The organism is Pseudomonas sp. MEJ086 (assembly GCF_030209025.1).
Taxonomy (GTDB): domain Bacteria; phylum Pseudomonadota; class Gammaproteobacteria; order Pseudomonadales; family Pseudomonadaceae; genus Aquipseudomonas; species Aquipseudomonas fulva_A.
Genome location: NZ_JARVSV010000023.1, coordinates 57672 through 114832, shown reverse-complemented (window position 1 = coordinate 114832; position 57161 = coordinate 57672). Strand labels below are relative to the sequence as shown.

General features: G+C 56.3%; 51 protein-coding genes and 3 pseudogenes (2 of these 54 cut by a window edge). 30 read left to right on the top strand and 24 right to left on the bottom strand.

Features of this window, described 5'->3' with window-relative positions; translation table 11 throughout:
* Positions 1–271, top strand: the end of a protein-coding gene (locus QRN22_RS15085) for a DapH/DapD/GlmU-related protein (RefSeq protein WP_042552952.1). 341 nt of this gene lie to the left of the window's left edge; 271 of the gene's 612 nt are visible here — the last part of the coding sequence; the start codon falls outside the window, past its left edge; its stop codon occupies positions 269–271.
* Positions 272–357: 86 nt separating this feature from the next.
* On the opposite strand, the gene QRN22_RS15080 is transcribed toward QRN22_RS15085, so the two are convergent.
* The 3 genes from QRN22_RS15080 to QRN22_RS15070 form a co-directional block, all read right to left on the bottom strand.
* Positions 358–615 (bottom strand): DUF1652 domain-containing protein, encoded by a 258-nt coding sequence (locus tag QRN22_RS15080; RefSeq protein WP_042552953.1) that lies wholly within the window; start codon positions 613–615, stop codon positions 358–360.
* Between the two features lie 88 nt (positions 616–703).
* Positions 704–1978, bottom strand: coding sequence for a translesion error-prone DNA polymerase V subunit UmuC (umuC, locus tag QRN22_RS15075; RefSeq protein ID WP_042552954.1), 1275 nt, complete (start codon positions 1976–1978; stop codon positions 704–706).
* On the bottom strand, positions 1971–2408 hold the full coding sequence (locus tag QRN22_RS15070) for a LexA family protein (protein WP_042552955.1): 438 nt from the start codon (positions 2406–2408) through the stop codon (positions 1971–1973). Before QRN22_RS15070 ends, umuC begins: the two co-directional genes overlap by 8 nt.
* Positions 2409–2507: 99 nt before the next feature.
* On the opposite strand from QRN22_RS15070, the gene QRN22_RS15065 reads away from it, so the two are divergent.
* The 4 genes and pseudogenes from QRN22_RS15065 (at position 2508) to QRN22_RS15050 (ending at position 5116) form a co-directional block, all read left to right on the top strand.
* Complete coding sequence (locus QRN22_RS15065; protein ID WP_042552956.1) at positions 2508–3200, top strand: SOS response-associated peptidase family protein; 693 nt, start codon at positions 2508–2510, stop codon at positions 3198–3200.
* A gap of 209 nt (positions 3201–3409) precedes the next feature.
* Positions 3410–3574 (top strand): annotated as a pseudogene (locus QRN22_RS15060) (con-10 family general stress protein); the annotation flags it as partial.
* A gap of 216 nt (positions 3575–3790) precedes the next feature.
* Positions 3791–4144: a hypothetical protein gene (locus QRN22_RS15055; protein WP_042552957.1), complete on the top strand. Its 354-nt coding sequence runs from the start codon at positions 3791–3793 to the stop codon at positions 4142–4144.
* Positions 4145–4657: 513 nt separating this feature from the next.
* Positions 4658–5116: an Hsp20 family protein gene (locus QRN22_RS15050; protein WP_042552958.1), complete on the top strand. Its 459-nt coding sequence runs from the start codon at positions 4658–4660 to the stop codon at positions 5114–5116.
* A 761-nt stretch (positions 5117–5877) separates the two neighbouring features.
* Here the strand turns inward: QRN22_RS15050 and QRN22_RS15045 are convergent.
* Positions 5878–6783, bottom strand: coding sequence for an SDR family oxidoreductase (locus QRN22_RS15045; RefSeq protein WP_042552959.1), 906 nt, complete (start codon positions 6781–6783; stop codon positions 5878–5880).
* A 330-nt stretch (positions 6784–7113) separates the two neighbouring features.
* Entirely contained in the window at positions 7114–7590 is a 477-nt protein-coding gene (locus QRN22_RS15040) for a CinA family protein (RefSeq protein WP_042552960.1), read from the bottom strand.
* A gap of 137 nt (positions 7591–7727) precedes the next feature.
* Here QRN22_RS15040 and QRN22_RS15035 point away from each other — a divergent pair, with 137 nt between their 5' ends.
* Positions 7728–8048, top strand: coding sequence for a diguanylate cyclase (locus QRN22_RS15035; RefSeq protein WP_042552961.1), 321 nt, complete (start codon positions 7728–7730; stop codon positions 8046–8048).
* 174 nt (positions 8049–8222) lie between these two features.
* Here QRN22_RS15035 and lpdA read toward each other — a convergent pair whose 3' ends face one another.
* On the bottom strand, positions 8223–9623 hold the full coding sequence (lpdA, locus tag QRN22_RS15030) for a dihydrolipoyl dehydrogenase (protein ID WP_042552962.1): 1401 nt from the start codon (positions 9621–9623) through the stop codon (positions 8223–8225).
* 375 nt (positions 9624–9998) lie between these two features.
* Complete coding sequence (locus tag QRN22_RS15025; RefSeq protein WP_042552963.1) at positions 9999–10556, bottom strand: PaaI family thioesterase; 558 nt, start codon at positions 10554–10556, stop codon at positions 9999–10001.
* Between the two features lie 58 nt (positions 10557–10614).
* On the opposite strand from QRN22_RS15025, the gene QRN22_RS15020 reads away from it, so the two are divergent.
* Positions 10615–11058 carry a MarR family winged helix-turn-helix transcriptional regulator gene (locus tag QRN22_RS15020; RefSeq protein ID WP_042552964.1) on the top strand — a complete coding sequence of 148 codons (444 nt, stop codon included), beginning with the start codon at positions 10615–10617 and terminating at the stop codon, positions 11056–11058.
* 214 nt (positions 11059–11272) lie between these two features.
* Here QRN22_RS15020 and QRN22_RS15015 read toward each other — a convergent pair whose 3' ends face one another.
* The 4 genes and pseudogenes from QRN22_RS15015 to QRN22_RS26665 form a co-directional block, all read right to left on the bottom strand.
* Positions 11273–11770: a P-loop nucleotide/nucleoside kinase family protein gene (locus QRN22_RS15015; RefSeq protein ID WP_042552965.1), complete on the bottom strand. Its 498-nt coding sequence runs from the start codon at positions 11768–11770 to the stop codon at positions 11273–11275.
* Between the two features lie 20 nt (positions 11771–11790).
* Positions 11791–12264 carry a ProQ/FinO family protein gene (locus QRN22_RS15010; RefSeq protein ID WP_042552966.1) on the bottom strand — a complete coding sequence of 158 codons (474 nt, stop codon included), beginning with the start codon at positions 12262–12264 and terminating at the stop codon, positions 11791–11793.
* A 129-nt stretch (positions 12265–12393) separates the two neighbouring features.
* Positions 12394–13098, bottom strand: a complete 705-nt coding sequence (locus QRN22_RS26670; protein WP_502945151.1) for a methyl-accepting chemotaxis protein — start codon at positions 13096–13098, stop codon at positions 12394–12396.
* A 153-nt stretch (positions 13099–13251) separates the two neighbouring features.
* Positions 13252–13380 (bottom strand): annotated as a pseudogene (locus QRN22_RS26665) (HAMP domain-containing protein); the annotation flags it as partial.
* Positions 13381–15238: 1858 nt separating this feature from the next.
* Between QRN22_RS26665 and QRN22_RS15000 the strand changes: the two are divergent.
* Positions 15239–16210 carry a tetratricopeptide repeat protein gene (locus QRN22_RS15000; protein ID WP_042552968.1) on the top strand — a complete coding sequence of 324 codons (972 nt, stop codon included), beginning with the start codon at positions 15239–15241 and terminating at the stop codon, positions 16208–16210.
* A gap of 59 nt (positions 16211–16269) precedes the next feature.
* On the opposite strand, the gene QRN22_RS14995 is transcribed toward QRN22_RS15000, so the two are convergent.
* Entirely contained in the window at positions 16270–17562 is a 1293-nt protein-coding gene (locus QRN22_RS14995) for a protein NO VEIN domain-containing protein (RefSeq protein WP_502945149.1), read from the bottom strand.
* 14 nt (positions 17563–17576) lie between these two features.
* Between QRN22_RS14995 and QRN22_RS14990 the strand changes: the two genes are divergently transcribed.
* Positions 17577–18515 carry a hypothetical protein gene (locus tag QRN22_RS14990; protein WP_156152672.1) on the top strand — a complete coding sequence of 313 codons (939 nt, stop codon included), beginning with the start codon at positions 17577–17579 and terminating at the stop codon, positions 18513–18515.
* A gap of 209 nt (positions 18516–18724) precedes the next feature.
* On the opposite strand, the pseudogene QRN22_RS14985 reads toward QRN22_RS14990, so the two are convergent.
* Positions 18725–20155, bottom strand: a pseudogene (locus QRN22_RS14985) (IS1182 family transposase).
* Positions 20156–20558: 403 nt separating this feature from the next.
* The gene (locus tag QRN22_RS14980) at positions 20559–23096 is read right to left on the bottom strand and encodes an nSTAND3 domain-containing NTPase (RefSeq protein ID WP_231570164.1); all 2538 of its coding nucleotides are present in this window, start codon (positions 23094–23096) and stop codon (positions 20559–20561) included.
* Between the two features lie 562 nt (positions 23097–23658).
* Between QRN22_RS14980 and QRN22_RS14975 the strand changes: the two genes are divergently transcribed.
* The 5 genes from QRN22_RS14975 to QRN22_RS14955 all read left to right on the top strand — a co-directional run bounded on the left by QRN22_RS14975 (position 23659) and on the right by QRN22_RS14955 (position 26793).
* A complete protein-coding gene (locus tag QRN22_RS14975; RefSeq protein ID WP_042554239.1) occupies positions 23659–23928 on the top strand; it encodes a hypothetical protein in 270 nt (89 codons plus the stop codon).
* Complete coding sequence (locus QRN22_RS14970; protein ID WP_042554240.1) at positions 23925–24272, top strand: LasR-specific antiactivator QslA; 348 nt, start codon at positions 23925–23927, stop codon at positions 24270–24272. Before QRN22_RS14975 ends, QRN22_RS14970 begins: the two co-directional genes overlap by 4 nt.
* Positions 24273–24749: 477 nt before the next feature.
* The gene (radC, locus tag QRN22_RS14965) at positions 24750–25256 is read left to right on the top strand and encodes a RadC family protein (RefSeq protein ID WP_042554241.1); all 507 of its coding nucleotides are present in this window, start codon (positions 24750–24752) and stop codon (positions 25254–25256) included.
* A gap of 356 nt (positions 25257–25612) precedes the next feature.
* The gene (locus QRN22_RS14960; RefSeq protein ID WP_042554242.1) at positions 25613–26203 is read left to right on the top strand and encodes a hypothetical protein; all 591 of its coding nucleotides are present in this window, start codon (positions 25613–25615) and stop codon (positions 26201–26203) included.
* Positions 26200–26793: a hypothetical protein gene (locus QRN22_RS14955; RefSeq protein WP_156152709.1), complete on the top strand. Its 594-nt coding sequence runs from the start codon at positions 26200–26202 to the stop codon at positions 26791–26793. The genes QRN22_RS14960 and QRN22_RS14955 overlap by 4 nt, the downstream gene beginning before the upstream one ends.
* 219 nt (positions 26794–27012) lie before the next feature.
* Here the strand turns inward: QRN22_RS14955 and QRN22_RS14950 are convergent, their stop codons facing one another.
* The 4 genes from QRN22_RS14950 to QRN22_RS14935 form a co-directional block, all read right to left on the bottom strand.
* Positions 27013–28074 (bottom strand): FecCD family ABC transporter permease, encoded by a 1062-nt coding sequence (locus QRN22_RS14950; RefSeq protein WP_042554244.1) that lies wholly within the window; start codon positions 28072–28074, stop codon positions 27013–27015.
* The gene (locus QRN22_RS14945) at positions 28071–29165 is read right to left on the bottom strand and encodes an ABC transporter substrate-binding protein (protein ID WP_197077019.1); all 1095 of its coding nucleotides are present in this window, start codon (positions 29163–29165) and stop codon (positions 28071–28073) included. The genes QRN22_RS14950 and QRN22_RS14945 overlap by 4 nt, the downstream gene beginning before the upstream one ends.
* A 128-nt stretch (positions 29166–29293) precedes the next feature.
* Positions 29294–30253, bottom strand: a complete 960-nt coding sequence (locus QRN22_RS14940) for an ABC transporter ATP-binding protein (RefSeq protein WP_042554246.1) — start codon at positions 30251–30253, stop codon at positions 29294–29296.
* 2 nt (positions 30254–30255) lie between these two features.
* Positions 30256–32376 carry a TonB-dependent siderophore receptor gene (locus QRN22_RS14935; RefSeq protein WP_082045797.1) on the bottom strand — a complete coding sequence of 707 codons (2121 nt, stop codon included), beginning with the start codon at positions 32374–32376 and terminating at the stop codon, positions 30256–30258.
* Positions 32377–32805: 429 nt separating this feature from the next.
* Between QRN22_RS14935 and QRN22_RS14930 the strand changes: the two genes are divergently transcribed.
* A complete protein-coding gene (locus QRN22_RS14930; RefSeq protein ID WP_082045798.1) occupies positions 32806–33096 on the top strand; it encodes an Arc family DNA-binding protein in 291 nt (96 codons plus the stop codon).
* An 80-nt stretch (positions 33097–33176) separates the two neighbouring features.
* Positions 33177–33530 carry a hypothetical protein gene (locus tag QRN22_RS14925; RefSeq protein ID WP_052493806.1) on the top strand — a complete coding sequence of 118 codons (354 nt, stop codon included), beginning with the start codon at positions 33177–33179 and terminating at the stop codon, positions 33528–33530.
* Between the two features lie 129 nt (positions 33531–33659).
* Here QRN22_RS14925 and QRN22_RS14920 read toward each other — a convergent pair whose 3' ends face one another.
* Positions 33660–35453: a sensor domain-containing phosphodiesterase gene (locus tag QRN22_RS14920; protein ID WP_042554247.1), complete on the bottom strand. Its 1794-nt coding sequence runs from the start codon at positions 35451–35453 to the stop codon at positions 33660–33662.
* 281 nt (positions 35454–35734) lie between these two features.
* On the opposite strand from QRN22_RS14920, the gene QRN22_RS14915 reads away from it, so the two are divergent.
* Positions 35735–37648: an ATP-binding protein gene (locus QRN22_RS14915; RefSeq protein WP_052493807.1), complete on the top strand. Its 1914-nt coding sequence runs from the start codon at positions 35735–35737 to the stop codon at positions 37646–37648.
* A gap of 38 nt (positions 37649–37686) precedes the next feature.
* Here QRN22_RS14915 and QRN22_RS14910 read toward each other — a convergent pair whose 3' ends face one another.
* Entirely contained in the window at positions 37687–38505 is an 819-nt protein-coding gene (locus tag QRN22_RS14910) for a TlpA disulfide reductase family protein (RefSeq protein WP_269432930.1), read from the bottom strand.
* Between the two features lie 35 nt (positions 38506–38540).
* Complete coding sequence (locus tag QRN22_RS14905) at positions 38541–40868, bottom strand: PAS domain-containing protein (protein ID WP_052493808.1); 2328 nt, start codon at positions 40866–40868, stop codon at positions 38541–38543.
* Positions 40869–41460: 592 nt separating this feature from the next.
* Between QRN22_RS14905 and QRN22_RS14900 the strand changes: the two genes are divergently transcribed.
* Entirely contained in the window at positions 41461–41826 is a 366-nt protein-coding gene (locus QRN22_RS14900; protein ID WP_042554249.1) for a histone-like nucleoid-structuring protein, MvaT/MvaU family, read from the top strand.
* A 62-nt stretch (positions 41827–41888) separates the two neighbouring features.
* Here the strand turns inward: QRN22_RS14900 and QRN22_RS14895 are convergent, their stop codons facing one another.
* Positions 41889–42356, bottom strand: coding sequence for a response regulator (locus tag QRN22_RS14895; protein WP_042554250.1), 468 nt, complete (start codon positions 42354–42356; stop codon positions 41889–41891).
* 220 nt (positions 42357–42576) lie between these two features.
* On the opposite strand from QRN22_RS14895, the gene QRN22_RS14890 reads away from it, so the two are divergent.
* Positions 42577–43539 (top strand): endonuclease, encoded by a 963-nt coding sequence (locus QRN22_RS14890; protein WP_042554251.1) that lies wholly within the window; start codon positions 42577–42579, stop codon positions 43537–43539.
* 116 nt (positions 43540–43655) lie between these two features.
* On the opposite strand, the gene QRN22_RS14885 is transcribed toward QRN22_RS14890, so the two are convergent.
* Positions 43656–44795 carry a glutathione-independent formaldehyde dehydrogenase gene (locus QRN22_RS14885; RefSeq protein ID WP_042554252.1) on the bottom strand — a complete coding sequence of 380 codons (1140 nt, stop codon included), beginning with the start codon at positions 44793–44795 and terminating at the stop codon, positions 43656–43658.
* A 354-nt stretch (positions 44796–45149) separates the two neighbouring features.
* Here QRN22_RS14885 and QRN22_RS14880 point away from each other — a divergent pair, with 354 nt between their 5' ends.
* The 7 genes from QRN22_RS14880 to QRN22_RS14850 all read left to right on the top strand — a co-directional run bounded on the left by QRN22_RS14880 (position 45150) and on the right by QRN22_RS14850 (position 51727).
* Positions 45150–45713 carry a type 1 glutamine amidotransferase domain-containing protein gene (locus QRN22_RS14880; RefSeq protein ID WP_042554271.1) on the top strand — a complete coding sequence of 188 codons (564 nt, stop codon included), beginning with the start codon at positions 45150–45152 and terminating at the stop codon, positions 45711–45713.
* Positions 45714–46592: 879 nt separating this feature from the next.
* The gene (locus QRN22_RS26660) at positions 46593–47015 is read left to right on the top strand and encodes a helix-turn-helix domain-containing protein (protein WP_502945148.1); all 423 of its coding nucleotides are present in this window, start codon (positions 46593–46595) and stop codon (positions 47013–47015) included.
* 11 nt (positions 47016–47026) lie between these two features.
* Positions 47027–47860 (top strand): replication initiator protein A, encoded by an 834-nt coding sequence (locus QRN22_RS14870; RefSeq protein ID WP_042554253.1) that lies wholly within the window; start codon positions 47027–47029, stop codon positions 47858–47860.
* 232 nt (positions 47861–48092) lie between these two features.
* Positions 48093–48731 (top strand): ParA family partition ATPase, encoded by a 639-nt coding sequence (gene parA, locus QRN22_RS14865; protein ID WP_042554254.1) that lies wholly within the window; start codon positions 48093–48095, stop codon positions 48729–48731.
* Complete coding sequence (locus tag QRN22_RS14860) at positions 48728–48970, top strand: hypothetical protein (RefSeq protein ID WP_042554255.1); 243 nt, start codon at positions 48728–48730, stop codon at positions 48968–48970. The genes parA and QRN22_RS14860 overlap by 4 nt, the downstream gene beginning before the upstream one ends.
* Positions 48967–49485 carry a S26 family signal peptidase gene (locus QRN22_RS14855; protein WP_231570165.1) on the top strand — a complete coding sequence of 173 codons (519 nt, stop codon included), beginning with the start codon at positions 48967–48969 and terminating at the stop codon, positions 49483–49485. Before QRN22_RS14860 ends, QRN22_RS14855 begins: the two co-directional genes overlap by 4 nt.
* A 292-nt stretch (positions 49486–49777) precedes the next feature.
* Positions 49778–51727 carry a relaxase/mobilization nuclease and DUF3363 domain-containing protein gene (locus QRN22_RS14850; RefSeq protein WP_042554256.1) on the top strand — a complete coding sequence of 650 codons (1950 nt, stop codon included), beginning with the start codon at positions 49778–49780 and terminating at the stop codon, positions 51725–51727.
* Here QRN22_RS14850 and QRN22_RS14845 read toward each other — a convergent pair.
* The gene (locus QRN22_RS14845; protein WP_042554257.1) at positions 51686–52588 is read right to left on the bottom strand and encodes a helix-turn-helix transcriptional regulator; all 903 of its coding nucleotides are present in this window, start codon (positions 52586–52588) and stop codon (positions 51686–51688) included. The genes QRN22_RS14850 and QRN22_RS14845 overlap by 42 nt on opposite strands.
* Positions 52589–52743: 155 nt before the next feature.
* On the opposite strand from QRN22_RS14845, the gene hemA reads away from it, so the two are divergent.
* The 4 genes in view from hemA to asnB are tightly spaced (at most 23 nt apart) and all read left to right on the top strand, a layout consistent with a single transcriptional unit that may run on beyond the window.
* Positions 52744–53976 (top strand): 5-aminolevulinate synthase, encoded by a 1233-nt coding sequence (gene hemA, locus QRN22_RS14840; protein WP_042554258.1) that lies wholly within the window; start codon positions 52744–52746, stop codon positions 53974–53976.
* Position 53977: 1 nt separating this feature from the next.
* Positions 53978–54481 carry a GNAT family N-acetyltransferase gene (locus QRN22_RS14835; RefSeq protein ID WP_042554259.1) on the top strand — a complete coding sequence of 168 codons (504 nt, stop codon included), beginning with the start codon at positions 53978–53980 and terminating at the stop codon, positions 54479–54481.
* Positions 54478–55548, top strand: a complete 1071-nt coding sequence (locus QRN22_RS14830; RefSeq protein ID WP_042554260.1) for a Gfo/Idh/MocA family oxidoreductase — start codon at positions 54478–54480, stop codon at positions 55546–55548. Before QRN22_RS14835 ends, QRN22_RS14830 begins: the two co-directional genes overlap by 4 nt.
* Before the next feature lie 23 nt (positions 55549–55571).
* Positions 55572–57161: the 5' portion of an asparagine synthase (glutamine-hydrolyzing) gene (gene asnB, locus QRN22_RS14825; protein ID WP_042554261.1), read on the top strand. It continues 264 nt past the right edge of the window; 1590 of the gene's 1854 nt are visible here — the first part of the coding sequence; it begins with the start codon at positions 55572–55574; the stop codon falls past the right edge of the window.

Genomic DNA, 57161 nt, shown 5'->3' with positions numbered 1-57161 from the left:
TTTTAACTTTGTCGGCGATTCACTGATTGGCGAAAACGTAAATATTGAAGCAGGTGCAATCATTGCCAACTACCGTAACGAGTTGGATGGTGCGGATATTAAAATCCGTTATTTAGACAGCGTGATCGAGACGGGTGTCAAAAAATTCGGTGCTTTAGTAGGCGACCGCTGTAAAATTGGGGCAAATGCAGTGATTGCTCCCGGTGCGATACTGGCGCCTAACACACATGTTCCACGTCTGGGTTTGATTGACCAGTTTGGACACGATTAAGCAATTTCAATTGTAGTACTGGCCAGACTTAGTATCGTGAGTGCTGTTTGGCCATCATGGCTTGCGGATCGCGCATCGCTATTTGGCTACATCTGCCGCCGGCAGATCGGAGACGCCATCTGCAGCGCAGCCAAGTCTTGGCGAATCTGCAGAACAATCTTGGATATTGCTCGTGATGAGCCCAGTTCGGAGCGCTTCAGGCCCGCGACATTCAGCAGCACAGCCTCTGTAGCAGGATCCCGAATTTGAATCGTCACTGAATCATCAGGCGCTACGCTGCAGGTGCACTTCATCGGTAGGAACGCCGACTCAACAATTTGGCGAAATTCAAGCGGTGACATCATTCGTTAGGAGTCCTTTCCAAAAGTAGGGTTTTCTGTCGAGATCGTAGCAGTGGCAACAGCAAATGCAACGACGATTTGCGATCTGTACTCATTTGCATCCGACAGTCCAAAGCTGATCAAGTCGCGTCGTATAGCTCGGGCTGAGCATCTCTCGTTTCATCCCCCATTCAGGTTGTAGCTCTACACGTCCAGGACGTAGCGTTCCCCTGCCCCACTTTGCGTTGATCTCATCGAGTACGGCCATCACCCTCGTTGACTCAACGGGTTGTTGAGGTGCGAACAGGTCGCCCGTGATTTCGGTGCGCTGGCATAGATCAAGCAGCATTACCTCCGCCTTGCTGTACGAATACCCGGCGCGATACGCCTGCTCCAGCGCATGCATGGCGTAGTGAGTAATCATCCGCGTGTCGTCTGTCGCCCAGGGCAGCTGCACTGCAACACCCTTGGCGTACTTCGCCTCGTCAGGATTGTGCATGCCTGTGCGCACACCAACGCGGATCTGGCGGCACACGGACTGTTGCGCCCTCAGCTTCTCGCACGCGATTGCGGTATAGGTGGCCACGGCCTGGCGAATCGATTCGATGTCCTGCAGGCGCTTGCCAAACATTCTGCTCGAGCATATTTCCTGTTTAGGCGGCGCTGCCTCCTCAAGCTCCAGGCAAGGCGTGCCGCGCAGCTCGCGGGCAGTCTTCTCGATCACGACACTGAACTGCTTGCGTAACGTCCAGGCGTCGGCCTGAGCGAGATCCCATGCTGTGTTGATACCTTGGGCGTTGAGGTGCTCGGTCATGCGGTGGCCGACACCCCACACCTCGCTCACAGGCAGAACCCGCAGAACCTTGTCGCGCCGCACCGGATCGCGCAGGTCGACCACACCGCCGGTCTGCTTCTGCCACTTCTTTGCAGCGTGATTGGCCAGCTTTGCCAAGGTTTTCGTATTGGCGATGCCGACCCCAGTGGGTATGCCCGTCCATTTCAGGACGCGTGTGCGGATATCGCGGCCGAGCTGCTCGAGGTTTCCAGGCATCCCGGTCAGGTCAGCAAAGGCCTCATCGATGCTATAAACCTCCACAGCAGAGACCATGCCCTCTATCACAGCCATCACCCGCTCCGACATATCGCCGTACAACGCGTAGTTAGAACTGAAAGCCAAAATGCCATGCTCTCGCAACACCTTTTCCACCAGGTGGTACGGCTCACCCATTTTCACAAAGGGCTTGGCATCGGCAGACCTGGCGATCACGCAGCCGTCGTTGTTGCTGAGTACCACCAGCGGGACTCGCCGAAGATCGGGGCGGAATACACGCTCACAACTGCAATAGAACGAGTTGCAGTCAATCAGCGCGACGACAGGCTCAAGCATGACCGCGGAACATGCGCAGCCCACCTTTTACGACGCCCCACACCTCGAACTGCTCACCCTCAAGCACGTACCGCGGCGCATAAGCTGGATTCTCTGATCGGAGAATCACCTGGTTGCCTTCCCGGGTGTAGGTCTTTACCAGTGGGTCGTTGTCGATCGCGCCGATGATGACGTCGCCGGAAACCGCTTCGAGCGAGCGATCGACGATCACCACATCATCATCGAATAGGCCGACGCCGATCATGCTGTCGCCCACGACTCGTACGTAGTAGGACTGAGGCGCAAAGACGTTAAGAAGCTCATCCAGCGAGATCTTCTTCTCGATGTGATCTTGCGCGGGGCTCGGAAAGCCGGCAGGAACGCGGAAAGAAAAAAAGGGCAGCTCGATATCGGAGCTGCCCAGCGGGCCAAGAATAGTTGCGTTGCCCATGAGAGAGACCTGAAAGCATACTGTATGTATATACAGATACCAAATCAGTTAGCTCGCGGTCAAAGGATCATGATGGCCATCTGACGACCGGAGGGTTTTATGTGTGGACGATTCACCCAGTACCGAACCGTTGATGAGTACGCAAAGGCCCTGCAGCTCGGCCTGCTTGAGGGGGATTGGTCGAACCACCCCCTTGAGCGCTACAACGTTGCACCGCAGTCTCGGGTGATGGTTCTCCACCAAAACGAACATGGGACGCATGCCCTTCCCGTTCGCTGGGGCTACGCGCCACACTGGGCAGACGGTAAGCGTCCGGCGGCGACCTGCGCCAGGATCGAGACAGCCAGCACGAGTAGGTTCTGGGGAGCGATCTGGAAAAAGGGCCGTGTGATAGTGCCCTCAGATGGTTGGTACGAATGGAAGAAGCACCCCATTGATAAAAAGCTGAAACAGCCCTACCTGATCCGGTTGAAGAGCAAGGAACCGATGTTCTTTGCAGCGATAGCCGACCTCCCCTCGACGGCGCATGAGGACGGTGGATTTGCCTTGATCACAGCTGCGAGTGATGTGGGCATGATCGACATCCACGACCGTCGGCCCGTTGTGCTTCGTCCTGATGTCGCGAGGGAATGGCTTGAGCATGGGCTACTGCCAGAGCTCGCAGAGGATTTGGCAAGACACCACGAGACGCCGGTCACTGAGTTCGAGTGGTTTCCGGTTGGCAAGGCAGTTGGCAACGTGAACAACCACGGCGTGGAGCTCATACAGGAGATCAGCAACCCGCTGCTTTAACGCTGCTGAATTGTGTGAGTCGCGGGTGATCGCCAAGTGCGCTGCAGGCGCCTGTTCAAAGGCGTTTGCCCCCTTACTCAATCAGCCATTTTGCCAGCATCCGCTGGTCGCTACTTTCGAACCATGGATAGCAACGCCTCTTCCAATATCTGTGTCGCAACTTCTTATGGCGCATCCATCGAGGGATTAGGGAAATGGCTAGTACCAACTCTGGCAACTTTGCAAATGACCGTGAAAGAGCCTCTGCCGCAGGCAAAAAAGGCGGCTCTAACAGCGGAGGTAACTTCGCCAATAATCGGGAGAAGGCCAGAGAGGCTGGGCGAAAAGGCGGTATGCACAGTCCTAAACGAAAGCCTGCGGAAACGCCGGATTAGATAAATATCAAGCCAGATGAAAGGTGCGAAATTTGCTTGTTTAGGACACATTGCATCCTGCATGGCAAATTCGCACCCACCCTTGCATCATGCAAGATCGGCAACACAGTAAATCTTTTTATTTCCTTATAGATCAATAGCTTAAACTATTTATATTTTTGGCATGCTCTCTGCTAAATAGGTGGTACATCACCAACCTTACAGAGGGAATCGGACATGGATCACGCCGCTCAATTTCTGACTGACAATCTGCCTGGACATGACGTGAAAATCGCTAAGCGCCCCGACGGCAAGCTATTGGTGACGTTGAGCAGGAATGGCGAAGCCGTTTTTATGAAAGCTGTTGAGCCGCAGTCTGTTATTGAGGAAGGGCTGAGAAGTCTACTGCGTGAAATCCAACGTGATCGCAAGCTGGTGAGTGGCGAGGTCAGTTGGAAGGGGGCTGGAGCGCAATGGGTTCACCGCAGTCTTCCAACCTTTACCGGCGCGCCAGTCAATCCGACCGCAGCTAAAACCATGTGGAAACGGCGTCAGGCCAATTCCTACAGATCATCAGCTGTCAGTTTCTGACAACTACTGCTGGCGATCGAAACTCGGTACGGCAATTTACCTGAACATTTCTCGGATCTGAGCCTTCTATCTCATACATGCCCTTTCGGGCTTCTCTGAGAAGAAGGCTCAGTCGATGTTCACATCCATGTTGTTCCTCGCTTTCGCATTATTGATCATGATCACAGTCGGCTTTTGTTCTGGAGTGGCGATTCTCCATCAAATGGATTGAGACCCTTACAACGTCTCAGCATCTCATCAGACTTGTGGCGCGTGACTGACCTACCCTGTGGAAGAGTCATGGCGGATGAGTAGCAATTCTAGGTTCGCCTACCTTTCTAGTACCGCTTGCTGCGACCCTGCCAGGGTCAACTCCCGCAACGCCCAAACATGCGTTTCTGAAACACTCGTTGATTGCTTAAAAAATTTGGCAGCGCCTCTTGAAACCCAGTGATCCGCACCTAAATTCGCCTTACGCGATGCCGAAATCGGGTCGTGTGTAAATCACTTGGAGAAATCTCAGGAGATTACGCAATGGCTAATACCCTTTCGCTGGCCCCACTGTTCCGCCAGTCTGTAGGCTTTGATCGTTTTAACGACCTTTTCGAATCGGCGCTCCGTACTGAGGCCGGGAATGCCTATCCTCCTCACAACGTCGAAAAGCATGGCGATGACGAATACCGAATTGTCATTGCTGCCGCTGGTTTGACTGAGGCTGATATGGATATTCAAGTTGAGAAAGGCGTTTTAACCGTCGCCGGCGGTAAGCGCGAAAGCGAGACGAATGTGACCTACCTCTATCAGGGAATCGCACAGAGGGCGTTCCAGTTGTCTTTCCGCCTAGCCGATCACATCGAAGTCCAGGGCGCGTCACTCAGCAACGGATTGCTCAGCGTTAACCTGCTGCGTGTTGTGCCGGAGGAGGCCAAGCCTCGGCGCATCGAGATTGGTGATGCGACCAAGCCAGAGCTCAAAGCAGTAAGTTCGCAGTAAGACAGTAAAGAGGCGCTCTTAGGAGCGCCTCTTTCATCAGGCATCGCATGTAAGTAATCAGCTTGTAGCAGGGGCAGTCAGCATGGTCTAGATTGCTATTTTACCGATTGGATCAGAGATGCATCGTGGATAATCCGAAGATTCAAGCCTTCGCGAGCAGGTACGCAGCTGCGCTGATTAATAGCGCCCCACCGAGCGAAGCAGATCTCTCACATGAGGGGTTTTCCCATGATGAGCGTGAGGCCGTTTACCGGGTGCTCAATCAGATCCGCGAGCGACTAATTACCGAGGCCAAGGTTCTGGAATCGCTTTAAGCGAGCGAGTCAGAATCATCCATGGAGTCATCTGCTACACGTGTTGGCCCAGGGCAAATGGTGAGCAGGTGCGCCCCTAGAATTTCACCACCAGCGCGGCACTGGCTACAACACCCTCTGGTCAGAACTAGATAGCGAAGGCCCCTTCACCTACCACCCAGCGACTGGATCATCAGCCGTGATGACGCGCGGGCAGTGGAGCAGCTCAGTATTGCTAGCCCTTTGAGGCTGTCACCTGTAATGCGCCGTACGGTCTATATAAAAGCGGCCCTGCCTTCGAGGCTATGACAGTTCGGAGCACAGCCAGTAAGTACAGTGTTCGAGCGATACCTGCCTCGCCCATCCAGCAGCTGGATGGCGAGGCGGGGTTTTCGTCAATCCAACACATGCATTTTCAGCCCAGAACTCAGGGAATGCCGCATCCGTGTAAGAGAGTGCGAGGTGTAGTTAAGGAAGAGGATTGCCGCCCGTTACACCAAATACCTCGCCAGTGATGTAGCTCGATTCCTGTGAAGCGAGCAGGACATACAAGGAGGCGCATTCCGCAGGCTGGCCAGGTCGCTTCATGGGCGTCTGCGAACCAAACGTGGGAATCTTCTCGGCGGGTTGACCAGCGGTAGGCTGCAACACTGTCCAGATCGGCCCAGGGGCCACGGCATTGACCCGAATGCCCTGGTCGATCACCTGGCCGGCCAGGGCTTTTGTGAATGCGACGATAGCGGCCTTGGTGGATGCGTAGTCGAGCAGCGTTTTGGAAGGGTCGTAGGACTGAATCGAGGCGGTGTTGATGATCGTGGCGCCGGCGGGCATATGCGGGACGGCAGCCTTGCACAGCCAGAACATCGCATAAACGTTGGTCTTGAAGGTGTCATCGAACTGCTGCGTGGTCAGGTCTTTAATATGATGCTGGGCTATTTGCTTGCCTGCGACATTGACGAGAATGTCCAAACCGCCAAGGGCCTCAACCGCATTCGCGACCAATGAAGTGCAGAAGGCCTCGTCCTTGAGATCCCCGGGTAAAGCAACGGCGCGCCGCCCTTCCGCCTCGATGAGCTCCACAACCTGCAAGGCATCAGCCTCTTCCTCCGGCAGATAATTCAACACAATATCTGCACCTTCACGGGCATAGGCGATCGCAGCAGCGCGCCCAATTCCAGAATCCGCTCCAGTGATCAGAGCCTTGCGACCGACCAAACGACCAAAGCCCACGTAGCTCTGCTCACCGTGGTCTGGCTCCGGCACCATCCGTTGGCCGAGGCCTGGCTCTGGTTGTTTCTGGGAGGGGAACTCGGGTTGTGGGTATTGAGTGAGGGGGTTTTGCATAGCGTATTGATTTTGCTGGTTGCGAGTCATTACATACTCCTTCGAGCGGGTTCATCATTGAGCCGTCAGGCGCCACCGCAATCACTTGAGCCATCGCTGCGGAGCGCCGACGTTAAAATTAGGAAGCAGCTCGCCGAGATGAAGTTCAACCCATTGGAGTAGCGGTAGTACTGCTTGCGAGAGCTCAGCAAAACCATTCCGAGAAAACGCTCACTTGACTCGTTGAAGGAGGCCCCACCGACTGTTCGAGGAGTTTTTCGCCCAGAGCTGGGGGGGTGTGGATGCCCGACGAGGCATCAATCAAGCAGCCAGGCTGCAATGTAATCTGCACGTCGACCTATTCGCCGGCTTTGCACTTGCTCAAGGATGCCACCGAAGAATTCCCTCGAGCGCGTAAAGGGCGCTGTTTAGTTGAACCTCTTTACGACTGCCTAAAAAGCGCTGTTGTCGGGTGACGAACCGGGTGTTGCCTTCATATTGAAACGCCCAGGCGAACCAAACCGTACCGGGCGGCACGCCGTCCATCGCTTCGTCGCCGATGACCCCGGTAGTGGCTACAGCAACATTGGCAACGCTGTTCGTCAGCGCACCCTTCGCCATTTCCACTACCACCTCTTCGCTGGTCAGCCCAAACGTTTTCATGGTTAGTTGGCTGACCCCTAGCTCTCGAGCTTTTGCAGAGGGTGAATACACCACATAGCCGCAATCTAGACAGGTTCCGCAGCCAGACGCTTCAGTAAGCAGTGCGGCAATGCGCCCTCCTGTACAAGACTCGGCAGTTGTTAATATGCTGGCGCGTTCTTGTAAAAATTCGACGACTAACTGCGGGACGTCCATTTTCACTGCCTCTTTGTTACTGCTGATTACATAAAGGCATCCCAAACTTGGTTTTGTTTCGGTCTGATGGATCAACGGCGCGAGGCTTGAGTGCCCACTTAATAAGCGCTGCCATCGGGAATCCAAGCCCCTTGCCCATGCGCATATCTGTCAGTGTGTACTCCACCTTATTGATCGACATTGGCCGCTTTAAAATATTGAACGCCACGCAAGGTCACCTCCAGGGTGACGAGTGGCTGATGCTCGTGGCCAAAGCCCCGAGGGTCAGCGTTCATCGCGCTTCAAATCTGGCTGCTCGATACGGCGGCGAGGAATTCGCGATTTTGTTGCCGCAGACCAAGCTGGCGAATGCTCTGGACGTCGCAAAACGCGCTTTGGAAGCCATCCAGTCGTTGCAAATAAAAAACCACACCAACTGGAGAACACCTGACCGTCAGCATTGGCGTATCTACTTTTGATGGGAACAGTGTCGATAGCAGTGCTGAGCTAGTTTTGGCAGCATACACAGCCCTGCATGCTGCCAAACGAGGTGGGAAAGGCAAGATTTACAGTCATATCGTCTAGGCAGATCATGCCTAAACCTCCGCGTTACGGATACCTAAGCTTTGACCTGCCCCACTCAACTCCATGTATTAAGCCTGAGTCATATGTCCGCCAACGCCCATCGCGGCTTGGCGCAAAGCTTCAGAGCGCGTGGGGTGAGGATGGCTGGTCAGCGCGATGTCTTCTGCTGAAGCCCTGAATTCCATGGCGACGCAGTACTCGCCAATCATTTCACTTACGCTTGGCCCAACTAAATGTACGCCGAGAATTTCGTCAGTCACCTCATCTGCCAAGACCTTGGCAAATCCATCGGACTCATGGTTCACCTTAGCGCGACTGTTGGCACTGAACGGGAACTTTCCGACTTTATACTTACGCCCCTCTGATTGAAGTTGCTCTTCCGTTTTACCCACACTGGCCAGCTCAGGCCTTGTGTAAATGACGCTGGGAATGAGGTTGTAGTCGAGCATCGGCTTCTTATTCACGATAAGTTCAACACAAACCATCGCTTCCTCTTCCGCCTTATGCGCGAGCATCGCTCCAGAGGTTACATCGCCGATAACCCAGACACCCTCCGCAGCGGTGCGAAGACTCTTGTTTTCCAAAACTCCGCGATCGTTTGTATGAAGGCCTACACTTTCCAATCCCAAGCCTTTGCTAACGGGACGGCGACCGATCGACACCAGTACATAGTCCGCCTCTACAAGCTCGCTCTGGCCTCCTGCAGCCGGCTCCACATTCAGCCTCACGCCGGATTCGTCGGACTCGATCGAGGTGACTTTAGAGCTGAGCTTGAACGTAATACCCTGGCGTGAGAGCGAGCGAAGCAGAGTCTTTCCGCTCTCAACATCAGTACCGTGGGCAATGTGATCAAGAAACTCCACTACCGTCACTTTTGCACCGAGACGACGCCATACTGAACCCAGCTCTAGACCGATAACACCCGCACCGATAACGACGAGATGTTTGGGCACCTCACTCAGCGAGAGGGCTCCAGTAGAATCCAGCACACGTTTATTATCGATTGTCACACCTGGCAGCGACATTGGCTCGGAGCCGGTGGCGATAATGATGTCCTTGGCTGTCAGCTCGGTTTCAACCCCAGACAGATCCATGACAATAACCTTTCCAGGCCCGGCAAGACGCCCCCACCCTTTGACCCATTCGACCTTGTACTTACGAAACAAGAACTCGATACCCTTGGTCAAGGTTGCAACACTCTCGCTTTTTTGCGCCATCATCTGTCCAAGATTCAGCGTCGGAGTCACCTCAATTCCAAGCGTTTTGAATTCTTTACCGGCGGCAGCTTCATAGAGTTCGGAAGCATGTAACAACGCTTTTGAGGGGATGCAACCGACATTCAAACAGGTGCCGCCCAACGTTTCGCGACCTTCAATACATGCAACTTTCAATCCGCGCTGGCCTGCGTGGATTGCTGCGTTATAGCCGCCAGGCCCTGCACCGATAACGATTACGTCATAGTTTTTCAAGAGAAGCTCCTTACGGAAAAGACCGTAACAGTAAACCTGTCTACCTACTGAGTTCTTGAGACAAAACAAGCTGGCATGACGCTACGATTACGGCGAATCGATCTCTGGCTCACTACGCTCTACACCAGACCTGACATCGGCGTGATAGCTGTCACGTCAAACAATCAAAATCTCTGACCACCCTGCTCTGCTACATCCGCCACTATCAACTCGCTCGTAGTACGGGCGTAGTAAATCGCGTCTGATAGTTAGCCAAAATAACAGGGGCAGCAGTCCAATCTTCTTCGCGCCAACTCGGTGGTTCGGCGTGCTGGAAGTGCTCACCCCGGTGCTTGATTTTCCAGCAATGGATCTCAACGCCCCGGCGAGGCGAAGTCAGTTTTGAGCATTGGCCCCATCTCGAGGTGTGGGAACATCAAAAATTAGGCAGGTCGTGGTCGCATGAGCGTACAACTTACCGCTCGCATCGATAATGCGCCCTTCAGCTGTTGCTACCTGACGCCCCGTATGAATCAACCTGCCCTCGGCGCGTACCAGCGGTACGGCGTCGCTCAATGGCCGCACCATGTTCACTTTAAGCTCCAGCGTGGTAAAGCTTTTACCCGCCACAAGCGTGGAGTGAACCGCACAACCAACCGCAGAGTCGAGCATGGCCGCGAACCAGCCGCCGTGCACTGTCCCCATGGGATTATAGTGATGGCGCTGCGGACGGCCTTGGAATATGGCCAAACCTGGTTCCATGTGGACCGGCACGAAGTCGAGTGTCTGTCCTATGGGTGGTTGAGGAAGCACGCCAGCGAAGACGGCCTCGAAAAACTCCATTCCGGACTTACCGGCGACCTCACTCGCCGATGCAACACCAGGCGCACCAAGAGTAGACCTGACAGCCTGCTCATCTGCACGCCACTGGTCGAGAATCTCATCTACTTCCATCTGTCGCTCCCAACGGCTTATGATTGTAGCCACAACAGTTGCAGGTACAACATATATCATGGAAAACGTCAGCAAACCACAGGGCTGTACCAATCTGAAGCTGCGCCAACTTGATCGTGTGGTGACGCGTCACTACGACCAGTATCTTGGTAAGACAGGGCTAAAAAACACCCAGTACGCCTTGCTCTCGCACGTGGTCAAACTCGGTCCTGTTCGGCCTGTCGACTTAGCTCGCCACATGCACATGGATGCCTCCACCCTCACGCGCAACCTGCGCCCCTTAGCAAGCCTGGGGCTTCTGACCTCTGAGGCAGGCCCTGATGCGCGCAGCCATCTGATTCAGGCAACTGAGGCCGGTATAGCCAAGCGGGCCGAAGCCCAACGCGCGTGGAAATCAGCTCAGACAGCCCTCAACGAACTTCTTGGCCAGGAGCGTGTTGCCGAACTGCACACACTTCTGGATGCTTGCATGGGCCGTTTGAGTGATACCTCGGAAGCCTAAAGGGATCACACAGGGCTGATTTGTCTTGCCTGAGTGAGCGTCGGCGTCAGATAGAAGGACTACCTCCGCTGCGCAGCTGAGCTGGTGTATCTAGGGGTGCAGGGTTGCCGGATCTACGTCGGCGGCGTTGTCCAAACGTGATATCGATGCGGGGATACTTCGACTGAGCAGTAAGCATCCAGTGATCCCCCTGCCGCCTTGTGCATAGAGGACGCTACAGCAGGCGTTTGGTGATCATCGATACTGCTTGCACCGGTGAAGTCAGCGCCGTGTCTATCGAAAACGGTGCTTCGGCCCACGCTTCATATTCGTGATCCAACACAGATTGCCAGGTTGGTGGAGTGAGCCCGGGAACATCACTCAGCCTTGTTTCTACACGACGCTGATGTTCATCTTTATCCGAGCAAATCACTTCAATATTTATCAACCGAGTACCAGCCCTTGAGGCGATTTCGCTCCAGGCCATTCGGCTTTCGACCACTGGATTTACACAATCAACGATGACTGTACGCCCGAGATTAAGATTACTCAGCGCAAGCTCATTAGCGACCATGTAACCACTGCGCCCCACATCTTGAGCAAGCGCGCCGGAGTTTCGTATCGCTTGCTCAATCGTATCGATCCGCAGGTAGAGAGCACCTATCTTATCGACGAGCCCCTTGGCGATCGTGGTTTTTCCGGTGCCAGGAAGGCCGCTGAATACGATAAGCATTGTCCGTCCGTTGAAGTGTATTACTCAGCATTGGTCTTGGCCGGGCGCTCACCCTGGGCACGCCGTGCCTGCACTCGCTGCTTCTTGGCTTGCTGCTTTGCATGCAGCGCCTGGATCGCTGTTACCGCACCGACGGCTTGTCCATTCAGATCCAGGCGCGGCGCATTCTCCGTCATGCTCGCCCAGTAGCGACTTCCGCGGCACCAGGAAGCGAGCCCCAGTTTGAGCTGTTCGCTGGAGACGCCGAGCAGCTCAAGGTGTTGTTCCGCGTCCTTGAGGATGCCCTCTTTCAGCGGAACCTTGGGGGCCGGATTGACCGGAAACGCCAATGGAAAATGCTTCTGCAGTCGCCAGATCGCTTCTACTGCAGGATCTTGCTCACGAGGCTTCGCTTGCGCGGAAGGCGCCCGCTTGCGCTGCTTGGCGCCATCCGTCTTCGGCTCTTTTTCAGCCCGCAGACGGTCACGCAGCTCAGCTAATTGCTCAAAACCCATCGTTCATTTCACCGCTTCATGGTTGATACGAACGGAAGCTTATCCTACGTAGTCCTTTAGAGCAGCTTGTGGAGCGGATTTACTGCCGAGCGATGAACAGCAGCGCCTGGAGGTGGCTAATCAAAACTTTCAAATCTTAAAGCGCGACACCACCGTGCGCAGCTCACCTGCCAGTCGCGATAGCTCATCAGCAGTTTGGGCGTTCTGCTCAATGCCTTCCATTAACACTTCGCTGCCATTACGAATTTCGATGACGTTACGGTTAATGTCCTCGGAGACGGCATGCTGCTGTACGGCAGCACTGGCGATCTGGGTATTCATACCAACGATCTGCTCGACCTCTTCATTGATCGCGCCCAGGCTTTTGGCGGCCTCACCCGCAGATTGCATACACGCCTGCGCCTTGTCCTGGCCGGTCTTCATCTGCTCAACGGCAGCCGACATGGCAAGCTGCAGCTCCTGAATGATGCGCCGGATTTCCTCGGTCGAGCCCTGGGTACGCGAAGCCAGGGTGCGTACCTCATCGGCCACTACGGCAAAGCCACGCCCCTGCTCACCAGCACGGGCGGCTTCGATGGCGGCGTTCAGGGCCAGCAGGTTGGTCTGATCAGCAATATTGCGGATCACTTCGATGACCCCACCGATTTCCTGGCTGTGCACAGCAAGCGCTGAAACCTTCTGCGCGCTCAGTTCCACTTCGCTAGCCAGCGCCTCGATAGTCATGCGTGTGTTCTGCATCACTGCAAGCCCATTGCTTGACGCCTGGCTGGCCTGCTCGGCAGCCCGCGCAGCTCCCTCGGTGTTTTGCGCTACGTCGGCAACGCTCGCGGTCATCTCGTTAATGGCCGTGGCCACCTGTTCAGTCTCACCCTGCTGGCTGTTCATCGACTGTTTGGCACGGTCAATGGAAGCACCCAAGCGAACCGAAGCATCGGACACCGCATGGGAGCTTTGCTCCACCTGCGTCAGGGACGCGCGGAATGCTTGCACCATGAGGTTGAAACCGGTGCTGACGTCGGCCATTTCATCTTTTCCGTGCACCTGCACCTGAGCGGTGAGGTCACCCTGTGCGATCAGCCGAGTGGCATCGAGCACTTGGTCGATGGCATTGCGCATCGAGCTGTAGATTCCAGCGAACACGTAGGCCAGCAGCAGCCCCATGCATACGAACATCCCCATGATCAACGCTCGCTCGGACATCCGCTCTTGAGCTCGATAATCCAGGGCGCTGGTCAACTCTTCCTGCAACACATCCTGAGCCTTATACAGATCGGCCACTACAGCGTTGCCTTTGGCCGCCAGCCCCTGCACGCGAGTGATGGTGGCGCCTGTGTCATCCAGCACACGAGCAAGATCCATCCGGAAGCTGTCTAGGGCCTGCAGTGCACTGTTGATGGGCGCCTGCAGCCTATCGCTCAGCGCAGTATCTTTGCGGCGCAGCAGCGCCAAACTTTGCAGCAGCTCTTGGCGTATCTGCATTTCCTGCTTGAGCAATACCCGCAGCGACGAGCGTGTACCAGCGCCAAGCGGCTGTCCTTCCCGCAGCCCGCTGGCCAGCCCACGCAACTGGCCGACAACGTTGATCTGCCGTGGTAGACGCAGGGTGCTCTGGTCGATCATGAACAGCGAGTCATAGTCCTCGTCCAGCACCATTCCCGATGTGGCGCTGATCAGATAAACGAAATTCAGCGCCTTGCCGACTTGCTCGTTCCAAGCGTCGAAAATAGCCGTCTGCTCAGCACTGCCCTTGGCCTGCTCGATCAGCTGCTGGGTGTCCATACGCAAACGCGTCACGCGGTCACCGGTTTCTAGTGCAACGCCCAACTCGCGGTCGGTAGCCTCAAGCTTGGTAAACGCCTCCTGCAGCTTCGCCTGGTTGGCGGCTAGATCACCCTGGGCCGTTGGATCGCCGCTGAGAAGGCGGTTCGTTAGAGCGCGCTGCAGCATTGATAGGCGCAATACGGGTGTGACGTCAAGCAGGTAGCGCTGACCGACCTGCTCGCTGCGGATATTGTCGATGCTGGCGTTGATCTGATTGATCACCCGTAAGCCCAACAGACTCAGCGGAAAGAGCACGATTACAGCGAGAACCGCGAACTTGACAGGAAAGCGCAACCGACTGGTCAGGTGCATGGCAGGAGCAAGGATATTCATGTTTTCTCACAGATCTCGTGGATCGGCTTAGTGTTTTGTGGCGCTCGTAGCGGCTCGTTTTGCAAGCAGCCTTCGTGCTCGTGCCTAGATACAGCGCATTTGGCGCCGACCATCGAGATGGCAATAAGCCATTATTGGTGGTACGCGTGAGACAGCCCTTTCCTGAAAAGGTTGCAACACAATATTTCTGAAATGACATGAGTACGCAATTGCACATGAAACACATTGATTTGCGCTTCAGACAGCGTTGCGAGCGATGCAGTGTGGCGTTCCTTTGCTATCTGATTGGTATTGCCTGCCCTCAACAACCTGTCGGCGGCCCTTGCTAGAACTTAACCGGAAAGGTAGATATTTCTGTCAATTCCTAATCACTCGAATTATGCGGGCCTGGGCTTTCGTCGACCTGTTCGTCGAAAGAATCGGCCAGTCCCCAGTGTTTGAAGTGTTGGTCCAAAACACACCGTACAAGCATGCCCAGCCGCTAGCTCCTCGCCCCCGGCCAACGGCCACACTCAGGTTTGAGAGCTTCAGAATTGCGACGCCCTCGCCCGTTGGCTTGTTAAGTTCGCGCTCCCACGCGGGAGCCGGATATTGCTTACTCCAGGCCATCAGTAGTTGCTGCGGCTAGCGTGAAATGTGCAGGTTGTAGCAATCAAAAATGTAGAAGGTCATTCTTACGACAAGCCTTTTAAGCCCTTCCCTTCTGCGTCGAGACCTCCATTGCTATGCCGTGGCGGCATTGATATAGCTGAGATGGTGATGGAGATGTACCGATCCTCGCCTCGGCGATAATCTGTCGCCTCACTCCACGAGACTCCCTATGCGCATTCGAGACAAGCTGCTTCCCTGGTCATTGCTCTTCATGGTGTTCGGCTTCCAGGCCGCTCTGGCCGGCTCAGTTGACAAAGCGGTGAGCCTTTTTGAAGCGGAGCAATATCAGGCATCGATCCAGGAGGCAGACCGGGTGCTGGAAAAGCAGCCGGATGACAGCCAGGCCCTGAATATCAAAGCGCTGTCGGTTTCCGTTCTGGGCGACGACGAGACAGCAATCCGCCTGGTGTCCCAGGCCCTAGAGGCCTCTAGCAAGAATGGGCAAGCAACGATCGCTCAGCAGTCCGATTACTGGAATAACCTCGGCTACTTCAGCGAACGACAGCGCAACTTCGAGGCAGCGCTGGGCTACCACAAGAAATCACTGGAGATGCGTCTGGCCGCTTTTGGCGAAAAGGATCTCCGCACTGCCGATAGCTACAACAACATCGGCACGACGCTTAGCCGATTGGGGCGCTATGACGAGGCATTCGAATACCTGAATAAAAATCTGACCTTAAGAGAGCGTTTGCTCGGTCCGGATGATCACTTGGTTGCCATCGCGGTAAATAACCTAGGTAACGCCTACAACCTGAAGGGCGACTATGAGCGCTCTCTGCCGCTTTTCGAGCAGGCGCTGGATATCGATCTGCGCCTGTACGGGCCAGAGCATCCGATCATTGCGGCCCGTTGGAACAATGTGGGCGACGCCTTGCGCGGCCTGGGCAGGTACGACGAGGCGGAGCGGTCGCTGAACAAGGCGCTGAACAGTGACCTCGCCACCTTCGGTGAGAGCCACCCGAAAGTGGTGTCGCGCTACACCAACCTGGCACGGGTATACGAGGCTCAGGGTGATACGCCTAAAGCGAGTGCCTCCTATGCAAAAGCCCTGAAAATACTGCAGCAGTCCTACCCTAGTGACACCGAGCAGATTGACTTCCTTGAGTCGAAGCTCAAGGCGATCGCCGCCAAGTCCGGCTGATGAAGATGATGCTGTTCTACGAGCTCTTCCGCTGATCTGAAAAAGAACCCGCTACCGGCCTAGCCGGTGATGCCGCGAAAGCTTGCCCGATAGTCAGTGGCTTTCAGGTGAACATGCTGGGACAGGTCGCCGCTTAGCATGAACAGGCGCGGACCATCCCTGAACTGAAACACCCGATAGAGATAGAACTGCTCGCAGGCTTCCTTGGAGAACTCCAGCTCGTTGTGGCTGACAAGGAATGAGGAACTGAGACCACCGTTGGTGGTTTTGACCTCAATAAAGCGGTGATTCGTCTCATTATCGAACGACAGGATATCGAAGCCTGCGCCGTCACCGCGAGTATCAGACACCCAATCCAGGCGCTGGAATAGCTCAGGGTTACCCATGTCGATCAGCCGCTGCTGCTCGAACTCAATGACCCATTGCTCCCCTGCCCGCCCTAACTTGCGGTTTGCTTCATCGCGAGCAGCAAAGTCGAGCTTACGTGGCAGCCGATCCCGAGTGGATCTAGGGCCGCGAACTAACTCCTCACGTGTCGGGGCTGCGACTAGGGCCGCAAGGTAGGACTTCTCACCTGGGAGTTTCACCTCTTCAAGCGCATCGACAATAGCCCCTACCACCTTCTGCTCTGTGAGCACGTACGCTTGTACCGACTTACGGAGCAATAGCTGGCTATTTCCCCTCGGCTTGTAGCCGTTGATGTAGGGAAGCCCCATTGCATCGAGCACAGCGCTTATATTCTGGTGCTTGAGCTCAACAGACGACTTACTCCGGCCGCTCAACAGACGCCTCAGCGTTTGATTGTGCTCGCTCTTGTTGAAGGCAATACCTTCGGCTTCAGCCCGCAGCATCTCAAAGTAGTCGCGAACAGTGGCTTCCACCTCGGCCTCTGACCAGTCTTCACCAATGCGAATTATGGTGAAACCCAAGCCGGTCAGTAATGGCACGACCGTCGCTTCACCGCCGGAAAAGCTATCTGCTGACAAGGGGCCTTGCTCAGGGAACTGTCGACCGTAGGCGACGCCGGCGATCGCTTTGGAATCGCAGTCTGTTCCGGTCTTTGGATCGCGCACGAGAAAGTCGCGAGACTTCCCGTAGCCGTAGCGTGCGAGGAATCTAGTGCGACCAATGTGCACGAACTCATCCAGGGCCGCTTGAACAGCTGCCGGGCTTCGGAGCTGGGAGAGTTGAGGCATTGAATGATCACATCCTGTCTGAATATAAGGCTGTCGCAGGCCTTGGTCTGCAGCTTTCTGGGCGGTGCCGAACGACGATTGACCTAGAAGCTCGGAATACGTCGGCGCAACCGCTAATATCGCGGCCCTCAAACGGACTAGCAGCTCCAGGCTCATAAACAGGGATTTTCATGGCCACAATTTACGTACTGATAATGCTATTCGTAGCCCTGCCAGCCGCCTGTGCTTTGCTTGGGAAAGCAGCGGTCAAATACGGGTACGTCTCACATCCGCCTTACAGCAGGCTGACCACTAAAACAAAAAAACTAAGCGCCGAAGCTTACTGTGTAGCAGCAGTACTAATGAGTTTGACCGCACTTTTGGTGGTCGCTGGCTACACCTTAGCATCGGGTGAAAAAATCCCAGTCGCGGCAGGCGGACCGATTATGTCTGCCCTTGTCGCATCAACACTAGCTTTGAGCATCATCACCCTAAGGGCCACCATTATTTATCGGTTGAGCCCTAAGGTCTTCAACGTACTAGCGAGTTCAGTGGCGCTGCTAGTGGTGCTGGTGGCGAGCATTTATGCAGACGCACATATCGCTCAATACCTTGAGGTCAAAGGTTCGGAGCTTCCTTCAGCATTGCGCGTACTGACCATATTGCTTTCGGCGTACTGGTGGACGCTCGTCTTCACGGTAATTTCGCTTGGGCTATATGTCATTGCCCTTTTGCTATGGGCAGGTTCCGCCCTCTCCTCCACCGACAGGCGCCTGCTGGAACTCAGTTTCGTCATGTACGGCAGCGGCCCGGCTCCACAGGCAAACAAAAAAAGAAACGGCAAGGAATTCATCTATTTCACCCTCTTTGTAGGGCTAGCATTCACGTCGCTGATTCCCATAAACGCCTTGGCATCCTTCGAGAAGGAAAAGCGACTCATCCGCCTGGCTAACGAGTTGATCGTTTTCTCTGTTTTTCATCTAAAAGAACACGACTGCTTTGCAGATAGCGCAGAGGGCACCGTCTTTGCATTTGTAGATGCAGACAGGGTTTCTGCTGCGACTCCTGATGAGAAGCTCGGTTACACATTTGAGCTGAGAAACTGTGCAGCGGAAAAGCCACAGCTCTGACAAAGCCCATTTATAAGCCGATATAAGCCTATTATGAGCGACCGCTTCCGGCCCAGAGTGTGTAAAAACACTTTCGTGATTTGGGGGCCGCAGCCCAGCGCTCCTGGACGAGGCGATTGCCCAAGCATTTGCCACGATCAGCACCGGTAACGTTCCAGAGCGCTTATAAAGAGCGTTAGCGCCTCCTGGGACAGCGAAAGGCGGGGCTTTTACGCCGCCATCGCCTTCAACAAGCCTTCTGTGCCGATGATTTTCATAACCCGTTTCATGTTGTAGGCGAGCACATTCAGGCTCATCTCCGCGCTGACCCCGACGAGCCTACGAGTCAAGAAATGCGTCGAACCCATCCATTGTTTGAGCGTCCCGAAGGGATGTTCAACAGTCCGTTTTCGAACCCGCATCATCTCCGGTGCTTGGTTCAACCGGCGTTGCATTTCCTCCAGCACAGCTTCATGTTCCCAGCGCTTTGATCGACGATTTGTGCTTGGAGTGCACTGGGTTTTCAGCCTGCAACTCTGGCATTTTGAACTCCAGTAGCAGTGCATATTCATGCCCTTCTCAACGCTGGAGAAACGCCAGATAAGTGCCTATCCCGCTGGGCAGGTGTATTCGTTTTTCGTCGTGTCATACACGAAGGAATCTTTGTTGAATCGGCCATCAGCCTTGGCGTTTGAAGTCATTGGCTTAGGCACGTAGGCGGTGATGTTTGCGTCGTGACAGGCCAGGATTTCTTCACCTTTGAAGTAGCCTCGGTCAGCAACTGCCGATAACGTTTCTGAGCCGATGGCTTCACGAGCCTGCTTCGCCATTGAACTGAGTTGGTCACGGTCGGAACCGCTGTTAGTGACCTCGTGAGCAACGATCAAATGGTGCTGCGTATCGACCGCCGTCTGCACGTTGTAGCCGACGATTCCGTTGCCGCGCGTCATCATCGAACGGGCATCGGGGTCGGTCAGTGAGACCTGTTTGTCAGGCGAATCGTTGAGCTGAGATTCGATCACCTTAAGCTCTTTCATTTGAGTTTTGAGGTTTTCGATTTTCTCCTCCAGGCGCGTAGCGTCTGGTTCCGTGGCGGTTGGCACCTTCCGATCAGCCGCATCAAGTGCGGCCAGGTAACGGCTGATGCTCGACTCAATTTCTTCCATCCGGCGCTTCAGTTTGGCGCTGGTGAAGTTGCGGTCACGGTTGTTCACTGCCTTGAACTTGCTGCCGTCGATGGCGACCAGGTTTTCTCCAAAAAGCCCCAACTGCTGGCAGAGCACAACGAACTGACGGCAGACACCACGAATGGCTTTGCTGTTGTCTTTTCGGAAGTTGGCGATGGTCTTGAAGTCGGGCATCAAGCGCCCGGTTAACCACATCAGCTCGACGTTGCGTTGCGCTTCTCGCTCAAGACGCCGGCTTGATTGAATGCGGTTTAGGTAACCGTAGATATAGATCTTCAGCAGGATCGCGGGGTGATATGCGGGTCTGCCGGTTTCGGCTGGAATGACGCCATCAAAACCTAGCGAAGCCAGGTCAAGTTCATCGACGAAGACATCAACTACGCGTACCGGGTTGGTATCGCTGACGTAGTCGTCGAGGCTTTCGGGAAGTAAGGTGCTTTGACCTCGGTGTTCACCCTGAATAAACCGCTTCATGGGTTTCCCTTGCGATGAGATTCTCGGAAATCATAGCAAGGGCTTGTCCGGACGTTTTTACACACTCTGGGCCAATTGCAGACCTTGGATGTGTCTGGAAAACCGAGGGCGATTCACCTCGGATGCCACGCCATCGTCAGCGTGTAAGGCGTGCATTCAAAGGGTAGCTCGAAGGCGTCCATGCTGGTTTCGTAAGACCGAAAAATGCGACTGGACAGAGTCGTCATGCAAGCACTCCGAACAAGAATTTCGGGACCGCCGCAAAGCTCTCGATGACACCAATGACCTCTCGGCGACGTCCGATTTCAACCAGAAATTTCTTCCAAGTGGCCTCGCAGATTCTCCCGGATACTGGAATCCACCAGATGATTCATCTCGCAGTATGCATCCAGGGTAAGTTCGTTTAATCACGGGAAAAAAGATCGTCAATTGGATCGATAGCACTAAACGATCGCTCGGACCAGCTCATGCGTTGATCTCTGTAAGATTCATAATCTGGCTCATGCTCTGTTTCATAAAAATATTTATCGTAAAATCTATCCACATCAACATAGCCTACAACACTATCAGCCACACTGGATGAATCATTAGCTCCCAACTCAAGAGCCTTTTCATCCATTAGCTCCATAAATTTTCTGCGCGCTGCTGATTGCGAACTACAATCAGAAAATACCTCTGCATCTGGGAACTCATCTTCAACTGACGCGATTAGGTGTTCTGTGATGACTTGGTCATATGCATCGTAAAGCGATTGATGCTCTACAACATCAAAGCATTTGACTAGCTGACCTAAAATCAGTAATTCGTCATAACCTGGGTCATTGGCAAAAGCCCCTTCCAAGAATGCTTCTACAGCGATTTTATCAACACTGCCATTGCGCAGTGCCCACAAAAGCACTCGTGCTGACGCTAAGAAGGATCCCCCACATTTCTCACCAGCGATAAAATCAATAGCTTTTGAGAGACTTTGATCTGATGAGTTAAATTTTTTACCAAGTTCAGACCTTACAATACATAACTGCGCTACAAATTCGGCATTAGACCCAAGAAAATTTATATCTGCAACGGATGCAAAGACATGACCTATCACTTCGGTAGCCACGCCGTCATTGATTATCTTGTTATCCAACATATCCTTCAGCGTCTTCAATGAAGATTGTGTCTTCAGGCTACCAAAGCACTGTCGCAAAACAGGAGTATTACTGGCATATCTGTTGAGTACGAAGTCACCTAAAGACGGGTTAAACAGCCGAACAAAAGGCTGACTTTCGCCTACTACAAATCTCGTGAGCATCGAACCAGATAGGTGACGGAGGTTTAGTAGAAAATCTTTTTTTCCAGTAAGACTAGCGGCTCCTGGGTTCGCTAGATATCGCGCAAATGCCTCTGAAAGCTCAGGCTCAGTAATCAGGCGCCCGTTCATAGCGACCAGCAAAACCAGGGCACGGCCACAGTCATCCAGTTGCGCTTGAAATGGATGGTCCCAGACCTGAGACGGATCATCTAGCAAACCAGTTATATGAGACCAGTAAGACTCTGGCGGGACATCCTCCAATCGCTGGACATCGGTAATAAATCGGATTAGCCGAGGATTAAAATTTCTATGATCAATAATGGTTCGATAACGCCTATGCGAGTACAGTTGCTCGACGTATTCACCATCCATTTCAGAATGCCAGATATGGTTGTAAAGAATTCGGGCCTTATCGATCTTCGCCAAAGACTCAAGTGTAATCTCAAACTCATTTCGATTTACATTTGAGTTATGAAAAACATCGTTTAAAATCTTTCCTTGATTTAGAATGGTGGTTCGAGATGTCAATACAAAGCGCTTTTTAGGGTTTTTGACTATACGCCTAATAAAACCCATAATCTTGGCGCCCTCATGTCCAGAGAGCGCTTCTAGGTAGTTGCGGCCCAAGAAGTCATCAAAATAGAAAATTTGCTTTGAGTCAGGGTCAAAGACACCCTCAGCCTCTCTAATATCATCAGAAATCACCGAAAGCTCAAAGCCGTCTGCGACATACTGCAAAATTAGCTGCCCAGCCAACGTTGTCTTGCCAATGCCAGCTGGACCTGTGATGATCACAACACTCGTAGATTCCAGTTTGTCAATCGCTTGATTATGATTTACTGTAGCCACATATAGCTTGGAGGCCTCAATTATCTCGCCAAGCTCAAACTGGCTCCTGTCATGTATGGGCTTATTAAGCATATACGCAAGAACATTTGAGCTAGCAATCCAGAGCTTATAGTGCCGTCTTTCAACATCTGGATGCTTCGCCAGTATATCACTCAAATCCTCTCGACCCAGTATATCTGCTGGAGACAGAACAAATGGCGAAAGCTTCTGCATCAAAATGTTTTTATCATTACGTGACAGCGAGTGAGACAAGGCTAAAATATATCGACTTGGCGATAATTTCTGAACTTTAAGGCTTTCAAAATCCGCAATAGATTTAACGAGCTTTTCTAACGGCGTCGAAATCCAATGCTTACACTGGAGAATCCACTCATCCCCCTCTGACCTAAAAAAGCGACCATCCACTCCGGCGTCACGTCCGGGCTTGAATCTTTCGAATCTGACCCCTTCCCTTGCGCTCAGCAGGTCAGCGCAAAAGACTTCGAATTCTTTGTCGTTTAGCCGCGAAAAATCGTACTCGCTCACAAAAGCCTCGCTCAGTGGTGGGCCACATGCCAGTAAACCGCTCAGCATAGAAGTATAGTTGTTGGAAGCCGTCCATGAGCCATCGCAGTGATGGCCGCAGGATGCTTGCTTTCTTGGGCTGGTCGGCCAGCACAATGTTAATGACAAAACGCCGGAGTTGGGGATCCAAGGCGAAGCATGGGCAAGGAAGCTGTCGGGGTAGTAGTGCAATGGGCCTGTGAACACGACTCCCCATCCGGCTTCATCTATCCCGTTGCGATGAACAACGGGCATAGTCGATTGATCGCCGCGGTTCTGAGCGGGATCGTCACAGAGACACCTACAGCGGCGAAATATGACTTGGTGCTTTACTCCAAATACAGCTACGCGATATCGAAGATCGGATGATCTGACTGGCCGCTTCTGGCCGTAAGCGGTCGATCATGATGTTGGGCTCCACCACTTCTGCTGCCGCTATGCCCTACTACGCCTCCGTATGTTGCCCTCCTAAAACCCACGAGCTAGACTGCGCCCGTCGTGGTAAATCCCACGACCGGGCGTGAGAACCCGTTCGTTGTCCAAGGCGCGGTAGCGTCATAGTGCAAAGCCGATGGTTGACCATCGTGCTTCTGCATATCTATGGCGGGCCGTGTGAGGCAGGCTTTTGCCTGGCCGGTTCCCTTGGACGCCGGTTTCTCACCCTTGCACGGTCCGCCTCCTATGCTCGTGAGAAGGCTGGTAGGCGGCTCCTTAACCTGTCCAAGGAGCATAAGGAAAATGCACTACCCCCTTTTTACCCAAGAGCTCCGCCTTGGGCTTTCGGTCTTGCTGTTCACCTCTGTTACGGAGGTGCGCCATGGCTGAGCTCGAACGCTGTGTAATACCTTTTCCGCTGCGGCCCAGTCCGCTGCATGAATCTGAACGCTCTCCCCTACCGTCTGAAGCCGCTGCTGAGATGCGAGCAGTGATGCTCGGTAATCTGCTGGATCAACTGGCTGAGCCCGAAGGGCTGCAGCCGGAGAATCTGCGCGTGCGCATCACGGCTTACTCGGCTCTGGATCTGCTGGATGAGATGGTCGTTCTGTATCGCCGTGCGCTTTCTGAATCGCGAGGAGGTGCGGGATGAGCAAGGGCGTCACGACGAATCTCTCGCCTCATGATGGTCACCCGGGCATGGAGATCCACTGGGCCGCTGACTGCAGGGAAGCATTCGATCAGGGCGTTAAGCTCGCTCAGACCTGGCTCGACTGTTCCCGTAGCGGCTGGCTCTGGGCAGCGATGATCGCAGAGCGCGATCTGCTGCCGCGGGCCATTGAGAGGCGCGCTTTTGAGGTGGGCTTCCTGAGTCGCATCCATCAGCGCCTGAGGTCGAACCAAGACAGCACTCCGCTGGAGATCCGATGTACGTCTGGCGACTACCTCGTTCAAAGGAAGGCAGAGCCTGTGCTTGAGGCATGCTGTCACGGCTGACCCTGAGTCGATGTCAGATGGCTGTTCGATCGGTCTGTTCTCACGCCGGAACGGCAGGTTCTGGGCTAGCGGAGTGTGTGGCATGGGCACCGGACATGCCCGCGCTTCGTTAGCTCAGCGCTGGACGTTTGCTGGCAACGACCTGCCAGCCCGCCGTGGGCTGCGGCAAGTCGAGCGCTCGCCTGCCGCCTTCGAGACTTTGTGGATGCATGCCGTGGGCATGCCTGCTACTCGCCAATACGCCTTGTGCGTTTTGGCTGGGTAAAGCCTGCGCGCTGCGCTTGCTGGTGGCGCCTGTGAGATCGGTGGAATAACGGTCTTGCTGTTTCCTCTGACCCTATCACGGCGTTCTCGCCGTCAAGGGCTGCTCGCGCTTTGCGCGCTTGCGGCTGGGCCGGCTGTCGCCCCCTGACTGCTGCGCTGCACCGTGCTTGTGCCGGTTCCGGGCAATTCCGCCCGAGCAACTGGAGAACGATCATGTCGCAGCTTACTCTCGCCTTTGACTCCTCCCTGCTGGTTCGCGACGAGCAGGGTCGCTACGCGCCAGCCACTGCCGAGCAGATCCTGGCAGCAGCTCGCAAAGTCATCGATCAGAAGATCCAACGAGGTGAAGCCTTTACCTCGCCAGAGCTGGTCAAGGAGTACCTGATCACCAAGCTGGCAGGTTTCGAACACGAGGTATTTGCGGCAGTGTTTCTGGATGCCAAGCACCGGCTGATCGCCTACGTCGAGATCTTCCGCGGCACTATCGATAGCGCCTCTGTATACCCGCGGGAAGTGGTCAAGGAGGCACTGCGCTTGAATGCTGCTGCAGTGATTTACGCGCACAACCACCCCAGCGGTAACCCAGAGCCGAGTCAGGCAGATCGGACGCTCACACAGCGGCTGAAAGAGGCGCTAGCACTGGTCGAAGTTCGATCGCTGGATCACATCATCGTGGCAGGCCAACGTACAGTGTCGTTCGCTGAAGAGGGCTTGCTGTGAACCTAAGGGGGCTTAGCCCCCTTTTTGCTGCGCCGCGTGGAACCTGGTATTTCTCTGCAGCAGCATGCTTCCCTTTCACGGGCTGCTGATGGTCTGCGTTTAGACTGTTGAGAGCACGAGCGGAGAAGCAGCGCGCACCGCAGCAGGAGCAAAACCTGACCGAAAGCACCCAGCTCCGAACTGATTGCGCGTTTTGCAGACAAAGGTATCTGCCGCGAGCGGTGTGATGAAATTTATACCGCTGTACTCGATTGGATCTGCTCGCCTCGATGGGTTGCCCACTCAAAGCCCCGAGCAGGTCAGGTCGACCCACTTAGGCGTCCTCGCTAACCGACGCCCCGATCAAAGGACTGATTATGTTCCGTTACATTGCCATCGCATCGGCTGCTCTGCTTCTCACCGCCTGCAATATCCAACATAAAACTCCTGAAGCTCGGCAGCAGATCCAGCACGATCTCAAGCTGGCAAACATAACCGACACGGCTCAAACGAGCTTCTGTTGGTTACAGATTGGGGGACAGGCTAATTGCAAGTACACCTCCGCGATCAGCGTCCTGACTTCTGATAGCCTGATTCTCGTGGACTATGAGAGCGGTGCCTACGTGCAAAAGGACATCATCAAAACCGAGGATGTCAGATGCATCAGTGATCACGACGGGCAGAACTTCTATATCTTCAAAGATCAGTTGGCCGTGTCCGTGATCCCCTACACCGAAGTGCACAGATCGCTGCCAGTGAACAATCCCGAGTACCGGGCCAAGGCTCTCAAAATGCTGTTGAGCAACGGCCAGCCCTACCTGACCGGTGATGCTGCCACCTTCACCCGGGAGACCGGCAGGAAGGATTACAGCGTTCATAACATCTCCGCTCCGAGCGGCCCGATTCCCATCGTGGTAGGCACGGAAATGCGAGAAGTGTTTAGTCCATGCTCTGAGGGCAAGCCATGATGCGAGCATTGATATCGCTGATGGTTGCCACACTCGTGACTGCTTGCGCCAGCGTGCGTCACGATACGCCGGAGGCACAGGAAAAGATCAGGCAAGACTTGAAGCTGACGACGATCGTGGACTCCTCCCGCATGAACTGGTGTATCCACTCCTACGGTAGCGTCCCTGGTTGCCAGCCTGAAAAAGGAGTTGGCGTCGTGACACCTGACGGCTTGGTAATGGCTCACTTGGTCGAGGGAAGATACGTCGCAGCACGCACCCTCAAGTCTGACGATGTGGTCTGTTCGACCGTCCCAGGAGGCGGAGCTGCGGACGGCATTTTCTTCGCTTTCACCAAGAACGAAGCTTTAATGCTGGGTCCACTGCAGGCCGACCGAGACGAAATTAATACCGGTTTCAAAGCGCGGCTTTTCAACTACCTACACAGCAACGGTCAACAAAGCTTCGATGGCCCTGACGTGAATTTCCAGCGCCCAACCGGTGAAAAGGTCGAGAAGACGACTGTAATTCAGGCGGGTTATGCCACTCGAGTCATCAAGGAAGAAGTCGATGTGCTCGAGATTTACAGTCCTTGCTCAACGCCTAAGTGATCATCGGCTGTTGTGAATGAGGCTGAGCTTGATTTGGCGGCAGCGGACGATGGCTGGGGGCTTGGACAGACGTAAAGAATGCTTTAAAGCAGTAGCTGAAAGAGGCTCTTGCAGCCGCTTGCTGCATCACAACACCATGGCAGGCCAACGAACGGTGTCTTTTGCCGAGCAGGATTTAGTCTGAACCGCAGGGGGCTTCGCCCCCTTTTTTGGTCGACGTTACGACCCGTCGGGGCGCTGCCGACGCAACAGCACATAGAGCGCCACGGGCGCGCCGACCAGCCCGATCACTGCATTCAAGTGCAGCACGTGGCGGCTCCACGGCAGGTGGGTGACCAGATCCGCAGCCAAACCCAGAACCGCACCGGTCAGCACGACCCCGGGCAGCAGCACCCGATGATCGGCGCTGGAGAACATACCTCGTGTTACCTGCGCCGCCACGAGCCCCAGGAAGGCCACAGGCCCACAAAAGGCGGTGACCAAACCGCAGAGCCAGGCAGCGACGAACAACGCAAAGCGTCGAACCTTCTGAACAGGCATTCCCATCGACGCAGCATAGCGCTCGCCGAGCAGCAGTGCGTTCAGCGGCTTGACCAGTACCGCCATCGCCAGCATCCCCAGGGTCACGCCCGGTATCAATAGCCGCAGCTGATCCACCGTGGCACCAGCGAAGCTCGCATCGTCCCAGGCCTTAAAAGCACGGGCCTGATTCTCGTCGATGAAGTGCATCAACACGCTGATCAACCCCACGGCGAGATAACCCAGCATCAAGCCGCATATCAGCAACGTGATCGTGTTCAGGCGGCTCGACAGCACGGCCAGCAGGCTCAACAGCAAGGTCGAACCGGCCACGGACGCGAGCGCCAGACCAACGTCTCCCAGCAACCCAAAGCGAATGAGTAGCGCATTGCCTGCGACGCCGGCGAAGGTCACCAGCACCGCGGCGCCCAATCGCGCGCTGTGCACGATGCCCAGTACGAACGGATCAGCCAGCGGGTTGCGAAACAGGGTTTGCAGCAGCAAGCCGGCGGCCCCCAGTGCAGCCCCGGAACACAGCGCATTCAGCGCTCGAGGAAGGCGGAAGTCGAACAGGATGTTCTGCCAGACCTCCCCCACCTCCTGCCCCAGCAGCGCGCCCAGCACGGCGTTGAGCGGAACGGCCACCGCGCCGATGCTGAGTTCGGCTACGAACAAAAGGGCGACGCACACAACCAGTGCGGCATAGACCCACCCGGCGCGTCGGTTGGATGGGGCATGAAAATCGGCAGTGAAGTCAGTCATGGCAGGCGCCGCAGGAAGGTTGACGGTACGGGGGTTTGAATCAGCTCGGGGTGCAAAACCTTCACCAGCTCGGCGAGCGCCAAGTGCGGCCTAGTCATGCTGTTGTCCTGCGCCGGAGACGCCCAGGCGCCGATATAGTCCTTGTCGAAGGCATAGACCTGCCCTGCTCTCACGGAGGCGAACCAGCCTGTGCGGGGAGAGATTTCAAGCATGTGCGCCAGCGAGGCATGGCCCGACTGCATGCCGATCCATACGGGCGCCTCGGCGCCAGCCAAGTAGGCTTCCTCGAAACTCACCTGCAGCAGGCTGCCGTGTTTGCGCAGGCCCGACAGCACATACTCCCCGCCTGCGTCGGCCAGCAATTGCGCACGCTGGTTCAGGGCGCCGAACACTTCGAAGCTGTCACGGCCAGAAGGAAAGCCGGCCATGACCGCGGGACGCTTCCGTGTTGACTGTGCCGCGAGGTCGCGCCAGTGCAGATACTCGCTTTCAACCTGGGCAAAACGACGGTTCGCTTCGGCCTCGCGGTTGACCAGCAGTGCCAGGAACTTGAGCCACTCAGCGCGCCCGAGGGGATGGCCTTCCAGATGGTCGGCCTGGGGCAGCGCACGGACGCCAACTCGTTGCAGCTGAGGGTGCAGGTTGAACTGCGGATAGGCGGAGTAGAAGCTCAGGAAGACATCAGGGCGAACCGCCATGATCGGCTCGATATTGGCGTGAGCGTAACCCCACAGCTCTTGGATACCCCCTTGTGCAATGCGCCGCCGAACACTCTCGACCGTGGGGGTGCGCACGTTGTCGACACCTACCAGGCGATTGACGATGCCCAACTCGTCAGCCGCACCGAGCATCGCCGAGTTGCCCGTCGCCAGGCGACGGATCGGCACTTGGATCACGACTGTGGCGGCGTCATGCTCAGGCAACGGGGTGCCGCATTGCACCAGCAGAATGTCCAACGTTTCCCCGGTACTGACGCTTGGCCTGAAGCGCACCCGCTTAAAATGCCCCGAATACTCCACAGAAAGCTGATCGGACCAAGCGAACTCGGTGCGCTCGGGAAAATAATCAATGCCCGCGTGGTAATCGGCCACACAGGACGCATCCAGATTGTGCGCTGGCGTCTGGCCCAACGTGCGAGACGGGTAGTGCTCGAGGACAGGCGTCTCGATACGCTCGCAACCGGCTAGCAGCATGAGGCTCAGCAGCGCTAGCTTGCACTTCACCGCAAGGCCTCGACCAGATCGCCCAGTCGAGCGAAGTGCTGCTCACGGCCCGCATGCAGCAGGTGATAGCTGCCTATTTGGGCATGCACCGTCACGTCGGCGATGTCTGCCGCATGGAAGCCGACGCGCTCTAGCGCGCGTAGCGCCCAGATACGAGCCGCGCCCTCGCCAATCAATCGCACGGGTTTGCCAGTTACCGGTGACAGGCCCCATTCACCACGCTCGATATCGAAGTGAAGGCCGGATGAGGAGAATGCCTCACTCAGGCTGCCATCGAGCACCAGGTCCTCCGGCGCGCCAACATGCAGGTTGCGCTGGAGATCCAGTAGCCACAGCACATCGGCGCAGCGGAGCGCGAGATCCAGATCGTGACAGGACAGCAATATCGCCAGCTGTTGCTCGCGGGCCAGACGCTGCAGCAGATGAAGCACTTCGATGCGCCTCGGCAGATCCAGGAACGCAGTGATCTCATCGAGAACCAATACCTTGGGGGCCTGCGCCAGCGCGCGGGCGAGCATGACCCGCTGCCGCTCGCCGTCCGACATGGCGGCCACTGCCTTGCCGGCAAGCGCCATGGCATCGACCGCCTCCAGCGCCTGGCAGACCTGTCTGCGGTCCTCCGGCCGAAGTCGGCCGTTCCAGCCCAAGTGCGGGTAGCGTCCAAGGGCTGCCAGCTCGAAACCGGTCAAAAGCCCCGCCTCGACCCGATCGGTCAGCACGACGGCGAGTTGCCGGGCCCGTTCACCGGCGCCCAGCGCCTGCAGTTCGACACCATCGAGCAGTACGCGGCCGCCCGTAGCGGCCTGCATGCCCGTGAGGGTACGGATCAACGTGGACTTTCCTGCTCCGTTGGCACCAAGCAAACAGACCAGACGCCCAGCGCCGAGCTGCAGATCCAGCGGGCCGATAAGCGTCTGCCCTGCGTAGCCGATACTCAGGGATTCAGTGCGCAGCATGCCTAGAACGTGGCCCCGAGGGTCAGTACCGCAGTGCGCGGCGCCCCGGGATACGTCGGCACGAAACTGCCGCCGGAATCGTAGTAGCGCTTGTCGAGGAGGTTCTGCACGTTGAGCTGTGCGCGATAACGTTGCCCCTGGCCGAATCGGTACATCAGGTTGGCGTCCCAGCGCGTGTAGGACGGCAACGTGAAGGTGTTGCTGTTGTTCGCCTCCCGCTCCCCTACGTAGTTGGCGCCTATACCGACACTGAGCCCTTGAGCAAATCCGGTCAGGTCGTAACTGGTCCACAAGCTCGCGTTGGTCTGGGGGGCGTTGGCCAGTCGGTTACCCTGGAGCCCCGAGTCAGTGTCATCACTGATGGTGGCGTTCAGGCGGGTATAGCTGGCCAGCAAACGCCAGTTCGGGGTGATCATGAATGGAAGATCAATTTCCCAGCCTTTGCTGCGCTGCTCGCCTACCTGAATGCTGTAGGTAAACGTCGGGTCGTTGGGGTCGGACACCAGGCCATCCTTGCGGCGGATGTCGAAGTACGCCAGCGTTGGGGTCAGACGGCCGCCCAGCAAACTAAGCTTGGCGCCAACTTCATATTGCTCACCCTTCACCGGGGACGGCAGCTCACCGCCTTGTAGGATGCCGTTGTTCAGTTCGGTGCGCATCGAGCGTGACCAGCTGGCGTAGAGCGAGATCGGATCAACCGGCGTCCAGGTCAGGCCCACTCGGGGGGAGAAGGCACTGAAGCTCTTCTCAGAGGGTTCTCCAATGCCGTAGAAATCATCGAATGCCGAAGCATCGATGTGATCGAAACGACCACCAAGCAGCAAGCGCCAACGCTCCTGATCGCCAAAGGTCAGTTCATCCTGGGCATAGAGTGCCCAAGAGTCGTTGATGAAACGGCCCTCGCCCGCAGGCGCAAGCGCCGATGGCGGCGTGCCATAGACGGGGTTGTTGAAGTCGATGAGGCTGGTCGAGCCGACGGCCGAGTCATAGTCCCACCAGTCGCGGCTGTATTCGGCGCCCAGCAGGAGGCGATGGCGAATTCCACCCGTGCTGAAGTGCCGGCTCACTTCGGCCAGTCCCGTGGCATCAACCTGACGATCATGGTTGAGCTGAGGCCGTCGCGATACGGTCGGGCTCTCGGGCGTGCCGCCGATGCCGCCATTGAAGAACCCATACGAATACCACTGCGCATCAAGGCGCGCATCGGAGACCTGCAGTGCGGCGTGCAGATCCCAGTTGTCATCAAGCGCATGATCCAGGGTCACCGACGCCAGCTTGCTGATCGCGCTGGCACGTGTGTTGGGCTCGGCAAAGTTTCGCTCTATGGGGGCGCTCAGAAACAGGGGGTTGTTACCGAAGCCACGATCCATATCAGCGACCTTGCGTGCGTACTCGAATTCAAAGGTCAGGATCGTCTGCGGAGACAGTTGCCAAGTCACGACAGGTGAAATGAATTGGCTTTCGTTGTCGACGAAATCCCGGAAGCTGCCGTTGTCCTGCCAGGCGGCTGTCAGGCGATAGCCCACGTTGTCGCCGAGCGGGCCGGAGGTATCGACTGTGGATCGATAGAAGTCGTAGCGCCCTGCGCTGAAGTCGACCTGAGTGCGCTGCTCGGCCAATGGCTTCTTGGTGACCAGGTTGACCACACCCCCTGGTTCGAACCGCCCGTAGAGTGCAGAGGAAGGCCCCTTGAGCACCTCGATCTGTTCGATGTTGACCAGGTCATCGATGGCCACGAAGTTGGCCCGGCGTATCCCGTTTTTCAAATTCGCTTCAGTGCCGAAACCGCGTAGCCGAAAGCGATCGTTCACCCCGCCGAAACCAACCTGGTTGGTGATGCCGGGTACCGTGCGGATGGCCTCGCCGAACGTGGTCACACCCCGATCCTCGATCAGCTCTCGCGTCACGGTCTGGATGGAAAACGGGGTTTGCTGAACCGGCGTATCGCTCTTGTTTGCGGTCGGCGCCACTGTCGCTCGATAACCCTGCTCTCGCGTGCCGACCACCTCGATGGTCTCTAGCTCGATGGGCTCGGATTCTGCCTGGGCGTGAGCGGTTAAGGTGCAGAGTGAAATCGCACCGGCGATTGTTAAACGTCGGCTGAAGGCTTTGGTAAAGGTCATTTTATTTTTTGTGTCAGCAAGCGGACACATGACTGTGCCCGAGGATTTAGGGATGCGAACAACATACGTTATATCATATCGTTTAACTAATTATTGTGGAGTTGTCGTGTTGCTGAGTCCCGCCAACGATGCCTCTAGCCACTAAAAGCGTGCACGGCGGGCGCTCTAGTTATTCGATTACGGACTCCGAGATGGTCATAAACGCCACCAACTTCTGGAGCAGGCCAACCGCGGATCTATGGCCCCTCTCTCTTCGAGCTAGATTAGCGCCTGGCTGCTCAGCAATAACGTAATCCATCGTGCTACACCGACGCTGGCCGGCAGCGACCAAGCCTCTCCGTAGCAGTCGGAAGCCAAATTTATAAGGAGAACTTTTCGTAAAATTCGCCTACAAAATTTGTATCAGTACTCAACCTGCAGGAGCACAAAATGGCTGCACGGAAATACCCAAGTGGCTTAAAGGATAAGTTCGTGGTGCGCATGCCTGATGGGATGCGTGCAAAGGTCGCTCAACTCGCTGGCGAAAGCGAAGTAAGCATGAACAGCGAAATCGTCGAAGCCATTGAGGCGCACCTTGAAATCCACGCAAGGCAGAGTCTGCTGATAGACGCTCTTCAAGCACAGCAGATCGAGTCTCAACCAGAACAACCCAAGCCGAACATCAAGCCAACGGCTGAAGACCTCGACTACCTCGACGGGCTGAAAAATACCAAGCGCTGAGCCGACGAATTGCCCTCGACCCATTTCATGGCCTAACCTAGAATAACTGTATATACATACAGCTTAGCTATGGTGCGGCCATGCATTATGAAGTCCTCCCTCTGTTCGAACGCGGCAAGCGCAAGCCTAAGAAAGCCTACAGCTCCGAGCCCCGGTTGAGGGCTGATGTACGAATTGAGGAAGCGCTGGAGACGCCTTTCGGGCGCCGGTCAAGCATTGCCATTACCGTCCCATCTGCTCAAGGTGGTAATCCCTTACCCCAGCTCTATGAGGCTCGTATCGGCGGCATGGCGATACTCGCCCTCACCATTGAGGGCGTGGAGTTCGTTGATGGCGTTATGTACCAGCAGGAATGGCACTGCCGAGAACCTGAACACAAGATCCAGGTGCCCTGGACACTCTGCCCCCGTGGCCCGCTGGACGAACTGCTGTGAACAACGCGCCCTTATTACGCAGCGTCTAGAGGGCATCACGCGGCCGCCCTTAAGATTGTCATGAGGGCTACCGGTGCCCTCTTCGTTTCGCCAGCGACATCTTCCGCGCCACACATCGCGTGCGGAGCCTTAGATAAGGCCGGCCGGGCCCTTGTGGCCATTCAACCAGGCCACCAGCTCGGCCGGCGATAATGGCTTGGCAAAATAGTATCCCTGGCCCTGCTGACAACCCCAGCCGCGCAGCAGATGGTAGTGCAGTTCGGTTTCAATGCCTTCGGCCACGACCGTCAGACGCAGATCCTTCACCAGGCTGATCAGGCCGCGGATAATGTGCCAGTCGCTGTTACCCGGTTGGAGGTCGGCCAGCAGCGAGCGGTCGAGCTTTACGCTGGTGGCAGGAATCTGCCGTAGGTAGGACCAGTTGCTGTAGCCGCTGCCGAAGTCATCGATGCCAATGGCCACCCCCAGGTCACGAAAGCGTTGCAGCTGCGCTTGCACGGCTGGGAAATCGGTTACCAATACGCTTTCAGTGAACTCGAGTTCGATGTGCTGAGGCGCCACGTCGAAGTCGCGCAGCGCCTGAACCAGCTCATCGAACAGCAGGCCATCGGTCAAGTCCAGGGCCGACACGTTCAGCGATGTGGTCATTTCCAGCCCTTCGCTTGCCCACTGCGCCAACTGCTCGCAGACACGTCGAACGACCCACCGCGTGATGTGCCGGATCGAAGCGGTGGTTTCAGCAAGAGGAATGAATTCGGTGGGACTGATTTCCCCCAGCGTTGGATGCGTCCAGCGCAACAGTGCTTCAACGGCCACGCAGCGATTGCTCGCCAGATCGACCCGTGGTTGGTACACCAGCCTGAACTGGTCCGCAGAGATAAGGGCTGATTCGATGGCGTTGAGCAACTCGGTGCTGCGCCTCAGACTTGAATCGATCGCGGGATCGTAATCGAGCCAGCGACGTTCACTTGCGCGCGCAGCATCAGTGATGCTGGCCATCAGGCGCAGGATATCCATTGGCGCAGCAGCCTCACGATCCAGCTGCAGCACGCTGATCCCCACATCGGGGAACACAGGTACGTCCGCGCTATACAGCGGTCGAGCGAGAGCGTCCACGATGCCACTGAGCAGGCTCTGCATTGACAGCCCCTGCGAGGGCGCAAAGAGGGTTACGAAACCTAATGTGCCTGAGCGGTATAGGCGTGCGCCCTCAGGCAACACCGCCAGCAAGACCTCCTTGACGGCCAGCATGAAGTTAACGAAGAACTCCATTCCCAACGCCTTGACCAATCGATCCATGCCGGACGCGGATAGTGGCTCCACCAGAATGGCAACCCGGCCAGCCCTCGCCGACTCGGTTAGAAGATCTGCTTCGAAGCGTTGCCGGTTTGGCAGGCCTGTTGTCAGGTCATAGAAGTGCTGACGATGGATCGACTCAAGGCGTGCCACGACCACCTTGGCAGCGTCTCGCAACAGAGCCTGGCCCTGCTCGTCCATCGGGCGGTGGGTTTCTCTGTCGATGATGCACAACCTGCCAAGGCTCAGCCCGGGCTGGATAACCAGGGGCGCGCCTGCGTAATAGCGGATGAAAGGGTCACCATTGACCAGCGGGTTACTCGAAAAACGCGGGTCACTGAGAGGGTCGCAGACTTCCAGCACGGCCCCTTCGTCGAGGTTGTGGGCGCAGAACGACATCTCACGCAGTGTGCGCTCTGGCTCCATGCCAACCCGAGCCTTGAAGACCTGGTAGTCGCGCTCGATGATGCTCACGAGCGCAGTAGGTACCCCGAAGTAGGCGGAAATCATTGCGACGACGCTGTTGAGCACAGGATCCGAGCCGATTTCCAGCTCCGACGTCAAACGATCCACTTCGGCCAAACGTGCACGTTCTTCTTGCGGGGTAAGGATGTTGCACGAAGTCATGTTGGCTACTATCAGGAGAGGCGTAAGGGGAAATATAGCGCTGGGTTGTCTAATGTTGCATGGCCGATCCTATCGATGACGCGTCCGGTTGGACAATTGGGCTTTGCCCACATGCCAGATAGATCAAAGCTATAGGCCGCACCTGCATGTTTCCCGCGCAGGCTGAAGCAGGTTGTACAATTAGTCGAAAGGCTCTGTACTGACGTATCGATTGCCCTCGCGCGTTGTCACTCATCCCTGTTGCACATCCGAAATTCCGGATCTGGCCCCTGGAGCCCTATTTGATCAGTATTTTGTCACGGGGCCTGCAGTTGGTTCGCCGCTTGGCGCGCACTCAGCCAAGCAAGCCGACCCGTTATGCGGGCGCAGTCCTTGTCGTGGCGTTCTGCTGCGCGCTGCGTGCACAACTTCCTTTTGCAGCACTACCGTACCTGTTTTTCATTCCCGGCTTGATGTTCATCGGCTTCTGTTTCGGCGTTGGCCCTTCACTGCTAGGTTGCATGTTGTCGGTACTGGCGGCGCACTACTTCTTCATCGGGGCGATCGGCTTCCAGGACGGTTTGACCGCATGGATCAGTAGCGCGAGTTTTGCTCTGGTCACCTTCGGTATGGCTGTCGTCTGCGCGCTTTTCCGCCGAAGCTTGAACGCACTCTCCGACATCAACGAGCGCCTTGAGCATGAGGTCGAACGGCGCACCCTAGAGCGCGATGGCATCTGGAATGTCTCCCCAGACCTGATCTGCACCCTGTCCGAGGGCGGTGAAGTGGTGGCGATGAATCCGGCCTGGCAAACCGAGACCGGCCACACTGAGCAGGTTCTCAAGGACGGAGCGTTTTTCGCTTTTATCTCCCCTTCCCAATTGTTCGACGCCCTGCGCAGCCTGGATCAGCAGCCGATTGCAGAACTCGATACCCAGGGAGCCCGCAGCAATGGTCAGCCGCTGCACCTGAACTGGCGGATCGCACGCCGTGAGGGGTACTACTTCGCGGTCGCCCGGGATATCACGCAACACAAGGAACGCCAGGAAGCCCTGGAGCAAGTCAGGGCGCAGTTGCAGCAAAGTCAGAAGATGGAAGCGGTGGGTCAGTTAACGGGCGGACTGGCGCACGACTTCAACAACCTGCTGACGGTGATCACCAGTAGCCTGGACTTGCTCGACCAGCGCATCGCTCAAGGGCGGCACAGCGAGCTCCCGCGGTACGTTGCGCTGGCCCGCAACGCCTCCGCCCGCGCGGGCTCCCTCACCCACCGCCTACTCGCCTACGCCAGGCGTCAGACATTGGCGAGTACGGTGGTCGACCCGGCATTGCTGATCCAGGACATGAAAGAGCTGATCAGCAGAACGCTGACACCGCGTGTCGAGCTAGAGGTTGCGACACCACAGGAATCCATCTTGTGCTTGTGCGACGCTCATCAGCTTGAAAATGCGCTACTGAATCTGTGCATCAACGCACGCGACGCCATGCCCCAAGGCGGACGATTACGGATAGAGGTCAGCAAGCAGCGCATCGAGCCGGCGCAAGCCACCGAGACGCTAAAAGCAGGTGAATATGCTCGCTTCCAGGTAACGGATACCGGCATGGGTATGCCACAGAGCGTGGTGGAGCGCGCGTTCGATCCATTCTTCACCACCAAGCCATTGGGCTCCGGTACCGGTCTGGGCCTCTCCATGGTGTACGGTTTTACTCGGCAGTCATCCGGCGACGCCCAGATCGAATCGGAGGTGGGAAAAGGCACCAAAGTGAATCTGTTTCTGCCACTTCACTCCGGCACGCCGACCACTGCCAGCCTCGCCGCGCCATCCACTTCGGAAGATGCGGCTCACACGCCGAGCGGTCTAATTCTCGTGGTCGACGATGAGGACGCAATCCGGGATCTCGTCGGCGAGACGCTGGAAGACATGGGCTACCAGGTCGCCAAGGCAGCGACTGCTGCAGAGGCGCTGCAACTGCTTGAGCAACTGCCTGAGATGGGTCTGATGATTACCGACATTGGCCTGCCAGGCGGCATGAGCGGCGATGAGTTAGCCGTAGCCGCGCTGAATGCACGTCCAGCGCTCAAGGTGTTGTTCATTTCTGGCTACGCCGAGAACGCCGTGCCCGCGATTGCCATGAAAAGCGGCCAGACCGAATTGCTACTCAAACCGTTCGCAGTCACGCAATTCAAGCTGATGGTTCAGAAGCTGCTCGCCTAAATGCTCGGAGACTGACGACGGCATTACAACGCAGCACTTCACTCCTCTGGTCGCGTGCTTTCCTCGAGCTGCTTGAGCGCATGGAACAGACTCGCATGCGACAACTCGCCGAGGTGACTGCCCACCTGGCGACCCTCGGCATCGAAAAACAGCGTGGTCGGCAGCGCGCCTGATCCAACGTGTTGGCCCAGCTGGCCGCCCGGATCCAGCAGTACATTGGCCAAGCCCAGCCCTTCAGTAGCAAAGAACCTTGCCACAACCGCGTCACTCTCGCCCTGATTGACGAAGAGAAACGTGATACCTGACAGCTCACGCTGGGCTTTCGCCATGACCGGAATCTCGCGGCGACAGGGCGGACACCAGGTTGCCCAGAGATTGACCACCAGCGGTTTGCCTGCGAAGTCACGCAGCGTTACCCGCTCACCTTGCTCATTGTGAAAACTCAGCTCGGGCAGACGATTGGATTGTTCGACGGTGTGAAGCAGGAACGAGCCGGATACCCAGGTCAGCATCCCTACCGTAATCGCCCAACCAAGTGGCTTGCGCAGCTTGCCGTCGCGCCAGCACATCCACGTGCCGAGACACAGCGCCGCTAGCAGACCCGGCCAGGCGATGAAGCCACCATCACGAATGTCGACTGCTCGCCAGGGCTCGTCGCTGAAATGCTCCAGATACGTGATTACAAATGCGATTCGGGCGACAACCAGCGCAACCAGAAGCAGCCTGAATACCTGCTTCTCTGGGTCAACTTTGCTTTTCCGCCCCAGCCACCAACCGGTAAGGATCGATAGGGCCAGGCTCACCATCAGCACGACGTGCGGCATCGCTAATGCCAGCGGCCCCAGGTTGATAGTCAAGTTCAGCTAACCCCCATCACTCAGCAGATCCGACCTCATATCCGAACTGTCCCTCGAATCGCCCTGGTCAGAAAGCTGGAGAGCTGATCAATCGAATAGGGTTTCTGAAGAAGATCGAAGCCGTAGCTGCCATGTTGTGCAAGCACCTCGCTATAACCGGAAGTCAGCACGACAGGCATCAGTGGATACTGTATGCGGATCGTTTTGCCAAGATCGATGCCGTTCATTCCAGGCATGACGACGTCAGAGAAAACCACGTCGAACTGGTCAGGTTGCTTTGACAGCAGCTCCAGTGCCTCTTCCGCGTTAGTCGCGGTGGATGGCTGGTAACCCAGCTCGACCAGCGCGGTCTGGCAGAACGCACTGATGTCGGGATTATCTTCGACCACCAGCACGCGAGTGGCATGGTCTGTTGCCAGCGGCTCAGGGGTTGGGGGCTTTGCCCTACGAGGCTCGACTCGACTATCTACTCTCGGTAAATACAGAGTAAATGTTGAACCCTCGCCAACTTTGCTCTCGACGATGACTTCCCCGCCCGATTGTTTGGCAAAGCCAAAGACCTGCGATAGCCCGAGTCCAGTGCCCTTGCCGAGCGCTTTGGTCGTGTAAAAAGGCTCGAAGATTAACTCCAGTTGCTCAGGCGCTATACCGGTTCCCGTGTCGGAAACTGATATAGCGACATAGCGACCTTCTGTGGGCGGATGGAGCCGAGCTGCCGGAATTTGATCCGTAGGCGCCACGCGAATCGCGATCCGGCCACTGCCACACAACGCGTCACGGGCGTTGACGGCCATGTTGACCAGGGCGGTATCAAACTGGTCTGAATCGGCATAAACGAAATACGGTGTGTCAGGCGACTCAATATCAATTTTGATACGAGGCCCGCTTAACGTCGCCAGCATTTCTGCAAGCGAGCGGATGTTCTCGCAGGGAGCAAAGACCTCTGGTTTCAGGGCTTGTCGCCGGGCAAATGCGAGCAACTGACCTGTCAGGCGTGACGCGCGATCCACTGTGGTCGAGATTGCTTCGATGTAACGTAAGCGTTTTTCTTCAAGAAGATTGGGGCGCTTTAACAGATCGCAGGAGGATCTGATAATGGTCAGAAGATTGTTAAAGTCATGCGCGACACCGCCGGTTAGCTGGCCGACAGCTTCTATTTTTTGCGCCTGACGCAGGGCGGCTTGAGCCCGTTCAAGCTCAACCTGAGACTTGATTTGCTCGGTGACGTCGTTGGCAAAACAGAAGCCTCCAGCGACGGAGCCGGAGGGATCACGTAAGGGCGTATAAGCGAGTTCATAGCTACGCCTCAAGAGGCTGGGGTCACCGAACTCAGCGGATATCCTAAAAGTCTCGCCACTCAAAACACGCCTCAGTTGTTCGCGTAGGACTAGTGCTTGTTCCGCCGGCAATAGCTCTGGCAATAATTCGCGTCCCTCTAGCGTATAACCGTAGATCGCTCGAAAAGCCTGAGAATAGGCCTCGTTGAAGGCTATAAGGCGGTAATCGGTGTCGAAGATGCAGGTAGGCACTGCATTGGCCTCGATTACATCGCGGTACAAACGTAGCTCTGCGGTACGCTTGGCAACCTGCTTTTCAAGGGAGGCGTTGAAATCGCGCAGCTGGGCCTCGCTCTGCTTCAGTAGCGCTTCAGCGTTTTTCCTGTCCGTGATGTCGGACGCCGCGCCCAGCCAGCCAGTAATTTTTCCGCCTTGGTCAAAGAGCGGTACCGCACGTACCTGTGCCCACCCGACACTTCCGTCGACGCGGTTGACCGGATGTTCGATGCTGTAGGTCGATCTGGTACTGATGGCTCTGGCAATTTCTGCACGCACCGCATCGCGCGCCTCGACAGGGATGTAGTCATTGAGCCAATTGGAATTGTCTGTGTCCGTGTCCGGAATAAAGTTGCCGCCCTTGAGCTGATGGAGCTGAGTCCAATCAGCATTGATCGAGAAACGAACCTCACTCGATGACCGTACTAAGGCGTCCAACCGCTGCTCGCTTTCAGCGAGTGCCAGCGTAGTGTTCACTTGATCGGTCATTTCCCGCGTGTAGCAGAGGACACCACGGATGGATCCCTGATCATCGCGCAGTGGCGAAAATGAATAGCTCCACCACGTTTCTTCTGGCACACCTTCTCGCGCCATGATGATCGGCGCGTAATCGGAACGGATCGACTGCCCTGACAGTGCTTTGCGCATTGAGTCACGCACCGCATCCCACGCGCCTGCCCACAACACCGGCAGTGATTGACCCAACGCTCCTTCCAGGCGAGATCCAAGGAGTGGCCGATAGGCATCGTTGTAGAAGAAGGTCAGCGCCTCCCCCCAAACCAGGTACATGCTCTCCGGTGAATTGAGCATGAGTTCCAGGGCATTGTGCAGGGACTGCGGCCAAGCATCTTGCGAGCCTATCGGTGTCGAAGACCAATCGTGCCGACGAATGAGTTCTCCCGTCTCACCACCTCCGATCAGAAGCCTGTTACCTACTCTGCCCACGGTCTCCTCCCTATGAATTCATGCGATCCAACGAATCCGGCACAAGGCCACCGGCCACTCGAAACGGCGCTGCCATGCGCAGCCACTGTTAGAAGACACGGACTTGGGGCTAATTCTCCAACTCAATTGTCACTTGATCAACGCATGGGGTGGATCATCGACGGTTCAAAATCGAGCCGAGAAGACGACGCGAGGAAATTGCCTGCCAACAACCGGTAGATTTCCTAACACTGATTGCAGGTCCTCTAATGCCCCACACGTACGGTCAACTAATCATCCGGGCCCACTAATTACACGTCTAGCGTAACGCTCAACCTGGACTCCATGCTGAGCCGTCAAGCGTTGGTCTTGGTATGCTCGGCACTGGCAACACGGGATCAACCACTCACCCTGGCTTGAATTTCAACGTAAAGTAAGCCAAATAAATTGTGCAGCTCTCGACCAAAAAAGGTTATCCATGTCCAAAATTGCCGAATTCAAAGCTCTAGAGGCTCAACTCGCCGCTCAACTTTCTCAGCTTGATGCATTGAAAAATGATGGTGGATTGCAACGCGAAATCGAATTTGAGAAAAAACTTCGCTCGCTGATGTCCGATTACGGCGTCAGCCTTGGCGGCATCATTTCTCTACTCGATCCGCAATCTTCCCGGAGCGCCAAGCTCTCATCTCAAACTACCCGGGGCCCGAAGCGAGAGCGCACAATCAAGGTGTACAAAAATCCCGAAACAGGTGAGATCGTTGAGACAAAGGGCGGTAACCACAAGGTGCTCAAAGCTTGGAAAGATCAGCACGGCGCGGAAGCGGTTGAAGGCTGGCTTCAATAAGCTTTTTAAGCTCTTTGGAAGTGAAAAAGCCGGGCATTGCCCGGCTTTTCTTTATCGCAGGTCTAGCACGGCTCAGGAAGCCGTCCTGCAGGACGAACGGAACCGGCAGGTGGCTCGTTGAGAATGGCCCAGAATATCCCGAGGCCCGATATCGCCTTGACGAAATCAGAGAATTCGACAGGTTTGACCACGTAAGCGTTAACTCCTAGACGGTACGCCTCTTCCAGATCCGGCTCCTCCTCCGACGACGTCAGCATCACAATGGGAATACTCTTGAGCTGATCGTCAGCCCGAATAGCCTCGAGTACCTGCAACCCATCAAGCTTAGGGAGTTTCAGATCCAGCAGCACGACTGCAGGATTACCCTCGTGGCGCGCGGCATATTCACCAGTGCGCCTCAGGTAGGCCAATGCCTCTTCTCCATCTCGAACACAGATCACTTCGTTAGAAAGCCGGCTGCGCTCAAGCGCTATCAAAGCGAGCTCTAGGTCGCGTGGATTGTCTTCCACAAGAAGAATCGGTTTGAGCATGTTTTCCTCTCACTTCTGCGTGAGCCAGGTTAGAAGTCGAGTCATCCTGTCTGATGAGTTTTGGGTCAGACCCGAGAGCAGCGTTGCCGTTCCGCAACGGGCTAATGACCAGAAATCGGCTCGAAGGGCTGATCAGCCCACTGGTGATGCGAGTGGATCGGCGCCAGATGTCACCTAGATGCCATAATGCGGCCCCCCAAAAGCCAAGTCTTCGCCATCCATGAATCACGTTTTTTCAGCTTTCGCCCTCTCCGCTCTCCTCATCACCACAGCCTTTGCCAGCGCTCCTTCGACCTTCACCGAAGCGAAAGTCGTGGCCAAGCGGCAGGTTTTCTTCGACCAGGCAGACGGCTCGGTGGGCGATCTGTACTGCGGCTGCAATTGGACGTGGGTGGGTAAGTCGGGCGGCAGAGTCGATGCGAAATCCTGTGGCTATGAGGTCAGGAAACAGGCCACGCGCGCCGAGCGCACCGAGTGGGAACATATCGTCCCTGCCTGGACGTTCGGGCATCAGCGGCAGTGCTGGCAGCAAGGCGGCAGAAAGAACTGCGTCGCAAGTGACCCCGTGTTCCGGGCAATGGAAGCAGATATCTACAACCTCTACCCCTCGGTCGGCGAGGTCAATGGCGATCGCGCGAACTACAACTACGGGATGGTATCAAGCAGCGAGCCGCAGTATGGCGCCTGCTCTACGAGGATCGATTTCAGCAGCCGAACCGCTGAACCGCGAGACGAAGTCAAAGGCCTGGTCGCACGCACAACGTTCTACATGTTTGACCGGTATCGCCTCAACATGTCGCGCCAGCAGCAACAGGTGCTGATGGCCTGGAGCAAGCAGTATCCGGTGACGGATTGGGAGCGCGAGCGGAACGCCCGCATTGAGAAGATCGTCGGACACTCCAACGAGTTCGTGACCGGTGAGCGCATGTGGACGCAAGGCTACAAGCCTACCGGCGATGGCATGTCGAAGGTCGTTAGCGCGAAATCCACACCGTCAGCAAGCGGCAGTGCGGCTATCGAAAGCTCATCGGGTTCTGTGATCGGCAATCGGAACAGCCGTCTCTATCACCTTGCATCCGGATGCCCAGGCTATGGGCAAGTTTCCTCTAAAAATCGCGTTCCATTCGAAACCGAGTCGGACGCCATTGCCGCTGGTTTCCGGAAAGCCGGCAATTGCAAATAGCAGTTCCGATTGGCCGAGGCGTCCATTAAACGAACGGCCTCGACCTGGAGCTTGAGGTTATGCCGAGTCCTTGGGACGTGGGTTCGACGTCCACGGATGAGGCGCCTTCTGAAGTATCAGGCAGCTGGCTTCATAACGACTTTGGTCCAGCCTTTGTCACGGGCGTCAAAGTGCTTGTATGCACTTGGGCCCTCAGCCAGCTTGAGGCGATGGGAGACGATCTGCGATGGCTTGGCACGGTCGTGGTGAATCAGCGCTGCCAGTTGACGGTTGTACGCCTTGACGTTGGCCTGCCCAGTACCGATTGTCTGGCCTTTGAACCAGAACGCACCGAAGTCAAAAGCCATCTTCCCTTCCTTGGCTAGCTCATTTTCAGCACCAGGATCCTGGGGAACGAATAGCCCAACAACACCTATCCCACCAGTTGCTTTGGTTGAGGCGACAAGGTTGTTCATGGTCAGGTGATTCACCTCGTGGCCATGCTTGTCACAGCACTGGTAACCCACGCATTCGCAGCCACGATCCGTGCCTTTGCCATCGGTGTAATTCAGAATTTCATCGACAGCCTTCTGCTCAACGGAATTGATTGGTGTTGCCCCCATCTTTGCAGCCAGCTTCAGACGGTCTGGCTGATCGTCTATGACGAAAACCTGCGACGCGCCTTGGATGATAGCGGCGTGTGCCGCCATCAAGCCCACTGGCCCTGCGCCGTATATGGCGATGGATTCGCCAGGCTGTAGCCCTGCCAACCTAGTGGCATGCCATCCAGTGGGGAAAATATCGGAGAGCATCACATAGTCGTCTTCGCGCTCTTTGGCGTCCTCAGGCAAAACGAGGCAGTTGAAGTCTGCGAAGGGAACTCGCAGCAGCTCGGCCTGGCCGCCATCATAGGTGCCCATTTCAGCAAACCCATAGGCTGCGCCGGCGCTGCCCGGGTTAGCCGTCAAACAATACCCGGTAAGGCCCTTTTCGCAATTTTCGCAAAAGCCGCAGCCGATATTGAACGGCAAGCAGACCATGTCGCCAACTTTGACCCTTTCGACGCCGGCACCCACCTCAATCACCTCGCCAAGGTTTTCGTGACCAAAGACACGGCCTGTTTCAAAGGTGGTGCGGCCTTCGTACATGTGGAGGTCGGAGCCACAGATGTTGGTGGAAGTGACTCGTACTAGGGCGTCGGTGGGCTTTTCAATCTTTGCATCCGGGACGTTTTGTACGCTGACGTCACGTGGTCCGTTGTAGACGATTGCCTTCATGTGGGTTCTCCAAGTTAGTTCAAAGGAGCGCCATACGCGCTTTCGTTGCTACATAGGTTGGTGTTCAGCGCAAAGGAGGCCGTTCAGGAAAATTGCGGCGATTCCTGACCGGTGGTGCCACGGATGATATTGATTCGACACCTGAGGTATCAGCGTCTACTCGAATCCAAGGGGCTGACGGGAGTTGACTATGAAGATCGTGACCGCCACATAGCCGTGCGGAAAGATCAGGGGGAACCTGCGTGGGTAGGATGAACTTTCAAAACCGCTCTTACATCCCATCTTCAACGCGTCGGATGAATCATCAGCCGCACGCTTCCCTTTTTACCTTGATGAGAGGACTGGGTGACCACCATGAGTACTCAACTGGCAGGCAAAAAAGTACTGTTCATCACCTCCAATACGGGCATCGAGCGGGATGAGCTGGTTAAACCGTTTGAAGCGCTCAAGGCGCTGGGTGCTTCGGTCACCCATGGATCAAGTGACGGCGGTACCACCCAGACATTCGTTCAGGACACTGAGAAAGATCGCACGGTCGAGTCTCAGGCTGCGCTGGCCGGGCTCAAAGCGTCGGATTTTGATGCCCTTGTGATTCCAGGCGGTACAGTCAATGCCGATACGCTACGACTGGATGAAAACGCCCAGCGCCTGGCGAAGGAATTCGCCGATGCGGGCAAAGTGATCGCTGCGATTTGTCATGGACCGTGGTTGCTAATCAACGCTGGGGTTATCACTGGCAAGACCCTCACCTCCTACCCCAGCGTCAGACTCGATCTGGAAAATGCCGGTGCTGCTGGTTGGGTAGATGTTGAAGTCAAGCAGTGCCAAGCCAATGGCTGGATCTTGATTACGTCGCGTACCCCCAACGACATCCCGGCGTTCAACGAAGCTATCGTTGCGGCGCTTCAGTTGGCGTGAGGCGCAGATGAGTCAACGACCCCAGCCGACTGGCCACTGGATCAGTGACTGGGGTCTCCAGAGAAGCCTGGTCTTTTTGGGGCCAACCAAGGAAGAATGAAGGCACGGTAGGCGACCATGTGCGGCTAGATAATTCGTTGGATCGATATTTAGTCGCTGTTGATGCTTACGGCCACTGCCTCGGCTTCGATGTCCAGTGATACCAGAACCAGCCGCGCGTCCATCAAACGCTGTCTCTAACACTTTCGAGTCTGAGGCCTGACACTTCCGTTCGCCTAATCTCCCGGCGCATGTGGGAATCCCAGTGGGAGCTGTTCCTTGCTTCATATCCAGCTTAACTTCTGCATCCTGATTTGAGCCTGATTCCCTGCCACTCAGAAAACCACCATGAGATACTAACCCCTGTCATCGCTCGGCCGGCGCGCCTGGCAAGGAGAGGCTGGTTGGGCGGTGATACCCCATCAATGCATCTGACGCTAACGCTCGCTGCGCTCATTAATGGCATGTCTATCGCGCCCTGCTCCGCGATCAGACCTGCGCCGCAGGCGCTCAGTGTCACTGCTTCAATCGCCCACTAAGACCGTTACGGCAATGGTCTTTTCCGTAAATGCGCAATTCCGCCCCGACTTATTTCCTCGAATTCGTAAAAGCTCAAAAGCGGTATTACGGATTTACAGAAATCCGTGCCTACGGTTCTGCGGATTTACCGAGAACCTTGAATCCGTAACTCCACAGCTACGTGCCGTTGCGTTTTTACGGCCGCGGATTTTCCGACTCGGCCACTATTGATCCCACTCCTGTCTAGCTTCTGACTGTTCGCGCATCAATAGCCACATCCTTTGCGCTCGAAACCGCCATGACCCAATCCGGCATGATCACATGCGCTTGCTGACGCAGCCTGCAGCTCCCAACTTCATCGGAGGATGCATTGTGTCGCACGTAGCAGAACCCAACCGCAGTGACCGGCGTGCAGATTTTGATCTCAAGCGTTTGTGCAAAGCAGGTCCTCACTCTCACGCTCTGAAACCCGCATCAGATGAGCGCCAGCCTGAAGCAGGCACGACCAATCAAATGGCGGGATATCTCACCAACAACGAAGCAGCAGCCTACCTACGCCTTTCACCACGCACGCTTGAGAAACTGCGCATCACCGGCGGCGGACCTCGTTTTCACAAGTTTGGCCGGCGGGTCATGTATGCACTCATAGACGTAGAGGCATGGGCCAGCGAACGCAGTTTCGAGACCACCTTCGACCCTGAATACGTAAGCCGTCATCCAGGAGCGCATCGCGATGATCTCTGAGGTGGTTTTACATGAGCAATTCTCCGCTCGCGCAAGGCGAGCAGATGGACATGTTTCGTGCCCTGCCCGGCGATATGGCTCCGAGAGATGCACAAGATCTGATGGCGCACCCGTTCTTCTCGCTGGCCAAGTCAAGGCGGACGGTACCCATCAACTTTCATGCGGGATCGGTGACCGTTCACGTCGAGGGGACGCTGGAGCACGGCATCGCCACCATCTGGGATGCCGATATTCTGATCTGGGCTGCCAGCCAAATCGTCGAAGCCCGCGATGCCGGTATACCAACGTCCCGGCTTATGAGGGCAACGCCTTACGAGATATTACGCTTCATCGGCCGCGGCAGCTCATCGCGCGACTATCAGCGCCTGAAGGCAGCGCTCGATCGCCTGCAATCAACCAGCGTGGCGACCTCTATCCGGGAGATAACGGGTCGACGGCTGCACCGGTTTTCGTGGATCAACGAATGGAAAGAGCTGACTGCCACGGATGGTCGCCCTATGGGTATCGAGCTGATCCTTGCCGACTGGTTTTACAGCGGCGTCCTGGATCAGGCGTTGGTGCTGACGATCGATCCGGCCTACTTCCGTCTCAAAGGCGGCATAGAGCGCTGGATGTACCGCCTGGTGCGCAAGCATGCGGGCCGGCAAGAAGACGGCTGGCAGTTCGACTTCCGGCACTTGCATCGCAAGTCGGGAAGCACGGCACGTTACTCGGACTTTGCTCTGGATCTGCGAGCCTTGGTAGCTCGACAGTCACTGCCTGGCTATCAGTTGGAGATCGTCAGTCTCCCCCCCTCCACCGAGATCCTCGCCTTCAAGCCCGTGCCGCAAACGGCACGGGGATAACCTGCGCAAAAGCTGTGAAACCCTTCGTGCTATCAGGCGCAAGCAGGCTCGTGCTATCAGGCGCACGACTATCGTGCTATCAGGCGCAACGAATCCGCTACAGCCCACGTCCTGCGGGGCTTTGCACGCCCCTTAACTTAACTAACTTAAAAGCTCTAACTTTTTGTTGTAGGGCACCCTGGGCGAGAGGAAATAGCGCCGCATCGCGTAAGGGCATCAGGGAGGTAGGCGCATGATTCTTGCTCTGCTCAATCAAAAAGGCGGTGTGGGCAAAACCACACTGGCCACACATGTTGCGGGCGAATTGGCGCTTCGCGGCTATCACGTTCTGTTGCTGGACGCAGACCCTCAAGGCTCGTCTCTGGACTGGACACAGCGACGCAGCCAGCAGGGATATCCCAGGCTCTTCAGCACCGTAGGTCTTGCGCGAGAAACACTGCATCAAGAAGTGCCTGAGCTGGCCAAGCGCGCCGATCACGTGATCATTGACGGGCCACCTAGAATCGCCGCCCTCGCCCGCTCTGCGTTGCTTGCCGCTGACCGCGTATTGATCCCTGTTCAACCAAGCCCCTACGACCTCTGGGCCAGCGCCGAGATGCTCAATCTGATTCGAGAAGCACAGGTCTTTCGTCCCGCGCTTCACGCAGCGTTTGTCATCAATCGGCGCGTCAGTACCACGATCATCGGAAGGGAAGCTCGCAGTGCGCTTGCCGAACAATCGTTGCCCGCTATGCAGGCCGAAATCCGTCAACGCATCGCGTTCGCCGAGAGCGTGGCAGCTGGTCGGCTGGTACGTGAACTATCGGCAGACAGCATCGCCGCGCGCGAGATCAGTGCCTTGGTCGATGAGCTTTTGAGGAGTCCGTCATGAGTAACAAACGTATCGCTATAGGCGCTCGGCCTTTGGCCAACCCGGATGCGGAAGCGTGGATTGTGCAAGGCTCACTGGATGACATCGTCAACGCCAGACCTTACAGCGCACGCCTGACATTGGACATCACGCCAGCCCTTCGCACGCGCATCAAACGGACTGCGTTTGATCGCGGCATCACGATGGCAGCAATGCTGCGCGATGTGCTGGAGGATGCCTTTCCGGAGGGCTCATCGTGACCCGGCGAGCAATTGCGCTATTGCTGCTCTCAGGAGCTGCGTTCATTGCGCTCGGTTACGCGTCCCTCGGCCGCCCTCATCCCATGCTGGTCTACAACGCGTCAACGAGTGTTCCTAAGGGTTGGTACCGCATCAATGCGGCAAGCCCCTTCAAACCTGGCGACTGGGTGCTCGTTCGGCTGCCCGCGAACGCTTCGACACTCGCGATGCAACGCGGCTACTTACCGACGACGGTTCCATTACTGAAACCGGTGGCAGCGGTCGCACCGCAACGAGTGTGCGTGGAGCAACGGAACGTAATCGTCGACGGCAGGGTTGTTGCCAGACAGTTGCGCCACGATCGGCTCGGTAGACCGCTGCCTGCTTGGCACGCATGTCGGCGGCTGTCTGAAGATGAACTGCTCCTGCTCAGCACTTCAAGCGCTGAGTCATTTGATAGCCGCTACTTCGGCCCCGTCCGTATCAATGCGGTGATCGGACGTGCGTTGCCATTGCGACAGCCGAAACACCAATGAGCGCGATCACCAGGTGTCGGTCGCTGGCCTCTGCTGACCCATGGCTAGGCCTCGGCACTGCATGCGGATCGAGCGCCTCATTGGGGTAAATGTTAGCGGGGACATGACGAAAATACCGGGTAAGAGCAGAGGGCAAGATAAAAGAGCGCAGCACTACGTTTGCGCATGAGGCCAGCCTGTACGAGGGGTATGCGCGGCACTGCCAGTGCGCGCTGAGGTGTCATCAATGGTGCTAAGCGCCAGTGATCAAGGAGTCGACGCGAGTTTCGTTCACTCTGGAGGATCCTTCAGGATGGAAAAAGAAGTAGGAGAAAACCATGAGGCGGGCTTTCGCCTGCGACCAGGAAAGGTCAAACAAGGGGATCAGCGCTTCATCAATCAGGTACTGCGACAAACAAATAAAGCCGGGTTCGGCAGTGGCGGTAAATCTGGCCACCAGCCGGGCGCTCGGCTTGGTCGAGGTCATGTTGCTGCGCGTTTCAGCGCTGAGCAGCTATCGCCCCTGGCTCGCCGCGTAGCCATCAAGACCCGGTTGGTGAATTTGCAGCGCGCAGGCAAGCATTCTACTCGGAGCCACTTGCGCTACATCGAGCGCGCCGGTGTGAGTCGCGAGGGTGAGCCGGGCCAGGCTTATGGCCCACAAACGGATCTGGCCGACCTTGAAGCATTCGAGATAAGAGGCCGAGACGACCGGCATCAATTCCGCTTCATCGTCTCTGGGGAGGATGCTGAACAGCTTGACGACTTGCGCACCTATACCCGCCATCTGATGAGTCGGGTGGAAGCCGACTTAGGCACCCGCCTTGAATGGGTAGCCGTCGACCACTGGAACACAGATAACCCCCATACGCACATCGTCCTACGTGGTAAGGACGACACAGGTAAAGATCTGGTAATCGCCCGCGATTACATCGCAACAGGCATGCGCAATCGAGCTGCTGAGCTCGCGACGGAATGGCTTGGCCCTCGGACTGAACTGGAAATTCAGCGTGGACTGCAGCGCGAGGTGACACAGGATCGTTGGACGAGTCTCGATCGCATGATCACTCGTGAGTGCCAGGCTGGGGTCTTGCCGATTAAGGCGTTAGCCGGCCATGACAATCGACAGATGTTGCTGGGCCGCCTGCAGCACCTCGAGCAACTGGGTTTGGCACACCAGAGCGGTAATACGAAATGGGTTCTGCACCAGGACGCGCAACGCACGTTACGCGCGATGGGCGAACGCGGCGATATTGTTCGAACGATGCAGCGTGCCATGAGTGGCATCACCCGCGAGTTGTCAATATTTCAACCCGACGTGGGCAATCACGAGGTGACGGGCCGGGTCGTAGCCAAAGGATTAGCAGACGAGCTCAACGACCGTGGCTACCTGATCGTCGATGGGCTGGACGGCAAGGCCCACTATCTCCAGCTCCCTCCACGTGAGGAGTTGGCCACGTATCCAATCGGCGCAGTGGTGCAAACTCGCACTCTCAACGAACCACGAGCAATCGACTCCTCCATTAGCCAATTGGCCCAAGCAGGTGTTTACAGCGCAGAACATCACCGAACCTTGATTCGGACCGGAGGTAACCACTCGCAAGATCCAGACGCGATAGTCGAGCGGCATGTTAGGCGTCTGGAAGCCCTGTGTCGGGCTGGTATCGCACAGCGCGTTGGCGAGGGGCTGTGGCAGGTGCCTAAAGACTTGCTAGAACGCGGCCATCAGTACGACAAATCCGTCGCAGGGGGCACAGCCGTTGAACTGCGTACACCACTGCCTATCGAGCGGCAGCTGCGCACAGTCGGAGCCACCTGGCTCGATGAGCAACTGATCAGCCGTCGGAAAGATATCGCATCAACCGGGTTCGGAAAGGAAGTGCGGGATGCTCTTGAACGGCGCTCTGACTTCTTGGTTGAACAAGGACTCGCAAAGCGCGAGGGGCAGCGCTTGATGCTTACTCGCAACCTGCTCGCCACTTTACGCGACCGGGAGCTGACTGCGGCCGCACGTGAGGTATCAAAGAACACCGGCTTGCAGTATCGCGTCCCAGTCGACGGTGAACGTGTTAGTGGCGTTTACCGGCGCAGCCTGCAGTTAGCCAGTGGCCGCTATGCGCTGCTAGAGGACGGCGCGGGCTTCTGCCTAGTGCCATGGAAGCCTGTAATCGACAAGCGACTTGGCCAGAACTTATCAGCAGTGATGCGAGGCAACAGCGTGTCATGGCAGATCGGCCGCCAGCGTGGACCCGCTATCGGCTAAGGCCACTAAGGACTGGGCAGTCTCTTCCTTCAACCACTGTTCAAAAACATTGCTTTGCGGCTCACCTTCCTTTGCTGCGTAGTAAACCAGGCGTAAGTGTCTGTCTTCATCGATGGTGAGTGTGGTGTGCTCGAATTCCACCTCACCCACGCCCTGGATCCGCAGGTAACGAATGCCCTGACAGGGTCCGTGAATATCCTGTTGCCGCCACCACGACTTGAAATCCGGAGAGACTTTTTCCAGGTTTTTGACCAGCGCTACGATGTCCGCATCTTGAGTGGCACGAACGAAGTCGCGACGAAAACTGGACAGCATCTGGAGCGCCTGTTGGTCCCACGGCTGAAACAGTTCACGCATGGCAGGACAGGCGAACAACAACCAAAGGAGGTTGCGCTGTTCGGCAGGATGGCATGACAGATCGAATACCCGATCTGCGGCACCGTTCCACGCCAGCACATCCCAGCGCAGGTTGAGCACGTAAGCAGGCCGAGATGGTAGGTCAGACATCAGCCTGTGGATCAACGGCGGAACCACACACCAAGTACGCCCAGGTTCCGGGGGTAGGCGCTGGTGCGCTAACAAGAACAGGTGACGCCGCTCGGTCGCATCGAGCTTGAGCGTACGTGACAGGTTGTCCAGGAAAGTAGCTGACACGCTGATGTCTCGGCCCTGCTCCAGCCAGGTATACCAAGACAAACCCACTCCCGCCAAAGCGGCCACTTCTTCACGGCGCAAGCCAGGTGTCCGCCTACGCCCGCCGGCACTCAATCCAACATCTGCTGGCGACAACCGTTCACGCCTGCTGCGAAGAAACTCGGCCAACTCCAGTCGCGTGCGCTCAAGGGTGCGGGGTGCGCTCATCCGATTACCTCCAGTAATAGCATAAACAGTCAAATTGTAACCCCCATAAATCCGAAGAAGAATACCTCGACCTGGCCGCAATAACTCGAGCTAGGGGCTTTTGCTTGATGAGGAAACGCACGTCGACGGGCATTACTTGCAAAGGAGATATACGGATGTACCAGGCACTTCTTCAAAAACAACTTGAGACCCTAAAGTCATCGAACCAATACCGCACCTTCACGACGCTCAGTCGCATTTGCGGTCAATATCCACTTGCCCGTCTTGAGGATGGCAGCAAGGAACCCGTGGTGGTTTGGTGCAGCAACGACTACCTCGGAATGTCCCAGCACCCCGCCGTGCGTGGACAGATGCACAAGGCATTAGATGCCTACGGGGCTGGTTCAGGTGGCTCACGCAATATTGGCGGATCACACGAGGTGTATACCCGCCTGGAAGCCAGTCTGGCGGAGTGGCACGGAAAGGAAGCTGCGCTGGTATTCCCCACCGGTTTCGGATCCAACGACACGACGCTTCAATGTTTACTGCGGCGCATTCCGGACTGCGTCGTGATCAGCGATGAGCTAAATCACGCCTCTATCGTCAACGGTATTCGCTCGACACCCAACGAACGCAAAATCTTTCGCCACAACGATGTAGAAGATCTTGAGTTGATCCTTGCCGGTTACCCATCGAATCGGCCGAAAATCGTGGTGTTCGAGTCGGTGTACTCAATGGATGGCGACATTGCTCCCATCGCCGAGATTATCAGTGTCGCCAAACGTCATAACGCCCTTACCTATCTAGATGAAGTGCACGCGGTGGGCATGTATGGGCCACGAGGTGCCGGGGTTGCCGCAGAACTTGGCGTGGCGGATCAGGTTGATGTCATCCAGGGCACAATGGCCAAAGCCATAGGCGTCATCGGTGGCTACATAGCTGCCAGCCAAATCATCATTGATTCAGTTCGCTCGTTTGCTACCGGCTTCATCTTCACCACCTCGCTACCGCCCGCAGTCACCGCTGGCTGCTTGGCGAGTGTGGAACACCTTAAGGCAAGTAGCGCGGAGCGTGAACGCCTGCACGCCCAAACTGCCTTGCTACGTGAGCGTCTCAAGCACTACGACATACCGGTGATGCCGTGTTCACAAACGCACGTGCTCCCGGTGTTGGTTGGCGAAGCAACACGGTGCAAGGCAGCGGCGGAACGCCTGCTGCGCAAGCATGGTGTTTACCTACAGCCGATCAACTTTCCGTCTGTGCCGGTCGGCACTGAACGCTTCCGCGTCAATGCGACACCCGATCACAGCGAAGAACAGATCGAGCATCTAGCCATTTCGCTTCGCGAGACCTTCGATCATTTCACCATCCCCCTGGCATCGCAGGCCTTTGGTACGGAGATGGCCTGACATGCAACAGCCTCTTTTCATCGTGAGACCTGCGAGCACGGCCGATCTGGCCTGTTTAGTGGAGCTGCGTGCGCAGCTCATTGAAGGAACCAACGCAAGCTACTCGAGCAAAACACCTGAAGACTCAACCCGCTGGCGGGCGGCCTATCGTAGCTGGCTTAGCAGCCATTTGAGCGAGAGCGATAGCGTCCAGATAGTAGCGGCTGAACACAAGCTGTCCGGCCAGGTACTGGGCTGCGCGACGGCCATCATTGACCAGCGTGCGCCTGCCCCCAGCTGCCTCAATGGCTTGTCCGGTTGGGTGCAATCGGTGGTGGTCGAGTCTCAGTGGCGCAATCTCGGCATTGCTCGGCAGATGATGCAGCACCTGCTCCGGTGGTTTGCCAACCGTGGCGTTACGGCAGTGGTACTGCAAAGCACCAAGGTCGCTGACTCCCTGTACCAGGATTTGGGTTTTATCAGGAGTGACGAGAGCCTGATGATCCGTCAGGAGACCTTGCCATGAAGATCTTGATCATAGGTTTAGGCTACGCCGGCAACCGCTACCGCCGAGCCTTCGAACACATCGCCACCAGCACAGGTATACCGGTGAGGTTGGCGTATGTCAGTCGCCAGAAAAGAACAGCCGACCTGCCCTACTACGACTGCGTCAGTCGAGCGGTGACCGAGTTTTCCCCAGAGATCGTGGTGATCAGCGTTAACGATCACAGCCATGCCCCGGTTTTGCAGCAGTTGGCCGGATACCAGGGATTCGTCATTTGCGAGAAACCGCTGGCGACACCCGATGACGACCTAGATGCCATTTCAGATGCGATGCGAGATGTCAGCGGCTTCGCCCTAGACCTGGTTGAACGTTATTCGGACGCCTGCCGGCAACTACGAGAGTGGGTCGAGCGGCACAACTGGGAACTGGTGCGGGCCAGCTTTCACTGGGGCAAAGATCGCATCAATGACTACCGGCCTACCTGCGGCGTAATCAGCGAAGCGATCCATGCGCTGGATCTGCTCAGTTGGATTTCCCCCCGTGCCGGCCAGGTGGAGTTGCACGGAATACAGGGCGTGCGCTCCGACTTTTCAATCTCGGGCACCAATGTGCTCGACAGCGTGCAGCTCACTGCAAGCATGGGCGAGGCGCGGGTTACAGGCTTCAGCAGCTTCGTAAATATCGTCCGCCAACGAACCGTGGATTTCAGTTTCGTGGATCACCGCTCGCAATTGATCCATGCGCGGCTGGTGCTCGACACACCGTGCTGGGACCACGACCAATTACGAATCTGGACGCGTAATGCCGACGGATCTGAAGCTCTTCTGCACACGTTCACCACCGCTCCCGACACGCCGGGACTGGAGACCCTGCACAAGCTGTCGAGGTTGTGTCTGCAAGTCGTGCGCGCTGTGAGCATGAAGGAGCCTCCGCGACAAGGCTTTGCAGATTTGAGCACCGCCCTGGCTCTCCAGCGCTTGCTCAACACCATAGAAATCGAAGCGAAAACGGCTCCGCCGGCCCGTTATGTCCGAGGCGGTAAACGCGCGTTGCTGGCGGAAGACAGCAACCTCGAAATTCTTGGCTGAACGTATTTTCAAGGAGCAAGACGATGTGTGGAATAGCAGGTTGGCTTTCGTACGGCCAAAACATGGAAACACAGCGGATCACCCTACAACGCATGACCGACACAATGGCCCGACGCGGTCCGGATGCCGGTGGGCTATGGATCGACGGGCCAGTAGGCCTTGGTCACCGCCGTTTGTCAGTCATTGATCTGGAAGGTGGTCGCCAGCCGATGGTAGCGATCCATGGTGGTCCCCATGAAGTAGCCGCCATCACTTACAGTGGCGAGGCCTACAACTACCGCGTGCTACGCGCGGAGTTGCAACGCCTTGGACATCGCTTCGAAAGTGTCAGTGATACTGAGGTAGTACTACGGGCATACGTCGAATGGGGCGAAGCCTTCGTCGAGCGACTCAACGGCATGTATGCATTTGCCATCTGGGATCGGCGTACGCAGGAGCTGCTGCTGATACGGGACCGGATGGGCGTCAAGCCGTTGTATTACTACCCGACCCAGGATGGCGTTATCTTCGGCTCTGAACCGAAGGCATTGCTCGCCAATCCGCTCCTGCCACGCAAAGTGCGCGCAGATGGCCTGCGCGAGATCTTGGAAATGGTAAAGACGCCAGGTCACGCCGTCTTTGACGGTATGCGTGAAGTGTTGCCAGGCGAGATCGTACGCGTTAACCGACAGGGTGTGAGCCGACGCCAATATTGGAAATTGGAAGCGCGCGAGCACAGCGATTCTCTGGACAGCACCATTCGCCATACCCGTGACTTACTTGAAGACATCATCGACAACCAGATCGTCGCTGACGTACCACTGTGCAGCCTGCTGTCCGGCGGGCTCGACTCGTCAATCATCACTGCACTGGCCTCCCAAAAACTCCAGGCTGCCGGAAAGGAGAACATCCGCTCTTTCTCTGTCGACTTCACAGAACATGGCAACGGCTTCACTGGCGATGCGGTACGCGGCACACCCGATGCGCCTTTTGTGCGCGACTTGGTGGAGAAGATTCATTCCAGCCATCAGGAGATCATCCTCAACAGTGACGAGTTGGCCGATCCAGCGTTACGCGCTCAGATTGTCAGGGCATTAGATCTGCCACCAGCTTTCTGGGGTGACATGTGGCCGTCGCTCTACCGGCTATTCGAGGAGGTACGCAAACACTCGACCGTTGCTCTCTCTGGTGAGAGCGCAGACGAGGTATTCGGCGGCTATCGCTGGTTTCACGACCCAGAAGCTATTCAGGCGGACACATTCCCTTGGCTGACTTCGGTGACCGGCAAGTACTTTGACGGCAAACCCTTGTTCGACCCAAGCCTTCTGCACCGTCTGGACATGGGGAGTTTCCTGCGTGACAGCTACGCCCAGGCTATCGCAGAAGCCCCGGTACTACCCGGGGAAAGCGCGCAGGACGTACGCATGAGACAGATGAGCTACGTAAACCTGACCCGGTTCGTACAGACCCTGCTCGACCGAAAGGATCGTATGAGCATGGCCGTCGGCCTTGAGGTAAGGGTGCCCTTCTGTGATCACCGTCTCGTGGAGTATGCCTTCAACATCCCTTGGGCGATGAAAGCCTTCGATGGTCGAGAAAAGAGCATTTTGCGTGCTGCGACACGCGACCTGCTG

Bases quoted from the DNA above. Each gene is read 5' to 3' on its own strand.
- QRN22_RS15080 (WP_042552953.1), bottom strand. From the start codon at position 615: ATGATGTCACCGCTTGAATTTCGCCAAATTGTTGAGTCGGCGTTCCTA.
- umuC (WP_042552954.1), bottom strand. From the start codon at position 1,978: ATGCTTGAGCCTGTCGTCGCGCTGATTGACTGCAACTCGTTCTATTGC.
- QRN22_RS15070 (WP_042552955.1), bottom strand. From the start codon at position 2,408: ATGGGCAACGCAACTATTCTTGGCCCGCTGGGCAGCTCCGATATCGAG.
- QRN22_RS15065 (WP_042552956.1), top strand. From the start codon at position 2,508: ATGTGTGGACGATTCACCCAGTACCGAACCGTTGATGAGTACGCAAAG.
- QRN22_RS15055 (WP_042552957.1), top strand. From the start codon at position 3,791: ATGGATCACGCCGCTCAATTTCTGACTGACAATCTGCCTGGACATGAC.
- QRN22_RS15050 (WP_042552958.1), top strand. From the start codon at position 4,658: ATGGCTAATACCCTTTCGCTGGCCCCACTGTTCCGCCAGTCTGTAGGC.
- QRN22_RS15045 (WP_042552959.1), bottom strand. From the start codon at position 6,783: ATGACTCGCAACCAGCAAAATCAATACGCTATGCAAAACCCCCTCACT.
- QRN22_RS15040 (WP_042552960.1), bottom strand. From the start codon at position 7,590: ATGGACGTCCCGCAGTTAGTCGTCGAATTTTTACAAGAACGCGCCAGC.
- QRN22_RS15035 (WP_042552961.1), top strand. From the start codon at position 7,728: ATGCGCATATCTGTCAGTGTGTACTCCACCTTATTGATCGACATTGGC.
- QRN22_RS15025 (WP_042552963.1), bottom strand. From the start codon at position 10,556: ATGGAAGTAGATGAGATTCTCGACCAGTGGCGTGCAGATGAGCAGGCT.
- QRN22_RS15020 (WP_042552964.1), top strand. From the start codon at position 10,615: ATGGAAAACGTCAGCAAACCACAGGGCTGTACCAATCTGAAGCTGCGC.
- QRN22_RS15015 (WP_042552965.1), bottom strand. From the start codon at position 11,770: ATGCTTATCGTATTCAGCGGCCTTCCTGGCACCGGAAAAACCACGATC.
- QRN22_RS15010 (WP_042552966.1), bottom strand. From the start codon at position 12,264: ATGGGTTTTGAGCAATTAGCTGAGCTGCGTGACCGTCTGCGGGCTGAA.
- QRN22_RS26670 (WP_502945151.1), bottom strand. From the start codon at position 13,098: ATGACCGCGAGCGTTGCCGACGTAGCGCAAAACACCGAGGGAGCTGCG.
- QRN22_RS15000 (WP_042552968.1), top strand. From the start codon at position 15,239: ATGCGCATTCGAGACAAGCTGCTTCCCTGGTCATTGCTCTTCATGGTG.
- QRN22_RS14995 (WP_502945149.1), bottom strand. From the start codon at position 17,562: ATGAGCCTGGAGCTGCTAGTCCGTTTGAGGGCCGCGATATTAGCGGTT.
- QRN22_RS14990 (WP_156152672.1), top strand. From the start codon at position 17,577: ATGGCCACAATTTACGTACTGATAATGCTATTCGTAGCCCTGCCAGCC.
- QRN22_RS14980 (WP_231570164.1), bottom strand. From the start codon at position 23,096: ATGCCCGTTGTTCATCGCAACGGGATAGATGAAGCCGGATGGGGAGTC.
- QRN22_RS14975 (WP_042554239.1), top strand. From the start codon at position 23,659: ATGGCTGAGCTCGAACGCTGTGTAATACCTTTTCCGCTGCGGCCCAGT.
- QRN22_RS14970 (WP_042554240.1), top strand. From the start codon at position 23,925: ATGAGCAAGGGCGTCACGACGAATCTCTCGCCTCATGATGGTCACCCG.
- radC (WP_042554241.1), top strand. From the start codon at position 24,750: ATGTCGCAGCTTACTCTCGCCTTTGACTCCTCCCTGCTGGTTCGCGAC.
- QRN22_RS14960 (WP_042554242.1), top strand. From the start codon at position 25,613: ATGTTCCGTTACATTGCCATCGCATCGGCTGCTCTGCTTCTCACCGCC.
- QRN22_RS14955 (WP_156152709.1), top strand. From the start codon at position 26,200: ATGATGCGAGCATTGATATCGCTGATGGTTGCCACACTCGTGACTGCT.
- QRN22_RS14950 (WP_042554244.1), bottom strand. From the start codon at position 28,074: ATGACTGACTTCACTGCCGATTTTCATGCCCCATCCAACCGACGCGCC.
- QRN22_RS14940 (WP_042554246.1), bottom strand. From the start codon at position 30,253: ATGCTGCGCACTGAATCCCTGAGTATCGGCTACGCAGGGCAGACGCTT.
- QRN22_RS14935 (WP_082045797.1), bottom strand. From the start codon at position 32,376: ATGACCTTTACCAAAGCCTTCAGCCGACGTTTAACAATCGCCGGTGCG.
- QRN22_RS14930 (WP_082045798.1), top strand. From the start codon at position 32,806: ATGGCTGCACGGAAATACCCAAGTGGCTTAAAGGATAAGTTCGTGGTG.
- QRN22_RS14925 (WP_052493806.1), top strand. From the start codon at position 33,177: ATGCATTATGAAGTCCTCCCTCTGTTCGAACGCGGCAAGCGCAAGCCT.
- QRN22_RS14920 (WP_042554247.1), bottom strand. From the start codon at position 35,453: ATGACTTCGTGCAACATCCTTACCCCGCAAGAAGAACGTGCACGTTTG.
- QRN22_RS14905 (WP_052493808.1), bottom strand. From the start codon at position 40,868: ATGCTCAATTCACCGGAGAGCATGTACCTGGTTTGGGGGGAGGCGCTG.
- QRN22_RS14900 (WP_042554249.1), top strand. From the start codon at position 41,461: ATGTCCAAAATTGCCGAATTCAAAGCTCTAGAGGCTCAACTCGCCGCT.
- QRN22_RS14895 (WP_042554250.1), bottom strand. From the start codon at position 42,356: ATGCTCAAACCGATTCTTCTTGTGGAAGACAATCCACGCGACCTAGAG.
- QRN22_RS14890 (WP_042554251.1), top strand. From the start codon at position 42,577: ATGAATCACGTTTTTTCAGCTTTCGCCCTCTCCGCTCTCCTCATCACC.
- QRN22_RS14885 (WP_042554252.1), bottom strand. From the start codon at position 44,795: ATGAAGGCAATCGTCTACAACGGACCACGTGACGTCAGCGTACAAAAC.
- QRN22_RS14880 (WP_042554271.1), top strand. From the start codon at position 45,150: ATGAGTACTCAACTGGCAGGCAAAAAAGTACTGTTCATCACCTCCAAT.
- QRN22_RS26660 (WP_502945148.1), top strand. From the start codon at position 46,593: ATGCGCTTGCTGACGCAGCCTGCAGCTCCCAACTTCATCGGAGGATGC.
- QRN22_RS14870 (WP_042554253.1), top strand. From the start codon at position 47,027: ATGAGCAATTCTCCGCTCGCGCAAGGCGAGCAGATGGACATGTTTCGT.
- parA (WP_042554254.1), top strand. From the start codon at position 48,093: ATGATTCTTGCTCTGCTCAATCAAAAAGGCGGTGTGGGCAAAACCACA.
- QRN22_RS14860 (WP_042554255.1), top strand. From the start codon at position 48,728: ATGAGTAACAAACGTATCGCTATAGGCGCTCGGCCTTTGGCCAACCCG.
- QRN22_RS14850 (WP_042554256.1), top strand. From the start codon at position 49,778: ATGGAAAAAGAAGTAGGAGAAAACCATGAGGCGGGCTTTCGCCTGCGA.
- QRN22_RS14845 (WP_042554257.1), bottom strand. From the start codon at position 52,588: ATGAGCGCACCCCGCACCCTTGAGCGCACGCGACTGGAGTTGGCCGAG.
- hemA (WP_042554258.1), top strand. From the start codon at position 52,744: ATGTACCAGGCACTTCTTCAAAAACAACTTGAGACCCTAAAGTCATCG.
- QRN22_RS14835 (WP_042554259.1), top strand. From the start codon at position 53,978: ATGCAACAGCCTCTTTTCATCGTGAGACCTGCGAGCACGGCCGATCTG.
- QRN22_RS14830 (WP_042554260.1), top strand. From the start codon at position 54,478: ATGAAGATCTTGATCATAGGTTTAGGCTACGCCGGCAACCGCTACCGC.